Here is a 56,628-nt window from a genome sequence, read left to right as displayed (position 1 = left end):
TGAACATGCCCTTCAGGAAACTGCCGGTGATCCCCTCGTAATCCACCAGATGCTTGATCGCCTGGACAACGGCGGGGTTGGACAGAAGTTCATCCTTCTGGCTGAGCCCCATGTAAAGGATGCGTCCGCGCGGTTCATCCTGGATCTTGACGCCCTCGGTACTGGCCAGCGAGTCGACATCGGTGGGCGTCAGGTTTCGCGCGGCATCGATGTCGCCCTGTTCCAGCAGCAGGCGCTGTGCGCTGGATTCGGCCACGTTGCGCACGATGACGCGCTTCATTTCGGACGCGCCCTGATAATAATCCTTGTAGGCGGTCAGCTGCACGGCCTCGTTCGGTCGCCAGGCGGCCAGCTGGAACGCGCCGGAACCGGCCTCGTTCGTGTTCAGCCAGGTGTTGCCCAGATCTTCGCCCTGCACATTCGCCATCACGGTTTCCTTGTCCACCACGCTGGCGATCATCGCGGTCAGGCAGTTCAGGACGAAGGACGGCGCGTAGGGCTGATCAAGGTTCAGGGTCAGCGTATTTCCGTCGAAGGTGATCTTTTCCTCGACATTCTCGGGGCTGAACCCGAACTGGGTCAGGATAAAGGCAGGCGTCTTGTTCAGCTTGACGGCCCGCTGCAGCGACCAGGCCGCATCCTCGGCGCGCACCGGATTGCCGGAATGGAACGTCACGCCCTCGCGCATGGTGAAGGTGATCGACATGCCGTCTTCGGCCACTTCCCAGCTTTCGGCAAGCGCCGGCTTGAACCCGGCCTCCATGTCCAGCGGATCGAAATCGACCAGCCGGTCATAGGTGTTGCGATTGACGTCATTGCCCGAGAATTCGAAGGTCTGCGCCGGATCAAGACTGATGATGTCGCTGATGTCGGTGGCGACGACCAAGGTGTCGGTCGGGGTTTCCGCATAGGCAGCGGGAGCAATTGCCAATGCAGAGGCAAGAAGCAGCGCGCGCGGTGTCAGCAAATGTTTCATGATGTTGTTCCCTGTCATATTGGGTCCGGCCCCGTTCGGCGGGGCTTCATTTTGTGCAGGTTGGCGCATGGCCGCGCGGCTGGCAAGGGGCCTGACCGTGGGCAGCGCCTGGATCGGCGCCAATAAGACCTCAACCTTCCGCGAACCCCCATTCGCCGTCGCCCAGGGCGGGCGCGGCACGTTCGCTGCCGATCCGACTGCGCGACATGGCGATGGGGCTGCGAAGGCCCGTGATGCCTTCGGGCGCGATCTGCAGGCCCCGGGCGACAACCTGAGGGTCGGCCAGCGCCTCGGCCACGTCGTTGACCGGTCCGGCCGGCACGCCCCGGCCCTCGAACGCGGCGATCAGATCGGCGCGACTGCGCCTTCGGGTGGCCGCGGCAAGACGCTGCACCAGCCGGTCGCGATGCGCCACCCGCGCCGGATTCGTGGCGAAATCAGGATTTGTCGCCAGATCCGGCAGATCCAGTATGTCACACAGCGCAGCGAATTGACGGTCGTTTCCGCAGGCGATGATCAGATGCCCATCGGCGGCGGGAAAAAGCTGATAGGGCACGATATTGGGATGCGCGTTGCCCAGTCGATGCGGCACCGTACCACCAAGCAGGTAATTCGTGGCCTGGTTCGCCAGCACCGCCACACCGCAATCCAGCAGCGACAGATCCAGTCGCTGCCCCAGCCCCCCGCGCGCGCGTTCGGCCAACGCAGCCTGCACCGCGATCACGCCGTAAAGCCCGGTAAAGATGTCGATCCACGCGACGCCGACCTTTTGCGGCTCGGCGTCCGGTGCGCCGGTCAGATCCATGATCCCCGACATGCCCTGGATCAGAAAGTCGTAGCCCGGCTGGCTTGCGCGCGGCCCGTCCTGACCGAACCCGGTGATCGACGCATAGACAAGGCCCGGATTGCGGGCCGAAAGGGTTTTGTAGTCCAGCCCGAATTTGCGCAGCCCGCCCAGTTTGAAGTTTTCGATCACCACATCAGCGCTGTCGATCAGCCTTTTCAGGCGCTCCAGATCCTGCGGATCGCCGAAATCACAAATGACAGAGCTTTTGCCCCGGTTGGCGGCGTGAAAATAGGCCGCGACACGTTCGCTGGTGCCATCGGCGCGGGGACGGTCGATGAAGGGCGGGCCCCAGCGTCGTGTGTCATCGCCCTCGGGCGCCTCGACCTTTATGACCTCGGCGCCCAGATCGGCCAGGGTCTGGCCCAGCCACGGGCCCGCAAGGATGCGGGCCAGTTCGACGACTTTCAGCCCCTTAAGCGGCGCGTCAGCCAAACGCCTGCAACCCGGTCTGCGCACGGCCAAGGATCAGCGCGTGAACGTCATGCGTGCCCTCGTAGGTGTTCACCGTCTCAAGGTTCTGCGCATGGCGCATCACGTGATATTCGATCTGGATCCCGTTGCCGCCATGCATGTCGCGGGCCATACGCGCGATGTCCAACGCCTTGCCGCAGTTGTTGCGCTTGACGATCGAGATCATCTCGGGCGCGAACTTGCCTTCGTCGAACAGCCGGCCCACGCGCAGGCTGGCCTGCAGGCCAAGCGCGATTTCGGTCTGCATGTCGGCCAGCTTCTTCTGGTACAGTTGGGTGGCGGCCAGCGGCCTGTTGAACTGATGGCGGTCCAGACCATATTGGCGGGCGCGGAACCAGCAATCCTCGGCCGCGCCCATCACGCCCCAACTGATCCCGTAACGCGCACGGTTCAGACAGCCGAAGGGACCGCCCATCCCCTCGATATTGGGCAGCAGCGCATCTTCGCCCACTTCGACATCCTCCATGACGATCTCGCCGGTGATGGATGCGCGCAGGGACAGCTTGCCGCCGATCTTGGGGGCGGACAGGCCCTTCATCCCCTTTTCCAGGACAAAGCCGCGCACCTTGCCGCCATGCGCCTCGGATTTGGCCCAGACGACGAAGACATCGGCGATGGGGGCATTGCTGATCCACATCTTGGACCCGTTCAGGACATAGCCGCCCTCGGTCTTCCTGGCGCGGGTCTTCATGCCGCCGGGGTCGGTTCCGGCATCGGGTTCGGTCAGGCCGAAACAGCCAATGAATTCGCCCGAGGCCAGCTTGGGCAGAAACTTCTGCTTCTGTTCCTCGCTACCATAGGCCTCGATCGGGAACATCACCAGCGACGACTGGACCGAGGCCATGCTGCGATAGCCGCTGTCGATGCGTTCGATTTCCCGCGCGACAAGGCCATAAGACACATAGGACGCGCCTACGCCGCCATATTCCTCGGCCACGGTGACACCCAGCATTCCGGCGGCGCCCATTTCACGGAAAATCTCGGGGTCGGTATGTTCGTTCAGATAGGCGTCCTGCACGCGCGGGGCCAGGCTTTCGGCGGCAAAGGCGGCCGCACTGTCGCGGATCATGCGTTCTTCTTCGCCAAGCTGGTCCGACAGCAGAAACGGATCGTCCCAAGCAAAAGCTGCGCCCTTGTGCGATTTCGTGGACATCTGGATCCTCCTTGACGGGTCACGTCATTCTGGGGGCAACTTGTAACGCTTGGCAACCGGGGCGGAAAACGGATAATCCGCATCAGTTCATGTATGGGATGAATGATGCGTGCCAGACGGTTCCTGCCCAATCTCAGTCTTCTGCTGGCCTTCGATGCCGTAATGCGCACAGGTTCCGTGACGGCGGCAGCACATGATCTGTCGTTGACCCAAAGCACCGTCAGTCGCCTGATCCAGACGCTTGAGACGCAGCTGGGACAGCAACTGTTCTTGCGTCAGCGCAAACGTCTTGTTCCGACCGACGCGGCGCGACGATATTTCGGGCAGATTTCGTCCGCGCTGGACATCGTGCAGCGCGCCAGCATGTCGCTGATCGCCAATCCGGATGGCGGCACCCTGACGTTGGCGGTTCTGCCGACCTTCGGGACGCGCTGGCTGGCGCCCCGGCTACCCGATTTCCTGTCGGCCAATCCCGGTGTCTCGGTCAATCTTGCGACTCGCTTCGCGCGGTTCAATTTCGATGCCGAGCCGTTCGACGCGATGATCTGTTTCGGGCATGACGACTGGCCCGATGCACGCCACCTGAAGCTTTTCGACGAACGGATGACGGCATGCGCCGCGCCCGACTACCTGAAAACCCGACCCATCACCGGTCCCACCGATCTGCATGACAGGGTACTGTTGCAACTTGAGACGCGTCCCGGCGCATGGCCGGCATGGTTCGCCGGCCAGGGTGCCGCGGCCCCTGCCCGTCCCGACGGGATGTTGATGGACCAGTTCTCGATGATGATTCAGGCGGCGATCTCGGGCCTGGGGATCGCACTGCTGCCCGACTATCTTGCGCGGATCGAGATTGCCGAAAACAGGCTTCAACCGATCCTGCGACCCGCCGTGCCGGGACCAGGGGCGTATTGGCTGGTCTGGCCCAAGGCCAAGGACGATCTTGCCGCCCTGAAGGCATTTCGTGCGTGGCTGACCGCGACCTTGTCACAGGTCGAGCATGCTTCCTGAGACGCTCTGACCTCGGGCAGCGTCTTGACGCGCCGCCGACGCCGCGCAATCCAGAAACTGACGGAAGACCCTGTTGCCGAGGATTGCGATGGACCTGACCGACGACATGCAGATGGTGCCGGACCGCGACGTTGCCGAACTGACCGAATGGCGCAGGCAGCTGCATCGCCACCCTGAACTGTCGGGACAAGAGGTCGAAACCGCAGACCGCGTGATTGCGATGCTGTCGCCGACGCAGCCGAACGAAATCCTGACCGGATTGGGCGGGCACGGTGTCGCGGCGGTCTATGACAGCGCGAATGCGGGCACGACGCTGATGCTGCGCTGCGAACTGGACGCTCTGCCGATCCAGGAAATATCGTCGCGGCCCTATCGATCGACGGTGCCGGGCAAGGCACATCTGTGCGGCCATGACGGACATATGGCGATCCTGGCTGCGGTCGCGCGCTGGCTGGGGCGCAACCGACCCCGGCAGGGGCGTGTGATCCTGATGTTTCAGCCTGCCGAAGAAGACGGCTCGGGCGCGGCAAAGGTGATCGCCGATCCTCGCTTTGCGACGATAAGGCCGGATGTGGCGCTGGCGCTGCACAATTATCCGGGCCTTGCGCGCGGCACGGCCATGCTGGCGGAAGGACCGATGAACTGCGCCTCGCGCGGCATGAAGATCGTCCTGACCGGTCGGACGGCACACGCATCGCAACCCGAACACGGTATCTCGCCCGCGACTGCGCTGGCCGAACTGATCCCGCGCCTGACCGCGCTTGGCACCGGTGGGGACGTCTTTGACCCGGATTTCTCGTTGGTCACGATTACCCATGCGTCGATGGGCGAACAGGCATTCGGCATCGCGCCCGGCGAGGCGCAGATCTGGGCCACACTGCGGACCCGGCAGGACAGCGGCATGGAAAGGCTGGTCACCGAGGCAAGCCGGGCCGTTGCCGAAGCCGCGCGAGAAAGCACGCTGGAGTTCTCGATCAGCTGGCACGACGTGTTTCAGCATTGCGAGAACAACCCCGAGGCGACAAAGATTCTGCGCAACGCACTGATCGCCGGGGACATCGCGATTCGGGCCGACGGCCTTCCCATGCGCGCATCCGAGGATTTCGGCCGTTTTGGCGGCTGCGCGCGCGCGGCGATGTTCCTGCTTGGGGCGGGACAGGACGTCGCCAGCCTGCACAACCCGGACTACGATTTCCCCGACGCGCTGATCGCACCCGCCGCTCGTGTCTTCATCCGCTGCGTCGCGCAGGTGACGGGCTAGCCTGTCACCTGCGTTTGTTCGCATGCACGCATCACGGTTTCATGCGCCTGAACCATCAGACGGCCTCGACCACCAGTGCGCCCCGGTGACTGATCACCTTGCGGCTCAGATCATGGGCGCTGCGTATGGATGCCTCGATCCCGGCACCCTGCAATCGCGCGGCCAGGTAGCCCGCATTGAAGCTGTCACCCGCCGATGTCGTGTCCACGGGCACCGCGCGTTCCAGCCCGTCCACCACACCTGCGCCATCGGCACCGCCGAAATGGATCGCCGCGCCACCCGCCTTGACGATCACCTGGCGCGACCCGCAGGACAGATAGCGCGCGACCGTGGCCTGCGGATCGGCGTCGCCGAAATGATCGCGCTCATCGTCATGGCTGGGCAGGATAAGATCGGCCAGCGCGGCAGCGGTCTGGGTCTGGTCGCACATCGTGTGGGCGTCCGACCACAGGCGTGGACGCAAATTCGGGTCGAACACGATCTGCGTGCCCTGAGCGCGCGCCTGCCGCAGCGCTTCGAACAGCGCCGCGCGTCCACCGGGTGACAGGATCGCCACGGTAATTCCCGACAGATAGGCGATGCCGCAGCCCAGCAAAGCGTCGGCCAGCATCTGCGGATCGTCGGCAAGCCGACGCGCCGCCGAGTTGTCGCGCCAATAGCTGAAGCTGCGTTCGCCATCAGCCAGCGATATCGCATAGAGACCGATCTCGTGCCGGGGATCCTGTCCGACATGACGCGTCAGGATGCCTTCGGCGGCCAGAAAATCGAGCGCCTTGCGCGAGAATTCTCCGGTCCCGACGCGGGTGAAATAGCCGATCTGCCAATCTGCGGGCAGCAGGCGGCGCAGATACCAGGCGGTGTTCAGCGTGTCGCCGGCGATACCCAGTTGCCACAGCCCGGCTTGCGGGGATTGCGACAGCTCGACCATGCATTCACCGATCGAAAGGACGGATTTCTGCATCACGCGACCGCCTCCTTCTTCATGACCTCGCGCAGGCCGACACTGCGGATTTCGGTCAGCTTTCTGACGACAGCCTGCATGAAGTCGGTGCTGCCTGTCACGCCTGCCGGCACCAGGCCGGGCAATGCCAGGACCGATCCGGCAAGCGTCCCGGAATCGCCCCCTGCCTCGCGCGCCAGTTTCAGCAGTGCCGACCCACGCGGGTCGTTCGGACTCTCGTCCCGGTCGGCAAGCGCGGCCAGCCAAGCCAGCCAGGTTGCCACGGCGAACGCGAAGGGGCGCGTATCGCCGCCCGTCTTCAGGGCATCGGCGGTCGGCGCGAACCAGCGCTGCGGCAGCTTCTCGGTTCCGTCCATGGCGATCTGTCGCGTCTGATGGGCAATCGCAGGGTTGGCGAAGCGGTCCATCAGTGCCCGTGCATAGCTGTCAGGATCAAGCCCTGCGCCACTTGGCAATGTCGCACCGGCGGCCTGCATGTGCCGCAAGATCAGCGGCGCCAGCTGAGGATCGGCGACCGCGTCGCGGACATGCGGCAGGTCCAGCAGTTGCCCTGCATAGGCGATCAGCGAATGCGCGCCGTTCAGCATTCGCAGCTTCATCGCCTCGTGCGGGCGAACGTCGCGGACAAATTCGGCGCCGCCCGCCTCCCATGTCGGGCGGCCTTGGGGGAAATGATCCTCGATCACCCATTGGCTGAACGGTTCGGTCTCGACGGCAGCCAGATCGTCGCGCCCGGTCAGATCCCGCACATCCTGCAGCGTCTTGTCGGTCGTGGCGGGGGTGATGCGGTCCACCATCGTCGCCGGAAAGGCAACCTCGTCTTCGATCCAGCCCGCCAGTGCCTTGTCGGTGCGCCGCGCAAAGCCAAGAACGCCTGCCCGCAGCAGGGGACCGTTATCCGGCAGATTGTCGCAGGACAGGACCGTGAATGGGCTGATCCCGTTCGATCGGCGCATCGATAGCGCCGCCGTGATGATCCCCAGAACCCCCTGCGGCGCATCCGGCCGCTGCAGGTCGGCCGCCACGGCGGGGTGGTCGTCGTCGGCATCCATCGCGGCCCGGTCGATGCCATAGGCCTTTTCCGATACCGTCAGTGACAGGATGCGGATCGCCGGATCGCAGGCCGCGTGCAGGATCGCGGCAGGATCGCCGCCAAGCGCCGCGCTGTGCGCGCCGATGATGCGGGCGCGGTCCTGCCGGTCACGGATCAGCAGCGTGTAAAGCCCATCCTGTTCCGCCATGGCATGCGAGACATCGCGGCTGCGCAGATTTGCGCCCAGGATGCGCCAGTCTCCACCCGCCTCGGCCAGAGCATCATCGGTTGCCACCGCCTGATGCGCGCGATGAAAGGCGCCAAGCCCAAGATGCAGAATCCCGGTTCCGTGCGCGGCACGGTCATAGCGCGGGGTCAGAACGCCGGCAGGCAGGTCGTCAAGATCGGTCAGGCGCGTCGTCATGCGGCCCCCTTGTGGCTTAGCGCGGCCTCGATCCCGCGCAGTTCGGCAAGACCCTTCAGCCGGCCGATGGCAGGATAACCCGGCTGTCCGCCGCGGCCGATATCGTCAAGAATGTCCTGCCCATGGTCGGGGCGCATGGGGATCGACGCATCCGCGCGTCCGGCGCGGCGCCTGCGCGCCTCTTCTCGCAGCACGGACGCCACGAGCGCGACCATGTCGGTCTGTCCGCCCAGATGTTCGTCCTCGAAGAAGCTGCCGCGAATATCATCGCCGTCGCGCCGGACATTGCGCAGATGCAGGAAATGCACTCGGTCCCCCAGCCGGTCCATCATGCCCGGCAGGTCGTTGTCGGGACGCGCCCCCAGCGACCCCGAACACAGCGTAATGCCGTTGGCCGGCAGATCGACCGCCGCCATGCGTTCCGCATAGTCGGTCTCGGTCGACATGACGCGCGGCAGACCCAGAAGGCCGAAGGGCGGATCGTCGGGGTGACAGCACAGCCGCACGCCGATTTCCTGCGCGACCGGGACGACCAGTTCAAGAAAATCGTGGAAGTTCCTGCGCAGGACCGCATCCGTCACCGGCGCATAGCTGTTCAGCAGGTCGCGGACATCCTGAAGGCTGAATCGTTCGGCAGCGCCGGGCAGGCCGAAAACCACGTTCCCGGCAAGCTGTTCACGGCGAGGGTCATCCATTTCGGCGTAACGGCGTGCGGCCTCGTCGCGGATCTCGTCGGGAAAGTCCTCGGCCGCGCCGCTGCGCTGCAGGATGTGGATGTCAAACGCCGCGAAATCGATGAAGTCAAAGCGCATGCAGGTCGCCCCGGACGGGCGCTTCCACGCCAGATCGGTCCGCGTCCAGTCCAGAACGGGCATGAAATTGTAGCAGATCACGTCGATGCCGGATGCCTTGAGGTTGCGCATCGAGGTGATCCAGCTTTCCACATGGGTCCGCCATTCGCCGGTCTGGGTCTTGATCGCCTCGCTGACCGGCAGGCTTTCGACCACCTCCCACGCCAGCCCCGATGGCGTGCCGTCCTTCATCATTGCCAGCTCGTCCTGCCTGCGGGCAATCTGTTCCATGGTCCAGACAGCGCCGGTCGGCAACTGGTGCAGCGCCGTCACCACCCCCCGCACGCCGGCCTGGCGCATGTCATCGATGGAAACCCTGTCTTGCGGCCCGAACCAGCGCCAAGTGTGTCGCATCCGCCCCTCCTGTTATGCCGTGAAATCAAGTTGAACCTTGACCGCCTTGCTGCGGTCTCCGGCCATATCGAACGCGCGCACCGCATCTGTGGCCGGCAGCACCTGCGTCACCATCGGCGACAGGTCGATCCTGCCTTCGCCGATCATTTGCACCGCCTCACTGAATTCGGCGTCAAAGCGATGCGTGCCGACCAGGCGCAGTTCCTTGCCGACGATCAGGTTCAGGGGCAGTGGCATGGTGCCACCCACGCCGATCTGGACCACCGTGCCCTGCGGCCGGGTGACATCGATGGCCTGCGCGATCGCGTGCGGATTGGCGGAACATTCCAGCACCACATCGACACGCCCCTTTCCGGTCGCATAGTCGTTCAGCACATCGGGATCGGCGGCCACATTCACCACCCTGTCCGCGCCCATGCGACGCGCAATCGCCAGCGTGAAATCCTGCACATCCGTGACCACGATTTCGGCCGCGCCGCGCAGACGGGCCAAGGCCACGCAGATCGCGCCAATCGGGCCCGCGCCGGTGACCAGAACGCGCTGGCCTTCCAGAGGCGGGGCCATGTTCAGCGCGTGCAGGCAGACCGACAGCGGCTCGGCGCCCGCCGCGGCCTCGGCCGCCACGCCGTCCCGCAACGGAATGCATTGCCCCGCCGGGTGCGAGATATGGGTGCGGAAGAAGCCCTGCTCATGCGGCAACCGCATGGCAGACCCGTTGAACCGCATGTTCAGGCAGTGCCGGTCCTGGCCTGCGGCGCAGAACTCGCATTCGCCGCAGGGGCGCGACGGGCACAGCGCGACAAGCTGCCCTGTCCGCAGTCCCGATCCCGCAGGCGCGGCCTCGACGACCCCGGCGGCCTCGTGCCCCAGGATCATCGGTTCGCGAACGCGGACCGGCCCAAAGCCACCGTCGTGATAATAGTGCAGGTCAGATCCGCAGATCCCGCCCCGCAGGACGCGGATCAGGGCATCGCCCGGCGCGGGCTGTGGTTCGGGCTGATCCTCGATCCGAAGATCGTGGGCGGCATGCAGCCGGCAGGCGAAGTCAGTCATATCACTTATCCATCAGAGAAGGCAGGAACGTGCTGATCCACGGGATGTAGGAGACCAGCAGCAGCACGAAGATGTTGGTTGCAAGATAGGGCACCAGCGCACGGATCACCGGTGCCAGAGGGATCCGCGCGATGTTGGCGCAGACGAACATGCAGACACCGACCGGCGGCGTGGTCAGTCCGATCATCAGGTTCAGGACCGCGAAGACGGCAAAATGCAGCGGCTCGATCCCCACGCCCTCGGCCAGTGTCATCAGCGGCACGAACAGAATGATCAGCGCCGCGATCGTTTCCATGAACATGCCGACGATCAGCAGCACGATGTTGATCAGCAGGATCACCAGGAACTTGTTGTCGGTCACCGACAGCACGGCATCGGCAATCATCTGCGGGATTTGTTCACTGACCAGAATCCAGCCGAATACATTGGCCGTGCCGACCAGCGCAAGGATGCCGGCGGATGAAACCGCACTGTCGATCAGGATCGTCGGGACGCGCGCCAACGGCAATTCGCGATAGACAAAGGCGCCCACGATCACCGCATAGATCGAGGCGACTACCGCCGTTTCGGTCGGCGTGACATAGCCCGACAGCATTCCGCCCACGATCAACCCGGTCATCGCCAAGGCCCAGAACGCGCCAAGAAACGCCGCTCCCAGTTCGCCCCAGCCTTGCCAGGCCTGACGCGGAAAATCGCGCCTCACTGCGATGACATAGGTGGTGACCATCATCGCCAGTCCCAGCAGCAATCCCGGCAACGCGCCCGCAATGAACATCTTGCCGACCGAAATTCCCGCAAGCGACCCGACAATGATCATCGGCACGGAGGGTGGAATGATCGGTCCCACCGTGGACGACGCGGCGGTGACTGCGGCAGAAAAATCAGCAGGATAGCCGGCCTTCTTCATGCCCGGTATCATCATTCCGCCGATCGACGCCGCATCCGCGACCGCCGTCCCCGAGATGCCGCCGAACAGCATCGAGGACGCCACATTGGTCTGCGCCAGCCCGCCCCGGATCCAGCCGACCATCGCCTGCGCGAACCGGATGATGCGCCCGGTGATCCCGCCGCCGTTCATCAGGTTGCCGGCCAGGATGAAGCCGGGAATGCACAACAGCACGAAGCTGTCCATGCCGGCATACATCTTCTGCGGGATCACCACCAACGGCATCCCCTGCCACAGCAGATAGGCCATCGAGGACAGCCCCAGCGTCACCGCGACCGGCATGCCGATCACCAGCCCGAAAACGAAGGTCAGGCCAAGGATGGCAAGGCTCATTCGATCTCTCCCGTCAGGTTGTCGGGGCGGCCGTCAGCCGCACCCGTCAGCATCGCGATCAGCCGCAGTGCCGCCGCCAGCGCAAGCATCGTCAGCAGCAGAAGGATGCTGCCATGTGCATAATTCATGGGCAGACCCATCGCTGGCGACGTCTGCATCGCGCCGATCCGGGTAAAGCGCAGCGCAGGCTCGACCAGCGTCGCGGCGAAGACCAGCACCAGCAGCGCCGAAACCAGCCGGCTGATCCACGGCCCGCGACGCGGCAGGCTTTCGCTGACCAGGTCGACATTCACAAGATCGCCCGACAGCAGGGCCAGCCCGGTGCCGAACCCCGCAAGATACAGCAGTGCGAACCGGGTCAGTTCCTCGGTCCAGACAGGCGAGGTCGCAAAGCTGCGCCCCACCACCTGAACGGTGACGGCAAGGATCAGCACCATGAAGGACAGCCCGGTGCCAACCCGCAACAGCGCCCGCATTCCACGGATCAAAGCGGTCATGTCATCTCCTTCGCCGGATACCCTCTTGTCGGCGGCTGAACTGCGGTGGCCCGTCGGCCACCGCAGTTCAGATCATCCCTGAGACGCGAAAAGCTGTTCGACCACCGGCTTGATTTCAGGCGCGACGTTGGCCAGCACCGCATCCTTGGCCGATGCGGCGAAGGATGCCTTGTCGCTTTCCACGAAGGTCATGCCCTTGTCCTGCAGGACCTGGGTCAGCCGCTCTTCGTCGGCCAGGAACAGTTCGCGTTCATACCGCTGTGCGGTCGCAGCCGCCTGCATCACCGCATCCTGATCCGCCTCGGACAGACGGCCCCAGCTGAGTTCGGAAATGGTCAGGTAGATCCAGGACCGGACATGTTCGGTCTTGTTCACGAATTTCTGGACCTCGTTGAAATTCGCGGAATCGATCAGGGCCAGCGGATTTTCCTGTGCATCGATGGTGCCGTTCTGCAGCGAGGTAAAGACTTCGCTGAAGGCCATCGGTGTTGGTGCGGCACCCAAGGCTTCCCACGTCTTGACGAACAGCGGGACGTTCGGAACCCGCAGCTTCAGCCCGTTCAGATCGTCCGGCGTCATGATCTCGCGGTTCGAGGTCAGATTGCGCGGACCGCGCGCGAAATAGGCAAGCGGACGGATCTGCGCATTGGACATCACCTGAGCCTTGATCTGCTCGCCGATCTCGCCCGACGCGACCTGATCCATCTGTTCCAGCGTCAGATAGGCATAGGGCACGGCCAGCAGCGCCGCCATCGGCGCCCAGTTCTGCAGGCTTTCGCCGGTGATCGTCATGTCGGCGGTGCCAAGCTGCATGCCGTTGATCAGATCGATCTCTTTGCCCAGGGATTCGTTCGGAAAGACCTGCACCTCGACCCGACCTTCGGTCAGCTTAGCGACCTCTTCGCCGAACCTGATCGACGCCTTGTGCCAGCTGTTCTGCTCATTGGCGAGATGACCCAGTTTCAGCGTTACATCTGCGGCATGGGCCTTGATTGCCGGTGCGGCCAGCAGGCTGGCCCCGGCAAGCGCGGTGAAATGGCGACGGTTCAGTTTCATCATCATCCTCCTCCTGGTGATAGCGTCTATTTCGTGAAGAATTCCGGCTTGTTGCGCGCGATCTCGGGAAGATCGGTCAACAATTCGCGCAGGTGCAGTCGCATCGCCTGTTCCGCGCGATCTGCATGGCCCTCGCGCAGCGCTTCGACGATGGCGGTGTGCTGATCCAGCAGTTTCTGATGATCGAAGACCCGCGCGGTGATATAGCGCAGACGGTTCATCTGGGACTTCAGCCCCTCAAGCACGTCCCACACATCCGCGTGGCCTGCCGCCTTGGCAAGGCTGCGATGGAACTGATCGTCCAGCGCAATGAAATCCTCGACATGCTGGCGCGCGCTGGCCTCTCGCTGCGCTTCAAGCTGCTGATCAAGCTGCGCCAGAAGCGCGGGCGAGGTGGTGGCCGACACCATCCTGATCAGATCGCTTTCGACAGCTTCGCGGATCAATCGCGCCGACAGCACGGCGCCCACGGAAATCCGCCCGATAAAGGTGCCGCGCTGAGGTCGAACCTCGGCCAGTCCGGCCGCTGTCAGGCGGATGAAGGCCTCGCGCACGGGCTGGCGGCTGACGCCGACCTGACCGGCAATCTCGGTCTCGCTCAGCCGCGCACCCGGCGCCAGATCGCCGCGCAGGATGCGATCATGCAACCAGTCATAGACCTGTTGCGCAGTCGAACTGGACGGAACGATGAATGACGGCTGATCCACGGTATTCTCCCTTGCGCAGAAGCTACGCCATACTTCCATACAAGTAAAGCGGAGGGCAGCAGATGCGCATCGACTTCTGCAATGCCCCGCGCGCCCGCGTCACAAGCGCAAAGCCGCCGTGATCCTGCAACGCGAGGTCATCACCACCGCGAAACAACGGGCTATCTGCACGCGCACGGCATCGTGGACTAACGATCTGACCCGCGTTGCGATCGGGACATCAACCTGCGAGGAAAAGGTCGGCGCGATCAGGTTCGCGGCCACGTTCTGAAATTCTTGACGATATGCCAGAAGGCCGCACGCCCGCGTCTGGACGACGCGGGCGGCAGGTCCGGGTCAGTCGTTCAGGACGGCCATATTGTCCGGCTCCCAGCCGATCCAGACGGGGTCGCTACCCAACGACTGGCCGGTATCGGCGTCCACATAGGCCTTCAGCAGCGCGCCGTTCTCGCCGACAGCGATCTGCATGGCCATACGGCTGCCCAGGAAGGTTTTGGCCACCACGCGCCCTTGCACCGCATTCGCGGTCTGCGGACGCTCGGCGCTGAACCCCAGCTTTTCCAGCCTGACCGAAGCGGTGATCGGCTGGCCCTCGCCAGGCACACCTGCGGGCGCCTTGCCAAGCAGGGTCGCGCCTTCCCAGTCCATGACGATCTTGTCGCCCTCGCTGCCGCGCATCCGGCCAGACAGAAGATTGGTTTCGCCAATGAATTCGGCCACGAAACGGCTGGCAGGGCGAAAATACAGCTCTTCCGGGGTGCCGTCCTGCTCGACCTTGCCCTTGTTCATCACCACGATCCGGTCGGACATGGTCAACGCCTCTTCCTGGTCATGCGTCACGAAGAAGAACGTCTTGTGGGTGCGGCGCTGGATCGATTTCAGCTCTTGCTGAACCTGGCCGCGCAGCTTGGCGTCCAGCGCGCCCAAAGGTTCGTCCAGCAACAGCAGCGCCGGGTCAGGTGCCAGCGCGCGCGCCAGCGCCACACGCTGCCGCTGCCCACCCGAAAGCTGCGCCGGATAGCGCGTCGCATAGGATTCCAGTTCCAGGAAGGACATGATCTCTGCCGAGCGACGCTGGATCTCTGATTTCCGCATGCCCTTCAGTTCCAACCCGAAGGCGACATTCTGCGCGACGGTCATGTGCGGGAAAAGTGCATAGTCCTGAAACACCATGTTCACATGGCGCTTTTCGGGCGGTTGTTTGGTCACGTCCACGCCATCAAGGATCACCCGCCCGGTCGTCGGACGCTCGAACCCGCCCAGAATGCGCAGCGTGGTGGACTTGCCGCACCCCGAGGGGCCAAGGAAAGTGACGAACTCGCCCCGCGCGATGTCCAGCGTCAGATCGTTTAGCGCAACGGTTTCGCCGAAATGCTTGGACAGCCCCTCGATGCGGACAAGCGGTGTCGTCTGGTCGGTCATGGCTCAGTTTTCCTTGTTCATGCGGCGGGTGAAGCGCTCTGCCCAGATGCCGATGGCGGCGGTCAGGAACAGCGCGACGGTCGCGATGGCGTTGATCTCGGGGCTCATCCCGGAACGAAGCTTGGCAAAGATCAGCACCGGCAGCGTGGGTTCGTAGCCGCCCAGGAAGAAAGAGCGCACGAAATCGTCGAAAGACAGAAGCAGGCAGAAGATAGAGGCGCCAAGGATCGCGGGCACCAGATAGGGCAGCGTGACGCGGATGAAAGAGATCAGCGGGTCGGCGCCCAAGTCGCGCGCTGCCTCGATCTGACTTCTGGGCAGTGTCGACAGCCGCGCCATCACCACCAGCACCACGAAGGGAACATTATGCACCGCATGCGCCCAGACGATCGCGCCCATGCCGGGCTCGATTCCCAGCCAGCGGGCGTAGATGCGAAAGGCGATCGCCGAGATGATGCCCGGCACCAGCGCCGGCAGGACCGCCAAGCCGAACAGCAATGTGCGGCCCCAGAACTTGCGCCCTTCCAGAAGCACTGCGATCCACGCGCCGACGAAGATCGAAATCAGCGTCGACAGCACCGCGATGGCTACCGAATAGCCGAAGGTCGACAGCACTTCGGCATCGGCAAAGACACCGGTGTACCAGTCCAACGTCCAGGACTTGATTGGGAAACCGATGAAATTGCTGTCCTTGAAGCCCATCAGCACCATCAGGATCAGCGGCACGAAGACATAAAGGACGAAAGCCCAGTAGATGCAGGCAAGGAAGATCCGGTTGCCGCGGAAAACTTCGGGGCGGTCGTTCATTTCTTGTCTCCCTTGCGCAGCGCGTTCATCAGCTTCTGGAACGTCGCCGTGATTGCCAGCGCGGCCGCGAACATGATCGTGGCAAACGCCGCACCGGTGGGCCATTCATCGCCCGCCACATGGAAGAAGCCTGCGATGGTTTCGGCAAAGACCGTGGTGGACGGCCCGCCCAGAAGGACCGGCGTCGCGTAGAACCCTGTCGAGATCAGAAACACCAGCGTGCAGCCCGACGAAATCCCCTCGATGGTCAGCGGCAGCGACACGCGACGGAACCGGGTCCAGGCGCCCGCGCCCAGATCGGCGGCGGCCTCGTTCATGCTTTTGGGCAGCTTCTCCAGCGATGAATACAGCGGCAGCAGCATGTAAAGCGCGGTCAGGTACACGATGCCGACGCCCATCGAAAAGCTGGTATACATGAAGGGGATCGGCCGATCGATCAGACCCAGCGTCTTCAGCGCCAGGTTCACCGCCCCGGTATTGCCCAGCAAGATCATGATCGCGTAGGTGCGCACGATCTCGCCGACCCAGAACGGGATCAGCAGCAGCAGAAGCAGCAGCATCTGGTTCTTGCGGCTGACATGCCGCGCCAGAAAATACGCGACCGGATAGGTGATGATCAGCGTGCAGAAGGTGAACACACCGGCAAAGATCAGGGTGCGGAAGAACGGCATCCAGAAGATGCTGTCCCCAAAGAAGCGGCCATAGTTGTCCAGCGTGAAATGCTGCTCGACGCCGGGCGCGACCGGATAGGCATCCGTCAGCGACACCCGCAGCATCTGCAGCATCGGGCCAAGATGCTGGCTCAGTACCCAGAGGATGGGAAACACCGCAAGGATCAGGAACTGGCGCCGGGGTGAAGCCGTCGTCAGCCGCATCAACGCGTGATACGGTCCCCACGAGGCCAACCGGGCCCAGAATGTGCGTCCCGATTTGTCTTCTGTCATGGCTGGCCCGTCCTGCTGTGCGGATGCGTCATACGTCATACAGTCGTCTTTCAAGTATGCCTGGGCCCCTGCCCCGCGCGTGGCGGGACAGGAACATGCTGGGCTGGCAAGGGGATCAGGCGGCCTTGATCGCCTCGACGGCCGGATCGACGAGGCTGTATTTCAGCTCGTTCGCCTCGGCACGGAAGAACTGCATGTTGGCCAGCTGCTCGTCCGGGAAAGAGGTGGATTTCCGCTCCAGCTCGCTCAGATGCTGGGACACATCCTTGTAGGTCGAGATGAAGCCCGAAGCCTTCGTCATCGCCGCGCCGATTTCGGGCGAGGACAGCAGCGCGTCAAGGAAGAGATAGGCATTGTCGCCGTTCGGCGCATTGTTCGCGATGTTGAACGTGTAGACAAAACCGTAGGAACCTTCGCGCGGAATGCTCATCGCCAGCGGGAAGCCGTCATTGATCAGCGCCGCGGCAGGTCCGTTCCAGCTGTGGCCCAGCACGATGTCCTGGTTGACCATCATCTGCTGGAACTCGGCACCGCCGTCGTAATATTTGCGCACCAACGGCTTCTTCTCGATCAGGAAGGCCTTGGCTTCCTCGACGATCCGCGCGGCCTTGTCGGGGTCGTCGAGATACTCGACCATGTTGCCGTCATAGCCCATCTTCAGCATGATGATCGACATCATGTCCTGGATGATATAGGCGGTCTGGCCCTTGTATTGTTCGCTGAAGAGCGTGTCCCAGGTCTGGGCCTCCTCCTCGCTGACGATTTCGGTGTTGTAGGACAAAACCTCCATCCCGGACAGGATCGGCGCGCCCCATTTGTTGCCGTTGATCGTCGACCAGTCGCTTTCCGAGAAGGTCGGGTTGATCTTGTCCCAGTTCTTTAGGCGTCCGGTGTCCAGCGGCGCCAGCAGGTCGCTTTCGATGAATTGCAGGAATCGGTGCCCGGCAACGGTCATGATATCGACGGTCGGGTTCGGCTGTTCGGCCGCCAGCAGGTTGAACTGCTTTCCCTGGTCATCCACCAAGCGGATGTTGACCTTGATGCCGGTCTCGGCCTCGAACTGCTCGCGGAAGGCCGTGGGCACGAAATCATTGTAGGTCCAGATGTTCACCTCGCCCCCGGTCTGGGCAGAGGCACGGCGCAAATAGGCGGGCGATGCCAGCGCCGCGCCGGTCGCGACGGTCGTTCCCAGAAACCGGCGACGATTGAAGATCAGTTTCGACATGGCTTGTTCTCCTTGTTGGTCCCGTGGTGGTTATTCTTGATTCTAGTCCGACGCGCTTGATGCGCTGACAGGCTGGCGCAAAAGGCCCGTTCTGGCCGCCCCCTTCAAGTCTTCAAGGCTGAACCGATCCAGCTCCAGCGCCGCCAGGATCTGGTTCTCGGCCTCGAAATCCCGACCATACATGGCCGAAAAGATGCTAATACCCGCCTCGTGCAACGGCGCGGGATGGCCAGCCAGCCGACCCAGCGCGGCAGTCACGACCAGCCCGTAGGGCACGTCCTCGGTGACATAGCGGCTGTCGGCGGTATCGGGTCCGGTGCCTCCGTTGCCTTGGGCGTGCATCTGCTGGTTCATCTCAGAGATCGAGGCGACCGGAACGTGAAAGGACAGGTGGAAATGTTCGAAGATCGTCCTGACTTCCAGCCCCAGCGCCTGCGCGATCTGCAGCCGTTCGCGGTCCAGTTCCTCCAGAAGGCGTCCCACCTTCGGGGTGACGTTCTGACCCTGCGACCATGTTTCGCCGCGCTCCATCCGGGTGATGTTTCCCAGCGCGATGCCCATGTGGTTCTGGGGATTGAGGTTCGACAATGATATCGCCAGCAGCCCGTCACGCGGCTGGAACCGGTCGCCGAACAGTTCCCGACACAGCGCCAGCGCCTCGGCAGAGCGGTCTTCGGGCACGGTACAAAGATCGACGCGGCTGCGCACGGTGTTCACCTTGACCTCGGTGCCCGATTGCCGCCGCCCGGTGCAGATCGTCGTGCCCCATGCGGTGATCGGCGCGACGACGCCGCGTTCGGCCAGAAGCTGCATCAGGTACACCGCCCCCAACGAGGCATGGGATGACACGATCACATGGTGACGGTTCTCGATATGCGGCGCCAGGGCATCCAGCACGGTCTTGTGGCCATAGCCGGGCAAGGTGATGATCAGAACGTCATTCTCGCGCGCCAGCGTCGCCGCGTCGCTGGCGATGCGAGGGGAGAACGTCGTTTCCAAGGCACCCACCGCGCGCAGAGACGCGCCACCGCTCAGACCTGAGGTGCCATCACCCGAAGGCGACCACAGCATCGGGTCATGACCCGCCTTGTGCAGCACCGCCGCGGTTCCGAACGCAATCGAGCCCGCGCCCGCCAATCCTACCGTCTTTCCCACGTCGTCTCCCTGATTCGCCCTGTCACTGTTTCATCGTTCGTATGATATTATGACAGAAAAATTTCCGTTATAGTAGATTTTTATGCGGCGGTTTCCGGCAACCGCACCGGATCGCCCAGAACATGCATCAACCGGTTGGCCCAGCCAAACAGCGATGCCGACAGGATAAGGTCCAGAACTTCGGTCTCATCCAGACCCGCATCTTTCAGGGCAGCCATCTCTTCCGGCCCGGCCTGCGACGGCGTCCTGGACAACGCCACGGCAAAATCGAAGATCGCGCGATCACGCGGCCCCAAATCGGCATCGGCACCGTCCCGGAACAGCCTGTCGGTCACTTCCGTGGATTTTTCCAGCTGCGCATGCCGCGCAGCGTGCACCGCGGCGCAATAGATGCAGTGATTGACCATCGAGGCCGCAAGCGCACCCAGTTCACGCTCGGCCCGGCTCATCCCGCCCTTGTCATACATGATCGCGTTGAACAGAGGCGATCGGACCTTCAGGCTTTCAACGTCGTGCGCCAGCGTCAGGACATATTCCGACACCTTGGTGTTCGACGGCGTGACCTTCAGTGCGTCAAGCTGCTCGTCGCTGGCCTCCTTCAGGTCGACGGGCTTCACGCGCGGTTGCCAATGCGGCACGTTGCGGGTGAACTTCGTGATCACCTTGGTCATGCGAAGACCCCTTTCATCAGGCGCAGACCGGCAACCACCCGCAACTGGTAGGCAAGGAATGCGTTAAGTTCGCAGAGCCGCACGATATCCGCGTCCAAGATCCCTGCCGCCTGCAAACCCGCGATGTCAGTCGATGCGACGTTGCGCGTGTCGGCCGCGACCTTGTCCATGAAGGCCAGCACGGCTGCAAGCCCCTCGGCGGCCCCGTCCTGCGACGGTCCGGCCAGCGGCGCGAAACCACCCGCGCCGGCGGCATATCTCTCGGCCAGCGCGTGTTCGTCGTTCTGCACCGCGATCCGTGCCGCCAGCGCCGCGCGCAATTCGTGCGACCATGCCCCGCAATCTTTCGGCCGCAGGACAGCTTCTTCGGCAGCCTGGGTCATCTCGAAGATATTCGCGCGTCCCTCGACGGCTGCACCGGGCACGCCGGTCAGCCCCGCGCCCGTCAATGCGGTTGTTTCCATCGTCATCACGCCACTTCCCCCTTCTGTTCTGCACCGGACAGCTGGGACGGCACCCACTCGCTGCCGTCCAGCTCGGGCTTGTCATAGGCCATCATCGCCTGCCAATGCTGCTGAACGTCCTCGGCATACAGCTTTGCCGCCAGCGCGCGCGCCATCCAGCCTGCCCCCTCCGAGATCCCCGGGATGTCACCGCTGACTTTCCCAAGGCTGGCCGAAGCGCCATAGTTGAAGCAGTAAGCATTGGACAGCCAGGGCGCCTGCCCCGGCTCTTTCTCGCGGAATGTGAAATCGTCGTTCAGGTAGGGGAACCGGCCCAGATCTCGGGATTGTTCGTCTTTCGGCGGCGTATAGACGTCCTGCCAAAGCAGGATGTCGCCCGCCGCCTCGCCGAACTCGGTCCGCGACAGCGGGTCGATGGTAAACCCTGTCCCAAGGATCACGAAATCGGCCTCGTAGGACGTCCCGTCCGCGAAGCCCACGGTGACCGCGCCATTCCTCTCGACCGTCGTCTCGACCGCCTTGCCAAAGTGGAAATAGGCGTTTCGATGACGGCTGACCCTGTTGGTAGAACCGTGCGGCGGCGGCGTCTGGGTGGCAAAGGAATACTGCATGAAGCGCCAGCGCCATTCATCCGGCAGGCTGGCATAACCGGCAGTGAAGCCGAAGGAACCGATCCCCATCATCTTGTTGACGGTGGGCATTTCGTTGCGGCGGATCAGGTGGCGGACCTCGGCGGCACCATGCTCCAGCGCCTCGGCGGCATTGTCCACGGCCGAGGCCCCGACCCCCACCACCGCCACGCGCTTCCCCCTGAGCGTGGCGAAGTCGATATCATCCGCGCTGTGCGCCCAGTATTTCTGGTCAAGATCCCGCACGAAACCCGGGATGTTCGGCTGGCCGGTCCCATCGCGCCCGGTGGCGAAGACCAGCTTGCGGGTCAGGATCGACGCCTCTGGCCCGCCCGACAGATGCAGCCGCAGCAGATCGCCCTCGGGCCTGACCAGATCGACGGACACCCCGTTCTCGGTGGGTATCTCAAGGACCTTGCGGTACCATTTCAGGTACTGCATCCACATCGGACGCGGGATCTTGTCCAGTTGCCCCCATTTCTCGGTGCCGAACTGTGCGCGATACCATGCCTGAAAGCTTAGGGCGCCGTGGCCGTAGGCCGGGCCGGTCAGCTCTTTCGGAGAACGCAGAGTCTCCATCCGTGCATAGGTCAGCCAGGGACCTTCCAGCCCTTCGGGACTGCGATCCAGCACACGCATATTGTGGATGCCGCCGGTCTTCAGCGCCAGCCAGGCCACCATGCCGCACATGCCACCACCGATGATGACCACGTCGTGAACGCCTTCGCGGGCGGGCACCCAGTCCTTGCCCGGCCAGCAAAGGAATTTCAGATCCTCGCGCAGCCGCGCCTCCAGAACGGGCAGTCCCTGGCCGTCGATCGGAGAAGCGGTTTCCTGTATCATGTCGTCATTCCTGTAACTTTGGGGTGCGGTCACGGCACGCTCAGGCCGGCTTGCTGGCCGACCAGTCCGGGTGGAGGTCGTCGATGTAAAAGGCATGGGAATGCCGGTGGCGCGGCCCCTGCGCTGGGGTGTGACGCAGATGCGGATGATCGCGGGCCAGTTCCGGGTGATCATGTTCGCGGGTCAGCGGATCGGTCGCGGGCCAGATCCGCAGCGCCAGGGCCGCTACGCCGACGGTCATCCCCGACAGGATCAGCAACGCCGGCTCCAGACCGGCACGCGCCCCCAACTCTCCGGCCAGGGGATAGGCCAGAAGCCAGCCCGCATGCGACAGCGAGAACTGCGCCGCGAACACCGCCGGACGGTCCTTCGCCGTGGCAGATCGTGCGATCACCAACCCGCCCGGCGTCAGCACCAACGACGCGGCCAACCCGAAGCCAAGCCAAAGCGCCATGTATCCCGCATAGCCCAACGGCAGCACGATACCCAATCCCAGCACGGCGTGCAGCACGGCCCCCGACGCCATCACGCAGCGATCGCCCTGCGCCTCGACCAGACGCGGCACCAGCACCGCGCCAATCGCGGCGCCCAGGCCATAGAAAGCCATCAGGGTGGGAAAATGCGTTTCCGCATCGCCCAGACGCGCCCCTGCCAGCACCACCGAATTGACCAGCACCCACGCCATGCTGAGCGACAGCGCGAAATTGAGCAGGAAAAGCCCGCGCAGGCGCGGTGTGCGTCGATAAATCGACAGCCCACGAAACGCCCGTGACACGAATGATCCCTTGCGACCGTCGCTTCCCTCGGGCGGAAAGCGCGTGATAACAAGCGCGGCGATCGAACCTATGAAAGCCAGCGCGGCTACCCAGAACAGATACTTGCCTGCCACGACCTGCAGCACCATGGCGGCAAGCACTGGCGACAGTACCGATTCCAGCGTATATGCGATGCGCGACCAGACCAGCGCCCGGCTGTAAGCACGTTCATCGGGCAGCACATCGGGGATCACCGACTGGAAGATCGGCGTGAAACCCGACGACACGGCAAAGAAGACCAGCGCCAGCGCGGCGATCTGCCAGGTCTGAGTGGCAAACGCCATCGGCAGCAGCAGCAGCATCCGTGCAACGTCCAGCCCCACCATCACCCGCTTGCGACTGCGCCCGGCAAACAGCGCGGCGGCCAGCGGCGCGACGCCGACATACGCAACCATCTTCACCGCCAGAAGAAAGCCCAGGATCTGTCCGGCGGCCGCCGTTCCGCCGATCCGGTATGCCGCCAGCGACATCGCCACGGTCATCAGGCCGATCGCCAGCAGCGAAAAGACCTGCCCGGCAAACAGCGTGCGGAAGGCGGGATTGGCAAAAGGGCTGATCCGGGCGTCGGTCATGAAGCAAGCGTATCCTTGGAAAACCCTTCCGCGTTGAACCGGGCGGTACTGGTATCGACGCGATACTGAACTGCATAGTCTGGGGCGATCCGCGCCAGATTGTCCACCGCCCCGATGATCAAATCCGCCTTCTTGTCGCTCATCAGTGCGGAAAGATTCAACCGCACCCAGCCGGGTTTGGCGGTTTCCCTGCCCTGTTCCAGCGCGGCGATGGTCGCGTCGGATTCGGCGCGCCCCAACCCCAGCAACCGATGGCCGTATGGGCCTGCACAGGCACAGCCGCCGCGGGCCTGCACGCCGGTCAGATCGCTGAGAAGTCGGGTGAAGAACTGGTGATGCATCAACCCGCCCTGCCCATCCCGCACCCGAAACGAGAAGATCGGCAAAGCCTCGGCATCCGGCACGCCCAGCAACTCGATCCGGTCGTTCCGTTCCCAGACCTTCAGTGCCCGCGCCCGCAGTTCCGCCTGCCGGGCATCCAGCCAGTCCTGGCCCAAGGCTTCCTTGACCAGCATCGCCAGCGCGGCGCGGATATCGCCGGTCACGTTCGGGGTGCCGCCTTCTTCCCGCGCCGACAGGCTGCCGGAATACACATGCCCCCAGGGCGATACGAAACTGACCGTGCCGCCGCCGGGAAGGGTCGGGGTCGCGCGATGCGCGATATCGTCGCGGATCACGGCAACGCCACTGGAACCGGGGCCGCCGGGAAACTTGTGAACCGAAAACACGATGGCATCCTTCTGCTCATCGGTTCCGGCCCTCATGTCCATTTCGCAATAGGGGCCGGCACAGCCGTAGTCCCAGACCGCCAGCGCGCCATACGCGCGCAGAACGCGCGTCACCGCGTCGGCATCGGTCAGGATGCCGGTCACGTTCGATGCGGCCGAGAACGTGCCGACGATCCGCGCCGCACCCTGCGCCGCCTGCAAGCTGCGCTCTAGCGCGCCCATATCCACACCGCCGCCGGGCGCCTCGTCGATCTCGATCACCTCTGCACCGGTTTCTCGCCAGGGAAGGATGTTGGAATGGTGCTCGTAGGGGCCGGTCAGAACCACGACACGCTGCCCTTCCCGAACCAGCCGCGCCAAGTCCAGCAGCCCGACGATGCGGTTGATTCCGGCGGTAGAACCCGAGCCGGTGAACACCACGCTCATTCCCGCGCCCGCGCCGGTCAGGCGGGCGATTTCGGCGCGCGCGGCCTCGCGCAGCTTGGTCATGTACTCGCCGCAGAACGACGCCTGCGTATGCGTGTTGGCATAATAGGGCAGCACCCGTTCGCGGATGAAATCCTCTACCTGCGTCAGCGCGCGGCCCGAAGCGACGTAATCGGCATAGATCAACGGCTTAGACCCGAACGGCCCGTCGATCTGCACATCCTCGCCGATCAACCCTTCGCGGATCCGGTCGTGAACGTCAGCGCCTTTCAGCGCAGCCTTGAAATCGTCGAGCGCAGTCATGTCATCCCCTGGTACTGATGGTTCAAGTATGACGCAATATTCGGAAAAAACTTCACAGTTCATTGCTATTGATTTAGATTTTTTGGGTCATATGATCGACACATGGCACATAAACTGGATCATTTTGATTTTCGCATCCTCGAGGAACTTCAGCGTGACGCTGGCCTGCCCCAGCGCGCGCTTGCCGAGAAGGTAGGTTTGTCGCAGAACGCCTGCTGGCGCAGGCTGAAGACGTTGGAAGCCTCGGGCGCGATCCGCAACCGCACCGTGGTGATCGATCGAAACAGCCTGGGCGGCGGTTTTGTCGTATTCTCGCTGATCAAGACGCGACATCACTCGGCAGACTGGCTGAGAAAGTTCCGCGTCCATGTCTCGGCGATACCCGAGGTGATAGACTTTTTCCGCATCGGAGGCGAATACGATTATCTGCTGAAGATCGTCGTCAGGGACATGGCAGGCTATGACGACGTGTATAAACGGCTGATCGCGGATATAGAGCTGGAAACGGTGACCTCGTATTTCGCGATGGAGGCGATCGAGGAACAGCGCCCGATCCCGTTGCGATAAGGACGTGCCGCAACCGGCGGTAGCGCGGGACATTTAGCCCGCACCGCAACGCGTTCGGATAAGGCGGTCGTGCCGCCTAGCGCCAGTTCAGGACCACCTTGCCGGACTGGCCGGATTTCATCGCCGCAAAGCCGTCGCGGAAATCGTCCACCGACATGCGGTGCGTGATCACCCGGCTGACATCCAGCCCGTTCTGCAACATGGCGATCATCTTGTACCAGGTCTCGAACATCTCGCGCCCGTAGACGCCCTTGATGGTGATCGCCTTGAACACGATGCGCGACCAGTCCACCGGGGACTTTCCCGGCGGTATCCCCAGAAGCGCAATCTTGCCGCCCATGATCAGGCTTTCGACCATCTGGTCCAGCGCCTGCTGACTGCCGGACATTTCCAGCCCCACGTCGAAGCCCTGCTTCATGTCCAACTCGCGGATCACGTCGCGCAGATCCTCCTGCGACACGTCGACCGTGCGCACGTTCCTGCAGACATGCTCTGCCAGATTCAGCCGGTCGGCGTTGATGTCGGTGATCACCACATGCCGCGCACCGGCGTGGCGCGCCACCGCGGCCGCCATGATGCCGATCGGCCCCGCCCCGGTGATCAGCACATCCTCGCCCAGAAGGTCAAAGCTGAGCGCCGTGTGAACCGCGTTTCCCAAGGGGTCGAGGATCGCGCCGATCTCGTCGGGAATGTCGTCCGGCAGCGGCACCACGTTGAAGGCAGGCAGCTTCAGATATTCGGCAAAGGCCCCCTGCACGTTCACCCCGATGCCGCGCGTGCCGGGATCCAGATGGAACTTGCCCGATCGGCTCTGCCGGCTTTCGGTTCCGACCACATGCCCCTCGCCGGAGCAGCGCTGGCCGATCTGCAGACCGGTCACGTTGCGACCGATCTCGACGATCTCGCCGGCAAATTCATGACCCGTGATCATCGGCACCGGCACCGTGGCCGCGGCCCAGTCGTCCCAGTTCCAGATATGGATGTCCGTGCCGCAGATGCCGGTCGCGTTGATCCGGATCAGCACATCGTCCGGGCCCAGCTCGGGCACTGGCGCCTGCACCATCCACAGCCCCTCTTCGGGGCGGGATTTCTGCAGCGCCTTCATGGTGTTCGGCAAGCTCATCGGATCACCCCCAGATCTCGGCCCACTTCGGCGAAGGCGGCCAGGGCGCGATCAAGCTGCGCGCGGGTCAGGGCTGCGTTCATCTGGGTGCGAATGCGTGCCTGGCCATGCGGAACCACCGGATAGAAGAAGCCCGAGACATAGACGCCCTTGTCGAACAGGCCCGAGGCCATTTTTTGAGCCAAGGGCGCTTCGCCCAGCATCACCGGAATGATCGGATGATCGCCCTGCAGCAGGTCAAAGCCCAGATCGGCAAGCCCCTTGCGCCAATACGCGGCATTCTCGAACAGCTGTTGGCGCAATGCACCGCCCTGCTCTACCAGGCGCAGCGCCTCTAGTCCGGCGGCAACGATCGCGGGCGGTAGCGCATTGGAAAACAGATACGGTCGCGCGCGTTGGCGCAACAGGTCGATGACCGGCTGCGGTCCGGCGATATAGCCCCCCATCGCCCCACCAAGCGCCTTTCCCAGCGTTCCGCTGAGAATATCCACCTCTACCCCAAAATGGTCCGGCGTCCCCGCACCCCGCGGCCCCATGAAGCCGGTGGCATGGCAATCGTCCACCATCACGACCGCATCGTATGTCCGGGCCAGCCGCGTGATTTCAGGAAGGTTCGCCAGATAGCCATCCATCGAGAACACGCCGTCGGTCGCGATCATCACATGTCGCGCCCCGCCGTCACGCGCCTCTTTCAGCTTCGCCTCAAGATCGTTCATGTCGTTGTTGGCATAGCGATAGCGCCGTGCCTTGCAGAGCCTTATGCCATCGATGATCGAGGCATGGTTCAGACTGTCGGACACAATCGCATCCTCGGGTCCAAGAAGCGGTTCGAACAACCCGCCATTCGCATCGAAACAGGCCGCGAAGAGGATCGAGTCATCCTTTTGCAGGAATGCCGCCAGCTTTTGCTCAAGCGTGCGGTGCAAGTCCTGCGTGCCGCAGATGAAGCGGACCGAGGCCATGCCGAAACCCTTGTCGTCCATCACTTCGCGGGCGGCGCGGATCAGGTCCGGATGATCCGCCAGACCCAGATAATTATTGGCGCAAAGATTGATGACATCCCGCCCGCCCACAGCGATTTCCGCGCGTTGGGCCGACGTAATCATGCGCTCGCGCTTCATCAGGCCGTCGGCCTCGATCCCGGCAAGCGTGGTTTGCAGATCGGCGAAGAAGCGGGCGGACATGGACGACTCCTTTAGGTTGCGATGAAGCATCTATCACGGCGGAAATTATTCCGCAATGACGGATTATGCTTTAGCGCACATCCGTCCGCTAAACTGTCACTCCGCCCCTTGACGCGCCGCCATCACCCTCCCTTCACGACAAGGAACGCCCGCGCCTTTCCCTCGGCCTGCAGGCGATGCGGAACATCGGCGGCGTATCGCGCGGTTTCACCGGTATCGAGCCGGTCCACGGCCTCGCCGCTCGTCACGGTCAGCGCGCCTTCGATCACGGTCAGGTTTTCCTGAGTGCCACGGGCATGCGGTGCGGAATCCAGGACGCCGCCCTCGGCAAAGCGCAGTTCGTAAACCTCGTGATGGCCCGCGTCTTCGGGCGGCGACAGGATCCGTATCGTGCAGCCGGTGCCGCGATTCTCGATGGTCGGCACTTGCTGCGCCCGCAGCACCTCCAGCTGGCTGACATGCTGGTCTTCCAATAGCCCGGCGAAATCCACCTGCAGCGCGCGGGTCAGGTTCCACAGCGTCGAGACGGTGGGCGAGGACTCGCCACGCTCGATCTGACTGACCATGCTGCGCGACACCCCCGACAGCTTGGCAACGGCGTCCAGCGACAGACCTTGCGACTGCCGGGCCTGTTTCAAGCGCGCAGGAAGAAGCGAGAGGATAGCGTCGGGTTTGTCCATGAAAGCGGAAGCTAAGCGCGCAGGGCGCAGTTTTCCAGCAGAAAATCCGGGCCGCCGTCAGGCGCCGAACGCCGGGATCATCATTCGCGCTGTGCACCCCAGAGCATGGCCTTGGCGTAGTCCGAGCAACGCATTGCGTCACTGCGCATGGCACAGTCTCGGCAGATTGTTACAGGGCTGTCTGCGACCGGGATCTGCCGATCTTGCTTTCGCAGATTTTCCTGACGATTCCCGAAGACCTGGCTGGGGCGGTAGGATTCGAACCTACGGTACACGGTACCAAAAACCGCTGCCTTACCACTTGGCTACGCCCCAACGTGCGAGGCTGAATAGCCAAGACACCGGGGGGGTTCAAGTCGAAAAATCGCAAAACCTTGCCCTGCCGCCGATGCCCGGATATGCGCGCCGGATGGAGCACGCGGATCTACTTGTACTGGGCGCCGGGGCGGCGGGGCTGTTCTGCGCAGGATCGGCGATGGCGCACGGTCGGCGCGTGGTCGTGCTGGATCACGCATCAAAGCCCGCCGAAAAGATCCGCATCTCGGGCGGGGGGCGCTGCAATTTCACCAACCTTGCCACGACCAGGGAAAGGTTCCTGTCAGGCAATCCCAGATTCGCGGCCAGCGCCCTCTCAGGATACCGGCCCGAGGACTTCGTCGGGTTGGTCGATCAGGCCGGGATCGCCTGGCACGAAAAGACCCAAGGGCAGCTATTCTGCGATGGGCGGGCGACGCAGATCACCGACATGCTGATCCGCAGGATGCAGGGCGCCGAACTGCGTCTGGGCACGTCAGCGTCGGGTCTGCGTCATGCCGGAGATCGGTTTTCCATGCAGACCACCAACGGCGCAATGACGGCCGCGCGGGTGGTCATCGCAACCGGCGGAAAATCGATACCCAAGATGGGTGCGACGGGTCTGGCCTATGAAATAGCCCAGGATTTCGGTCTGCGCTGCGTCGAGACCCGGCCCGGTCTGGTTCCGATGACATTTGCGGAACAGGATCTTGCGCTGTGCCGGCCGCTGGCGGGGGTCTCGCTTGAGGCGCGGATACGGCACCGTGGCGGCGATTTCCGGGACGCTCTGCTGTTCACCCATCGCGGTCTCAGTGGCCCCGTCATCCTGCAGATCTCCAGCTTCTGGCAGCCCGGCGAAGTGCTGGAGATCGACTTGCTGCCCGGCATCGCGATTGGCAAGGAACTGAAAAGGCGGCGCGCGCAGGCGGGCCGGATCAGGATCGCGGCAGCTTTGGGCGAATGGCTTCCGCAGCGCCTGGCAGATGCGATCGCGACCGAAGCCGGTCTGGCGGAACGGCGGCTGGCCGACCAGCCCAATTCGATGCTCGAGGCGCTGGAAGACCGGATCAATCGCTGGCGGCTGCGCCCCGTGGGCACTGAAGGATACCGCACGGCCGAGGTCACTTTGGGCGGTGTGGACACCCGCGACCTTGACGCCCGAACACTTCAGGCGCGAAAGGTGCCGGGCCTGCACTTCATCGGCGAATGCGTTGACGTGACGGGTTGGCTTGGTGGCTATAATTTTCAATGGGCATGGGCCTCGGGTCACGCCGCGGGGATTGCCGCCCGCGACGGCTGAGGCATCAGCCGGGCCGACGCATGTCGCTGCGCAGCAGGTTGCGCCCGTCATCCACCCGGCCGCGATCGACCAACTGTTCGAAACCCGCATCCGGGCTGAGATCCAGCGGCGCCTCGGGCGCGTCAGCGGGGGCCTGCGCAGGGTCCGGCTTCTGAAGCTGGCTGGCCTCCTGCCCCTCAAGATGCAGCCGGTGAATCGGCTCGGGGATCGCATAGCCCGCGCCGTCCAACGCCTGCCGCAGCAGGCGGAACGCCTCGCCTCGGGCCAGGTCGAAATCAGTGCCGTCCTGTGACACCCAGGCGCCTGCCCGGATCACCACGAATTCATTTCCCGACGCCTCGATCCAGGCCACCGGCTCGGGTCGGGCCAGCACGAAATCCATCCCGGCCAGGGTCCGCAGCACCAGATCGCGGGCGCGGCCCAGATCGGCGAAGGGATCGACCGTCAGATCGACAAGAAAACGGCGCTCGGGATTGCGGGTATAGTTGGTCAGCACCGCCTTGTAGACGATCTGATTGGGAAAGCGGATATGGTTGCCGTCAAGCGTCAGCAGCGTCGTTCCGCGACTGGTCAGACGGATCACGCGACCGCGCTGACCGCCGATCTCGATCAGGTCGTTGGGTCGGAAGGGCTGGCGCAGGGACAGAAGGATCGTCGCGACGAAACCCTCGATGGTGTCACGCGCCGCAAAGCTGAGGGACAGGCCGAAAATCCCGGCGGCACCCAGCAGGGTTCCCAGCAGGGCCGTCGCCTCCATCAGCCCCAGCGCGACGACCAGCGCGACGATCCATGTGCTGAGGCGGATGGTCTGGGCCATGAAGTCGGCGATGAACGGGTTGGGCGCGATCCGTGCCAACGTCTTGTCGCGCCGCGACAACCAGCCACCAAGCAGTACGATAACCGCGCCGACCAGCAGGCCCAGCACGACGAACGGCAGCCCCGCCGCGACCTGGTTCAGCCGCTGCAGGAAACGACCGCGCACGGATTCAAGGCGCAGCCCGATATCGGTCGACAGCAGGACCTGATCCTCGATGGCGACAACGCCATCGACCCGCGCGATCAGCGCGTTCAGACGGTCGATCGTCGCCTGCTCGGTCGCTTCGCCGGTCAGGGTGACGATGCCCGCATCGACGCGCGCACGCACGGAATCGAAGGACGCCACCTGATCCAGAATGCTGTAGATCCGGTTGCGGATGGCCAGATCGGTGGCCGCATCGTTGCGGACCGATATGGTGCCGCTGGGTGACGCGACGCTGTCGCGACCGGCCTGCGCCGCTGCCGGGCCGGGAATCGCGGCCGGCAGCACCAGCAGCAGGATCAGCAGCAGCGCACGGATCATGCGTCCAGCGGTTCTGCCTTGGCCAATGCGTCGAACCGCATCAATGACGCGATCAGCGCCGGCATCCGCTGCAAATGGATCATGTTCGGGCCATCGGAGGGCGCGTTGTCGGGGTCTTCATGGGTTTCGATGAACACCCCGGCCACGCCAAGCGACACGGCGGCACGCGCCATCACCGGCGCGAACTCGCGCTGACCGCCCGACGATCCGCCCTGCCCGCCCGGCTGTTGCACCGAGTGGGTGGCGTCCATCACGACGGGATATCCGGTCCGCGCCATGATCGGCAGGGCGCGCATATCCGCGACCAGCGTGTTGTAGCCGAAGCTGACACCGCGTTCGGTCAGCAGGATATTGTCGTTCCCGGTCGAGGCGACCTTGTCGGCCACGTTCGGCATGTCCCAGGGTGCAAGAAACTGGCCCTTCTTCACATTGACGACCGCGCCGGTCTTGCCCGCCGCCAGCAGCAGATCGGTCTGCCGGCAAAGAAAGGCCGGAATCTGGATCACATCGACCGATTTCGCGGCCAGAACGGCCTGCTCGGCGTCGTGGACATCGGTCAGAACGGGACAGCCAAGCCGCTGCCGCACGGTCGCCAGAATCTCCAGCCCCTCTTCGATGCCCAGACCGCGCCGCCCCTTCAACGAGGTGCGGTTGGCCTTGTCGTAGCTGGCCTTGAAGACATAGCGCGCACCGGCCTTGTCGCAGGCCTCGGCCATCATCTCGGCGATCATCAGCGCGTGGTCCAGCGTCTCGAGCTGGCAGGGACCGGCGATAACGGTCAGCGGCAGGTCGTTGCCGCAGTCGAGATTGCCGATGCGGATATGGCGGTGTTTGGTCATGAAGATACCTGTTCGCGCAAGATGGAAGCGGTCAGGGATAACATGAGGTAAATCCCCGAAAAGATCAAAAGGGCGACCAGCGTGTTCTGGAACGCCTTGGGATAGGTGGCCTCGTCGGGCGCGACAGGTTTCACCGATAGCGACAGATAGCGAACCTGCTTGTTCGCCGTGATCCGCGCCGTCTCCATCTGCGCGGCGGCGTTCGCCATCAGTTCCTGCCGGGTTGCAAGATCGCTTTCGGCAATACGCAATTCACCCGAGATCGCGGCCAAAGAGGTACGCGTTTCGTTGCCATTGGTCAATTGTCCGCGGGTCTGCGCGATCATGTCCTGAAGCCGCGAGATATCGCCGCGCAGTGTGGCCACGCGGCTTTGTTGCGGACGCTGGTTGGCCAGCAACTGCCCCAGTTCCAGCTGTCTCTGGGCAAGCTGTCCCTCCAACTCGGCGATCTGGTTCATCACCACCGACCCTTCGGCCACGGGATCCAGCACACCCAGATTCTGCTGCAATTCCTGAACCCGCCGCTGTGCCTCGACCACCCGTTCTTCGGCGTCGCGATAATTCTGAACGGCGCCTTCCATCTGATCGGCCCGCATTCGTTCGGTCATCTGATCGACCTGATCTTCCGCATAGGCGATCAGCGCCAGCGAAAATTCCTGGCTCAGCGCGGGATCGGGCGCGATCACCTCCATGTCGATCATGCCTTCGGTGGGATCATATCCGATCCTCACCGAATCCTGATAGACCTTGTAGGCTGCCTCGTTGGTGGCGTCGGAGGCCAGACGTTTGACCGGGTCGATCGACGGATCCTGAAAGGCCCGCTTGAACCCCTTGTCGGCGTCAAGGCGCAGCATGGCATCGCGCGACGACAGATAGCTTTGAACACCGACCGCGTCGCTGTTCGCCTGCAGCCCGGCGATCGCGTTGCCCCCCTGACTAAGACCAGAGGTGTCCGCGAACTGGATCTGGAACTGCGAGAACGTCGCATAAAGCGGGGTCGCGACCCTGAAATAATACCATCCTGCCAGCGCCGTGGGCAGAACCACGAAAAACAGCAACCGCAACGCCAGCATCATCATCCGGCGACGACGGCGACGGGCGATATCGCGCTGGATGCGATAGATGTCGGCGGCGCGCTGATCTTCGGCCAGCGCCTCGCGCGACGGCAGCGGCGGGGCGGCGGGCCCGACCTCGGTGCCCTTGGCACGCGGCAGCACAGCCGGGGCGTTGCGGGCCGGGGCCGACTGCACGCGGTTGCCCTCGCTGGACAGGATCTGGCTCAGCGCGGCGCGGTGGGACGGGTCGATGCCGCGTTCGCGAAGCCGCAGCACCGCCTCTTCGTCGGACGCGACCTCGATCTGGTGCAGCGCGGCGATACGCCGCGCGATACGAAGCTGGCGGTCGGTCAGCTTCTCGGAACGGATCGCCCGCAGCCTGGCCTCCAGCCCCGCGCTGTCCGATTGCGCGGGCGCGGCGGCAGTGGCGGGCGCCTCTCCTACCTTGCGATCGGGGAAGCCGTCATCGGTGAGCTGGGTCAGCGTCAGCCGATCAAGTGCCGCGTCAGAGGTATCGGGCTTTCCGGCTTCGTCCGCCACAGGGCCCTTGCCGAAGCGCGGCGGAAGATCCGCTTTCTTTCGCACCTCGACGCGAACCGACGGGGCGGCCTTGCGCGTATCGGCAGCATGGGGCGCGGGCGCGCCCGGCCTAACGGATTCCGAGGCGGAGAGGTGAAAGCGGCGGGCCTTAGGCGGTGTAGTCATAATACTGCTTCGCCTCTTCAAGGGACTCGAACATGTACAACCTGCCGTCGCGCAGGATGGCGGCGTGCCGGCAGAACTTCTCGATCGTCTTGGGCTGGTGGGACACGATTACGACGGTCGAATTCCTCAGTCGTTCGAACAGCACCTCGCCCGCCTTCCGATTGAACTCGACATCCGTGGTCTGGGGCATCCCCTCGTCGATCAGGTAGATGTCGAATTCCAGCGCCAGCAACAAAGAAAAGGTGAACCGCTGCCGCATCCCGGCGGAATAGGTGCCAACGGGCATATCGAAATATTCTTTGATGTCCGTCAACCAGCGGGTGAAAGCGGAAACATAGTCCGGGTCCAGCCCGTAGATCCGGGCGATATATCGGGCGTTCTCGTTGGCGGATATCCTGCCGACCACACCGCCCATGAAACCCAACGGAAAAGAGATACGGCAACTGCGGCGGATCTTGCCCTCATCCGGCTTTTCCAGTCCGCACATCATGTTGACCAAAGTCGTCTTGCCGGTGCCATTCGGCGCAAGAATCCCAAGCGATTGGCCCAGTTCCACGCGGAACGAAGCCTGGTCCAGGATCACCTTTCGCTGCGTCCCGGTCCAGAAGGATTTCGAGACGTTATCGAATTCCAGCATGGCTGTTCGTTACCATTCAAAACACTCGGTCCGGCCTGCCATGCCGATGGTCCGGCAGAATTCGCCGGAACATAGGCCTGCGTCGGCTATCTGTCCAGTTGTCATCCCTGATGCCTGAAAATCCAGCGAAAGGCACCCTTCTTTCATTCCGCATTTTCACTAGATGAAAGGGATGTCCACGATCGCCGACCAGATTTCCGGCTGCAGCCTGTGCGCGGACCGCTTTGCCGCCACGGCCACCGCGCATCATCCGCGGCCGGTGGTGTGGTTCCGGCCCGGCGCGCGACTGCTGATCGTTGGCCAGGCGCCGGGCGCACGGGTCCACGAAAGCGGGCGTCCCTTCACGGATCGTTCGGGCGACAGGCTGCGCGATTGGATGGGCGTGGACGAGGCGACATTCTATGACCGCGACCGTGTTGCGATCGTTCCCATGGCCTTCTGCTTTCCGGGATATGACGGCAATGGTGCGGATCTGCCTCCTCCGGCGATCTGCGCGCGCACTTGGCGGACGCACGTCATGCGGCTGCTGCGGCCAAGACTGACATTGCTGGTCGGCGGCCATGCGATGCGTTGGCATCTGGGATCACGAAACGTCACGCGGACGGTGTCGGACTGGCGCGATCATGCGCCCGACATCTTTCCGCTGCCCCATCCGTCCTGGCGCAATACCGCATGGCTGCGGCGCAACCCGTGGTTTCAAGACGAGCTGCTGCCCGCCCTGCGCGATGCGGTGGCTGCCGAACTGGATCAGGGGGCGGGACGGGCCTGAAGCTCGGCGACGATGTCGGCGTCCACCGGCACGTCCAGACTGTTGGCGATGAAGCCCAGCACCGAATAGAAGCCCACCGTGGCCATCAGATCGAACATGCCGCCGGCACCGACCAGATCGATCACGCCGCGTCGCGCCGTCTCGGACAGGCGCGAATCCGCGATCAGTTCATCCACCGCGCCGGCAAGAACCTGGTCCTCGTCGGCCATCCCGTCCAGCGGGCCTGCCAGTGTGGCGATGCGCGCGTCGGTCATGCCGACAGCGCGCCCCCGGCTGACATGATGCGCCCACTCGTAATCGGATCGCAGCTGATGGCCGGTGCGCAGGATGACCACCTCGCTTTGCTGATCCGTCATCGCGCGGTCGCGCACGACATGCTGACGCAGGGGCGCCCAGGCGGCCAGCAACGCGGGATGATGCGCCATCGTCCGATAGACGTTCAGCCGACCCGCGAACCCATCGCGCAGCGCGGCAACGGATTCGGGCCACTCGCTGTCGTTCAGGGGTTTAAACTGTTCGGCCATCGGGACATCCTTTCTTGACCAGAGACTCAGGAATATCGCCATGTCGCATGTCTTTCCCCGCCATTGCCACGCCGAAATGCCCACTGCCGTGGGCGGAGAAGGTGTCTTTCTGATCGATTCCCAAGGCAACCGCTATCTGGACGGATCGGGCGGCGCGGCGGTCAGCTGCCTTGGTCACGGCGACCGCGAAGTGACCGACGCGATCAAGGCGCAGCTGGACCGACTGGCCTTTGCGCATACCGGCTTTCTGACCAGCGAACCGGCCGAGGCACTGGCAGATCTGCTGATCGAACACGCGCCGGGCGATCTGGACCGGGTCTATTTCGTCAGCGGCGGGTCCGAGGCGACCGAGGCCGCGATCAAGCTGGCACGGCAATACTGGGTCGAGAAAGGCCAGCCGCAGCGGTCGCGCCTGATCGCGCGGCGCCAAAGCTACCACGGAAACACCATCGGCGCGCTGTCGGCGGGCGGTAATGAATGGCGGCGCCAGCAATTCGGGCCGCTGCTTCTGGACGTCAGCCATATCGCGCCCTGCTACGAATACCGCGAGCGTGGCGATGGCGAAACGGCCGAGGAATACGGCGTCCGCGCGGCCGAAGCCCTGCGCGAAGAGATCCTGCGCCTGGGCCCGGACAGCGTGATGGCCTTCATGGCCGAACCGGTGGTCGGCGCGACGGCGGGGGCTGTGCCGCCCGCGCCGGGTTATTTCCGGCGCGTGCGCGAGATCTGCGACGAATACGGCATCCTTCTGATCCTTGACGAGGTGATGTGCGGCATGGGCAGGACCGGGTCTCTGTTCGCCTGTGAACAGGACGGGGTCGAACCCGATATTCTTTGTATCGCCAAGGGCTTGGGCGCAGGATATCAGCCGATCGGTGCGATGCTGTGCAGCAAGGCCATCTATGACACGATCGCCGCTGGCAGCGGCTTCTTCCAGCACGGACATACCTATATCGGCCATCCGGTCGCCACGGCCGCGGGGCTTGCGGTCGTCCGAGCGATTCTGGATCGGGACCTTCTGCCGCAGGTGCGCAAGAAAGGCGCGTCACTGCAACAGGCGCTTGAGGCACGCTTTGGCCAGCACCCTCATGTCGGCGACATCCGCGGCAGGGGGCTGTTTCGCGGGATAGAACTGGTCGAGGATCGGGCGACGAAGGCCCCGTTCGATCCGTCCCGGAAGGTCGCGGCCAGGCTGAAGAAGGCCGCCTTCACACGCGGATTGATCTGCTATCCGATGTCGGGCACCATCGATGGGAAACACGGCGACCATGTGCTTCTGGCGCCGCCGTTCATCATCTCGGACGCCGAGATCGGGATGCTGACGGATCGCCTTGCCGCTGCGCTGGAAGACGTTCTGGGCAGCGACGGCTGACGCCGTCCGCATCCTCTGGCAGCCGCATCGCCGCCGCCCTGAAATACGGCAGCCCGTCATAAGCATGCCGTAAATAACAGGACGAATAGGCAATTCTACCAAGCCCCGGCTTTAGGGATTGCCAAACCGGTTCACTGCGCTACCGTAGCCCTAACCTGCGCTTTTTGGCGCGGGAATCTATGCGAAAAACGCATGACAAGGGAGTTAGCTGCATGAGCAAGTTCAAACCGATCCTAATTGGCGCTGCCTTCGCCATGGGCGCGACCGGCGCCGCGGCGCAGGAAGAGCGTTTCATCACCATCGGCACGGGCGGCCAGACAGGCGTCTATTATGTGGTCGGCCAGTCGATCTGCCGGCTCGTCAACCGCGATACCGCAACGACCGGGATCAAGTGCACCGCACCGTCCACCGGCGGTTCGATTGCAAACATCAACGCGATTCAGGCCGGCGACATGACCATGGGCGTCGCCCAGTCCGACTGGCAGTATCACGCCTATATGGGTGACACCGAAGAATTCAGCGGCGACAAGAAGTTCGAAAAGGAACGGGCGATCTTCTCGGTCCATCCCGAACCCTTCACCGTGGTCGCCCGCGCCGATTCCGGCATCGAGACCTTCGAAGATCTCAAGGGCAAGCGCGTGAACGTGGGCAACCCCGGTTCCGGGCAGCGCGGCACGATGGAAGTGGTGCTGGACGCGCTTGGCTGGTCGATGTCCGATTTCTCGCTGGCCTCCGAACTGAAGCCGGCAGAACAGTCTGCCGCGCTGGGTGACAACAAGGTCGATGCGATCATCTACACCGTCGGCCACCCGAACGGTTCGATCCAGGAAGCGACCTCGACCGTGGACGCCAAGCTGATCCCGGTCACCGGCGAGGCGATCGACAAGCTGGTCTCGGACAACCCCTACTACGCCAAGGCGACGATCCCGGGCGGCATGTATGCCGGCAACGCCGACGACATCGAGACGTTCGGCGTCAAGGCGACCTTCGTGACCTCGGCCGACGTGCCCGACGACATGGTGTACGAGGTCGTCAAGGCGGTGTTCGACAATTTCGACCGCTTCAAGGGCCTTCACCCGGCCTTCGCCAACCTCGAGCCCGAGGCGATGGTGACCGAAGGAAACAGCGCACCGCTGCATCCGGGCGCCGAGAAGTACTACAAGGAACAGGGCTGGATCGAATAATCCGGTCGACTGACAAAGGGCGGCCCATCGCGGCCGCCCTTCGCGCGTAAAGATAACTAAAAAACTAGAACAATCCCATGAACAGGGGGAAACGCGATGAGCGATAATGACAAGCACAATCGCCAAGAGAACGATCAGTTCGAGGCGAGCGCCGTCGAAATGGAGGCATCGGGCCATGGCGGATTGTCACAATCCGAGCTTGATGCACTGGTCGCGTCTTCGGACACCGGCGCGCGGACGCCGCCCGGAGGTGTCGGCAAGCTTATCCTGATCACCGCGCTGTGCTGGTCGCTGTTCCAGCTTTGGATCGCATCGCCCATCCCCTTCATGGTCGGCTTCGGGGTGTTGAACGACACCGAAACACGGTCGATCCACCTCGCCTTCGCATTGTTCCTGGCCTACATGGCCTATCCCGCCGAACGAACCCCGTTCCAGATGGTGCTGGGCGTCGGCATTCCAGTCCTGATGACGATCCTGTTCATGGTCGGATCCAAGGCGGGCGTGCCGGTCTGGTGGGTGCCCGTGATCGGCGCCGCGGTGGTCGCGGCAATTCTTCTGGGCAGTCCCAAAAGCTGGGTTCCGCCCTGGGAATGGGCGCTGGCGGTCGTGGCCGCGCTTTCATCGCTTTACATCTACTTCTTCTATGACGCCATCGGCACACGGGTCGGCGCGCCGATCATGCAGGATTACGTCGTCGCCGTGATCGGCATCATGCTGCTGTTGGAGGCGACGCGCCGCAGCCTTGGCCCGGCGCTGATGATCGTGGCTTCGGTCTTTCTGATCTACACCTTCCTCGGCCCCTACATGCCGGGGATCATCGCCCACAAGGGCAACTCGCTGGCCGAAGTCGTGAACCACCAGTGGATCACCACGGAAGGCGTGTTCGGCATCGCGCTTGGCGTTTCGACCAGCTTCGTCTTCCTGTTCGTGCTGTTCGGCGCGCTGCTGGACAAGGCGGGGGCCGGCAACTACTTCATTCAGGTCGCCTTCTCGCTGATGGGTCACATGCGCGGCGGACCCGCGAAGGCCGCCGTGGTCAGTTCGGCCATGACCGGCCTGATCTCTGGGTCGTCCATCGCCAACGTCGTGACGACCGGCACCTTCACCATTCCACTGATGAAGAAGGTGGGTTTTTCGTCTGAAAAGGCCGGCGCGGTCGAGGTCGCATCATCGGTCAACGGTCAGATCATGCCGCCTGTGATGGGCGCAGCCGCGTTCCTGATGGTCGAATATGTCGGCATTCCCTATTTCGACGTGGTCAAGCACGCCTTCGTGCCTGCCACGATCAGCTATATCGCGCTGGTCTATATCGTCCATCTCGAGGCGATGAAGGCCGGCATGAAGGGCCTGCCCCGCGCCTACGAGCCCGGGCCGCTGATGCGCCGCCTGATCGGCTTCCTGTTCGGCATCGTCGCCATCGGCATCCTGGCGTTCTTGCTGAAATTCACGATGGGCTGGATCCGCCCGACCTTTGGCGCCAGCGCGATCTGGGTCGTGTTCGCCCTGCTGACCGCAGCCTATGTCGGCCTGCTCTACGTCGCGTCGCGGGAAGAGCCGCTGGAACTGGACGACCCGAATGAACCGGTCACGCAGTTGCCGATGCCCGGACCGACGGTCCGCTCGGGCCTGCATTTCCTGCTGCCGATCGTCGTGCTGGTCTGGGCGCTGATGGTTGATCGCCTGTCGCCGGGTCTGTCGGCCTTCTGGGCCACGGCCTTCATGATCTTCATCCTGCTGACGCAGCGTCCGCTGATGGTGATGATGCGCGGCATGGACCGGACCGGCAACGCAACCACCGCATCAGCCTTCCGTTCGGGCATCAATGATCTGGCGGACGGCCTGATCTCGGGTGCGCGCAACATGATCGGCATCGGCATCGCCACCGCCACCGCAGGCATCATCGTCGGTGCCGTCAGCCAGACGGGCGTCGGTTCGGCCCTTGCAGATGTGGTCGAGGTGCTGTCGGGCGGCAACCTGCTGGCCATCCTGTTCCTGACCGCGATCCTGTCGCTGATCCTGGGCATGGGACTGCCAACCACGGCGAACTATATCGTCGTCTCGGCCCTGCTGGCCCCGGTGATCGTCACTCTGGGTCAGCAGAACGGGCTGATCGTGCCGCTGATCGCCGTGCATCTGTTCGTGTTCTATTTCGGGATCATGGCCGATGTGACACCACCTGTGGGACTTGCCAGCTTCGCGGCCGCAGCCGTGTCGGGCGGTGATCCGATCCGGACGGGCGTCGTTGCGTTCTTCTACAGCCTGCGCACAGCGGCCCTGCCCTTCCTGTTCATCTTCAACACGGATCTTTTGCTGATCAACGTGGACTGGATACACGGCATCTTCGTCTTCGTCACGGCGACGATCGCCATGCTGTTGTTCGCCGCCGCGACGCAGGGATGGTTCATCACCCGCAACAAGATCTGGGAATCCGCCTTGCTGCTGCTGATCGCCTTCGCGATCTTCCGCCCCGGCTTCTTCATGGATTATATCTATCCGCCTTATGACGACCTGCCGCCGACGCAGTTCGAACAGGCATTAGCGGACTCTGCCCCGGGCGATCCCTTGCGCCTGCGCGTCGCAGGGTTGAACGATGTCGGAGAACCGATCGAGTTCACGTCGCTGCTGGAGGTGCCCGAGGGTGCCGACGGGGCGGAGCGGTTGACTGCGCTGGGGATCGAGACGATCCAGAACGGCGACGAGGTGATGATCGACAACGTCGCCTTCGACAGCCCCGCGCAGGCAGCGGGCCTTGACTGGGATCAGCGGATTCTTCTGGTCCGTGCCCCGGCCGCGGCACCGTCGAAATACTGGATCTACATCCCGACTGCGCTGATCCTTGCGCTTGTCATCTGGTTGCAGCGGCGCCGCGCCGGTCCCGGCGAGGGACAGCTGCGCCGCAAAGAGGAAGGGCTGAGCCATGCATGAGAATGTCCTGCTTCCCATCGACCTGCAGCACGAGGCAAGCTGGTCCAAGGCCCTGCCCCAGGCCCGGCGCCTGGCGGGCGACAGCGGCACGGTTCACCTGCTGGGGATCGTGCCCGATATCGGCAGCTCCATGGTCGCCACATTCCTGCCCAAAGGGTTCGAGGTGAAGGCCCTTGAGGAAATGAAGGCGGCGCTGGACAACTTTGCCGACGCCGAGTTTCCGCCGGGCAGCAAGGTGGCGGTCCATGTCGGCCACGGCCATGTATCGGAAACGATCCTGAAGGTCGCGGCCGACGTGAAAGCCGACATGATCGTCATGGCCAGCCACAGGCCCGACGAACTGCGCAGCATCCTGATCAGCAGCCACGCAAACTCGGTCGTCCGGCATTCGCCGGTGACGGTAATGATAGTGCGTTAGTCTGGCCTTCTGCGAACGATACTTGCGCAAGCAGCCTGCCGCAGCAATGATCCCGGCATGATGACAGATATCCAGATCGCCCGGCAGGCGTCCAAGCTGCCGATCGCCGAGATCGCCGAACGGCTGGGGCTTACCCCAGCCGACATCCTGCCCTATGGGCATGACAAGGCGAAGATCACCCATGCGGCCATCGCCTCACTGAACGGCCGCCCCTCAGGCCGGCTGGTGCTGGTCACGGCCATCAACCCGACGCCCGCAGGCGAGGGCAAGACCACGACGACCGTCGGACTTGGGGACGCGCTGAACCGGATCGGCAAGCGCACGACAATCTGCATCCGCGAGGCCAGCCTTGGGCCCAATTTCGGCATGAAGGGCGGCGCGGCGGGCGGAGGCCGGGCACAGATCGTTCCGATGGAAGACATGAACCTGCATTTCACGGGGGATTTTCACGCCATCACCTCGGCCCACAACCTGCTGGCCGCGATGATCGACAACCATGTCTATTGGGGGAACGACCTGAACATCGACACCCGCCGGATCACATGGCGGCGGGTGATGGACATGAACGACCGCGCCCTGCGGGACGGTGTCGTGGGTCTGGGCGGGCCCGCGAACGGCTTTCCCCGCCAATCCGGGTTCGACATCACCGTCGCCTCGGAAGTCATGGCGATCCTGTGTCTCGCCAGTGATCTTGCCGATCTGCAGGAACGGCTGGGACGCATCGTGATCGGAGAAACCTTCGACCGCCGCCCCGTGACGGCGCACGATCTTGGCGCGGACGGCGCGATGACGGTCCTGCTGAAGGACGCGATGCAGCCCAATCTGGTCCAGACCCTGGAAAACAACCCGGCCCTGGTGCATGGTGGACCCTTTGCGAATATCGCACATGGCTGCAACAGCGTGATCGCCACGCGCGCCGCACTTGCCATGTCGGATTACGTCGTGACCGAAGCGGGGTTCGGCGCCGATCTGGGGGCAGAGAAGTTCCTGGACATCAAATGCCGACTGGCCGGGCTTGCGCCGTCTGCCGTGGTGCTGGTCGCAACGATCCGGGCACTGAAGATGAATGGCGGCGTGTCCAAAAGCGATCTTGGGAAAGAGGATGCGGCGGCTGTCGTCCGTGGCTGCGCCAATCTGGGCCGCCATATCGAGAACCTGCACGGCTTCGGCCTGCCTGTCGTCGTCGCCCTGAACCATTTCGCGGGCGATACCGACGCGGAGACCGATGCCTTGCGCAGCTTCTGCACCGACCACGGGGTTGAAGCCGTCATTGCCCGCCACTGGGCCGAAGGCGGTGCCGGGGCCGAGGATCTGGCGCATGCTGTGACCAGGCTGGCCGAAAGCGGAAAGGCCGATTTTCACACCCTCTATCCCGATGCGATGCCGCTGTGGCAAAAGATCGAGACCATCTGCACCCGCATCTACCGCGCCGGGCATGCCGAACCGGCCGCAGGTGTCCGCCAGCAACTTGAGGCGTGGGAAATGGCCGGATATGGGGACATGCCGGTCTGCATCGCCAAGACGCAATATTCGTTCAGCACCGATCCTTCGCTGCGTGGCGCGCCGGAAGGGCACGTCATTCCGGTCCGAGAGGTGCGCCTGAACGCCGGTGCGGGCTTCGTGGTCGCAATCTGCGGCGAGATCATGACCATGCCCGGCCTGCCCCGTCACCCGGCAGCGGAAACGATCATGCTGGACCGCGACGGGCAGGTGGAAGGCCTGTTCTGAAGGCTGGGCCTCAGGCGGCAGCCGCCAGTCGTTGGGCCGGCTCGAACAATTGAGCGATCATGCATGCCCGGCGCAGATAAGTCGAAGCCTGCTGCAAGTTCACCGAGTCGGGGCGTTCAGCGATCCGCAAGATCTGCAGGCCATGCGCCCGGATCACCCCGCGCAGCGCGGCGTCGGGCGTGGCCGGCGGAAATATCAACGCATCACGGCAGCAACGGTCGAAGACGCCACCCTGCACGGCCAGATCATCGACGTTCCATCGCGACCATATCCGACCAGGATCGTCCCGGCGCATCATGACCGCGGCACCGTTCAGCCATCGCAGTTCCGGGTCGTCGCGCCACGCGGTCGGAAAATCCTGTTCCAGATCCAGCGTCTGACGGGCATGACGCGCGGCATGCGCATCACAGAAGACGGACCCCGCAAGCCTTGTCAGCCCGGCTTGTCCGGGTCGATAGCCTGTCAGACCACATCGATTGAACCAGTTCTCACCCGTCGCGCGCGTCAGCGCAGCGGCAAGGTCCAGCATCTCGGCCGGTCTCTGTCGCCGCACCCATTCGTCAACGCGTGGTGCGATCGCGGCTGCAAGACGGTCGCGAGACCGGGTCAGCGGGCGCAGTATCGGATCATTCCTGCGGGAACGTCGCCACCCGCCATAGGCGCACAGATGCAACGTGATCAGAACGATCATCGTCGCCTCAAGACCGGTCCGCAGATCCTGATCCGCGGTTGAAAAACCCACCTTTTCGGGGAACGAACCGTCCGGACGCTGGCTTGAGATGATCTCGGACAGATCCTCGGCCATGTCATGATCGGGGTCCAGCAACCTCAGGCAGACCAGCGACTGGGCCAAGGCCACAACGCGCCCCTTCCGCCGTGCCCATTCCGCAAAGCGCCGCGCCTTTTCATGGGCGTGCCCAAAGCTGCGCGCATCCGCAAAGGGCGGACGCGCCGCGCCAAAGCGATAGACCTGCATCAGCAGCCGCGCAAACCGCGAGATCCGCGCGTCGCAGATCACCTCTTGGGGGATCTGCGCGCAGATCGCGGCTTCGGCCTCGGCCATCAGTTCGGGCATGGGTTCAACCGCCAGCGCCAGCCGGTCGGCAAGGTCGGTCTCGGGATCATCCACCACCGCAAGCCGCGCCATCTGCCAGGCCGGATCATCGCCCGAAACCAGTTCGCCTGCCGCGATCAGTTCGCGCAGTGTGGCAGTCATCTTGCCGGTCAGCCCCCTTTCGGATGCTTCGCGCACCATGACCGGACACAGCCGCCGGGCCGCGATGTCTTCCAGCGGGGACATGTGCCCGCGCAGCCCTGAAAGAACGGGTGCAAGCCGCGCCAATTGCGCCACCTGTGCGGCCGCCGGATGATTCGGCGACAGCGGATCGGGAAGGTCCATGACGCGCTGCCGTGTCCAATCCAGACCACGCGCGGCAAGCATGCGCATCAATTGCTGATAGGTTGCATCAAGTGGCATACAAACCCGTTTGTTCATGGCCTGATCACCGCACAAGTTTCAAAATCGGTGGCGGCACGATCAGTCGCAGCGAATATCGACGACAAGTTTCGGATCAACGCAGGGAAAACTCAACGGCGATATGCCGATAACTATATTCCATTTTTATGAGTGTGCAATTCAATTAATATGGATTTTCATTTAGTGCAATTTAATTCGCCAGATTCTGCCATCGTCTTTCACCACGCTCGCTGCGCGACGCCAATTGCGTCCGGCGCGCCGGCGCGATAGATGCGCGGGCATGAGCAACCGCCCCGACCTTCCGCCCGAAATCGCCCGCCGCCGGACCTTTGCGATCATCTCGCATCCCGATGCCGGAAAGACCACGCTGACCGAGAAATTCCTGCTGTACGGCGGCGCGATCCAGATGGCGGGACAGGTTCGTGCCAAGGGCGAGGCGCGCCGAACCCGTTCGGACTTCATGAAGATGGAACAGGATCGCGGGATCTCGGTCTCGGCCTCGGCGATGTCGTTCGATTTCGACGGGCATCGATTCAATCTGGTCGACACACCCGGTCACAGTGACTTTTCTGAAGATACTTATCGGACCCTGACCGCCGTGGATGCGGCGATCATGGTGATCGACGGTGCAAAAGGCGTGGAAAGTCAGACCAGGAAACTTTTCGAAGTCTGCCGGCTGCGCGATTTGCCGATCCTGACATTCTGTAACAAGATGGACAGGGAAAGTCGGGACACATTTGAAATTATTGACGAGATTCAGGAAAATCTTGCAATCGACGTCGCCCCGGCAAGCTGGCCGATCGGCATGGGTCGCGATTTCCTTGGCTGCTATGACATGCTGAACGACCGGCTGGAACTGATGGACCGGGCCGACCGCAACCGTGTCGCCGAATCGATCCGGATTTCCGGGCTGGACGATCCCAAGCTGGCCGAGCATGTGCCGCAGCACCAGTTGACGCAGCTGCGCGAAGAGATCGAGATGGCGCGTGAATTGCTGCCCGCGTTCGATCACCAGTCATTCCTGGAAGGCCACCTGACACCGATCTGGTTCGGCAGCGCCATCAACAGTTTCGGCGTGCGCGAGTTGATGAGCGGGATCCGTGAATTCGGCCCCCAGCCACAGCCGCAAAATGCATCCGGCCGCGAGATTGCCCCCGAGGAAAAGGCCGTGACCGGCTTTGTCTTCAAGGTGCAGGCGAACATGGACCCCAAGCATCGCGACCGGGTGGCCTTCGTGCGCCTTGCCTCGGGCCATTTCGAACGCGGCATGAAACTGACCCATGTGCGTTCGAAGAAACCCATGGCGGTGTCCAATCCGGTGCTGTTTCTGGCCGCCGACCGCGAGCTTGCCGAAGAAGCCTGGGCAGGCGACATCATCGGCATTCCCAATCACGGACAGCTGCGGATCGGTGACGCGCTGACCGAGGGAGAGGCGCTGCGCTTTACCGGCATCCCGTCTTTCGCGCCCGAACTGCTGCAATCGGTGCGCGCCACGGACCCGATGAAGGCCAAGCATCTGGAAAAGGCGCTGATGCAGTTCGCCGAGGAAGGCGCGGCCAAGGTGTTCAAGCCGATGATCGGTTCCGGCTTCATCGTGGGCGTCGTCGGCGCCCTGCAATTCGAGGTGCTGGCCAGCCGGATCGAACTGGAATACGGCATTCCCGTCCGCTTCGAGGCATCGCAGTTCACCAGCGCGCGTTGGGTCACCGGACCCACGGACAAGGTCGAGGCCTTCGCCAATGCCAACAAGCAGCACATGGCCCAGGATCATGACGGGGATCTGGTTTTTCTGACCCGGCTGCAATGGGATATCGACCGGGTCGGACGCGATCACCCGGATCTGACGTTGTCGGCCACGAAGGAAATGATGGTCTGAGGGTTCCGGCCTAGAGTTCCTGCATTTCCACCCGCCAGCCACCCGATGCATTGACCTGCAAGCGATAGCGTCCGGGCCGGTCGATCACGAACTCGCCGTCGCCGGCACCGGCCTGATGCAGGTTCTGCACAACGGCGCCGTCGCGATCCAGCAGATAGGCGACGAAGATCGCATCGTCGCTGGAAAACACCAGCCTGGCACGCGTCCGCACTCGAAAGAACGGGGTCTGTCCGCTGCCAGCGCCGGAAAATCGGAACTCCGGCTCTGCATCTGGCGCCGGCAGCGCGTCGAAACAGGCCAGCCGCGTGCCCTCATCCTCGACGCCCCGGCAGTTCTGGAAGGCCTTGGCGAACGGCGCGGCGCTGGCGGGGCTTGCCAAGGCCGCCAGAAGCGCACTGCCCGCGATCACCAGTCGAACGGGCATCCGGTGCAGTTTTCCATATGCACGCCTTCCCAGATCGCAAAGCGGATATTGTTCGATTCCAGATGCGCCTCGGCCAGGTCGGCATTGTAGAACTTGGCTTCGGACAGGTTCGCGGCGACGATGGTCGCCCCGACGAAGCGGGCTTTCGGGGCCCAGGACGCCTCCATCGAAACGGCGGTCATGTTCGCGCCGCTGAAATCGGCGCCGGCAAGGCGGGTATAGTCCAGATCGGCGCCAGTCAGGTCCGCGCCTGGCGCCTTCATGCCCTGAAGCTGCGATTTCTCGAGATTGGCGCCGCGCAGATCCGCGCCGGACAGGTCGATCCCCTTCATCGAGCCATGTGAAAGGTCGGCCCGTGTCAACCTGGCCCCGCGAAGATCCGCACCGCCAAGATCCAGCCCGGACAGGTTCGCGTTGCGCAGATCGGCGCCGGGGCAGACCGCGCCCGGTTTAAGTTCGCAACCGTCGATCACCAGCGGTCCTTCGGGCTTGTCCATCGTATCGACGATGATCGGAAAGCCGTGATCCTCGACCATGATCCCGGCCTGTTGGGCGTTCGCGGGCACCGCACCGATCAGCGCGGTCAAAGACAACAGGAATCGCAACATGTTAGCCGTCCTTTCGGCAGGGAAGAAGGGATCGGCGGACGGCATTCGCCCGCCGATCCGCAGTGTCAGTTGGCCGAGGCCAGCAATTCGTCGGGGATCTCGAAGACCCAGAACGATCCGCCCTGGCTGACCTGGGTGGTCAGTTGCGCCATGTCGCCGCCCCACAGCGGCACCGCGCCACCATAGCCCGAGGCGATGCCAAGATACTGCTTGCCGTCCATCTCCCATGTGATGGGCACCGAAACGACGCCCGAGCCCGTCTGGAACTTCCACAGCTCTGCGCCGTCCTGGGCGTTGAACGCCTTGACATAGCCGTCCGAGGTGCCTGTGAAGACAAGATTTCCTGCAGTGGCCAGCGTGCCGGCCCAAAGCGGGAATTCTTCCTTGTGTTCCCAGACCTTCTCGCCGGTGGCCGGATCGAAGGCGCGCAACGCACCGATATGATCGTCAAACAGCCGCCTGATGCGGAAACCCTGACCCAGATAGGCGGCACCCGCCTGATAGGTCACGTTCTCGGTCCAGTAATCCTCGGTCCAGTCGTTCGAGGGGATGTAGAACAGCCCCGTATCGCGCGAATATGCCATCGGGTTCCAGTTCTTGCCGCCAAGGAATGGCGGCGTGACCTGAATCGTGGCGCCTTTGGATTCGCCTTCCGCCGGCAGGGGCGGACGCTGACCTTTAACCTCGATCGGGCGGCCGGTTTGCAGATCGATCCCTTCTGCCCAGGTGATGTCCTCGACAAAGGGGAACGCGTTCAGCAGCGCGGTCGGCTTGTTGATTTCCGTGCCGCGTTCGCTGAGCGCGTCGATGTCGGTGACATAGAAGAACCCGTTCCGGTCGGCATGCCCCCCCGCGCGATGGGTATTGCCGTCCTTGTCGGTATAGTCGAACAGGATGATCTCGTTGTTGCCGGAGAAGTCCCAGGCGTCATTCGGCGTGTGCTGGTAAAAGCCCACCACCTCGCCGTCGGTCGGGTTCACATAAGCCTGGCCCGAGGTGTAAAGGCTGTCGTAATCCCAATAATTCTCGCCCTGCGATCGTTCCCATGTATTCCAGGGCGCAGGGTTGCCGGTGCCGACGACGATGGTGTTGGTCTCGGGATCGAAGCTGGCCGATTGCCAGGGCGCGCCGCCGCCGTGATGCCACGCCTCGACCTTGCTGCCATCCTCGTTCACAGGCCAGCTTGGGGCCGAGGCATCGCCCGTCGTGGTGCTTTCCTGGCCATCCAGGTTGCCCTTGTGACCTTCGACAAAGGGCCGCATCCAGATTTCTTCGCCGGTCTCGACATCGCGGGCATACAGCTTGCCGACCACGCCGAATTCATCGCCCGAACTGCCGTGGATCAGCATCACCCGGTCGGTTTCCTTGTCCTTCACGATGGTCGGCGCGCCGGTCATGGTATAGCCGACCTTGTGATCGGCGAACTTCTCGCGCCAGACAACCTTGCCGGTCTTCCTGTCCAGCGCATAGATGCTGGCATCCAGCGCGCCGAAGAAGATCTTGTCGCCATAGATCGCGGCGCCCCTGTTGACCACGTCACAGCAGGGCCGGATATCATCGGGCAGGCGCGCCTCGAACTTCCACAGCCTTTCGCCGGTCTTGGCGTCCAGCGCCCAGACCCGGCTGTAGGATCCTGTGATATAGATCACGCCGTCATGCACGATGGCCTGTGTTTCCTGACCGCGCTGCTTTTCGTCGCCAAAGGAAAATGCCCATGCCGGCCGCAGGTGGCCGACGGTTTCGGCGTTGATCTGGGTCAGCGTCGAATAGCGTTGGGCGTTGTTGCCCATGCCATACATCAGCACGTCCCCGGTAGTTTCGTGGTCGTTCAGGATATCCTCCCACGTGACGTCCTTGGCAAATGCGCCACCCAGTCCTCCCGCCACCAGCAGCGCCAGCGCGCTGACGGTCGGGATCGTGATCGGCTTGCGAGCCATTCTCTCCTCCTCTGTCGCAATGAACCGGCGGCTTGCCGGGTTGTCGGTCGTCGTCAGACGCTGCCTCCGATCAATGGCAGTGCCTGGTCTTCAAAGTCGCGCCATCGCTGGATGACGGCGCGACGATATTCCTCGGGATTGGCGCCTAGCCCGGCGAAATCGGGCATCGGACCGGCGGCCAGCGCCTCGGACGGGGCAAGGCCCAGATCGGCGGCGCGCGCCATGCGGTCGTGGAACCCGTCCAGATAGGCGCGGGTCTGCACGAACGCCCGGCTGTCGCGGGCAAAGGGACCATGGCCCGGCACGATGCCCGACGCGGGCAGCCCGGCCAGCAGGTCCAGCGACGCCCGCCACCTGTCCGCATCGGCATCAGGAAAGCTGGGCGCACGATCCAGAAACAGCAGATCGCCCGCGATCAACGTCCCCGTCGCGCGGTCCATCAGCGTCAGATCGGCCTGACTGTGCCCCGACAGCGCAAGCAGCCGAAGATCACGTCCGCCCGCGCCGAAACCGTCATCGGCGGGCAACGGCTTACCCGGCAGCGGCGCGGTGCCCGACATCCAGCCACCCAGGATGCGATACAGTCCGTCGCTCAGCGCCTGTGCGTTCCCGGCCTGCAGCCGGGCGGTCATGGGCAGGACATGAATGGGACGGTCGGCAAATGCCTGATTGCCGAACCAGTGATCCGGGTGGTGGTGGGTATTGAACGATGCCGCGACGCCGCCCAGCTTCTGATCGGCAAACCGCCGCAGTGCCGCACCGTGCCGCGCTGTGCCCCCGGTATCGATCACGATGGCCCCCGCCTGCGTGGCCAACATCACGATATTGCAGATCGCACCGCCATTCCGGGGACCAAAGCTGTCGCGCGACCCTTCGATCAGCCAGACGCCGTCCGCGACCTGCTGCGGGCTTAGCCGGTATTCAGGCGCAGCCGGACGCGCTGGAAGCGGCAGCATCAGCGCCGCAGTTCCGCCGATCAGCGCCTGTCGCCGCGAGATCATGCCGTCACCTCGCCCGCGAAACGGTACCCGTTGGTGTCCCGCGCCTCGATCCGGACCGGACCCGCCGCCAGATCCGGCGGCAACGCGAAGGTAAGCGCGGGATTTTCCTCGATCGGCTCGTGCAGATCGACGCTTGCAATCAGGTCGCCCTGCCCGTCCAGCAGCCGCAGCCGGGTCAGGTGATGCGCGGGGATTCCATCGGCCAGTCCGGTGTCCATCGGGTGCCGGATGCTGACGCGCAGCCGTCCGGTCGCGGTCCACAGCCTGCCCCGCATCTGACCGAATCCGTCCTGCCAGTCCGGGCGCGCATGGGCCGCCGCTGGCGCGGTGCAGCCCCCGCCCATCGCATCGACAAAGGCTCCGCCCATGCGCGCCGGCACGCCATCGGCCAGCGCGGTGGCCCGGATCGGGCCGGCGATCTCGTACTTGACGCCGAAGCCCAGCACCGGCTGCGCCCGTCCGGGATGAAAGACCAACGCCAGCGGCAGTGGGCTGTAGTCGATGGTGACGACGATGCGCTGCACCCGGCCCTGAACAGCCGTTGCATCCACGATCACCGGAACATGGGCCGTATCCTCGGCCGCGCGCGGGGCCAGAACCCGCATGCCGCCATCTGCCTGCCACCCGGCCGGATCGCCCAGATACTCGGCCCGGTGCAGATCCCACATGCCGCTGTCGAAGGGGTCTTCCCCTTTGCCCGCAATCGGCGTGGCACCACCGCCATAGGCGGCCAGCCCGGCAGACCCGTTATCCAGCATATGGCACAGGAACAAGGTCACCGCCGCCCCCGATCAGTCCGCCGCCGCCTGCAGCGTCTCAAGCGCGGCGGACACATGCGGCGGCTGGGTGGACAGCAGATGTGCCGCCTCGTCGAACGGGGTGATCGCACGCGGCGCGCCGGACAGCGCCTCGAACCCCTGCCCGGCGCTGGCGATTTCATCGGCCAGTGCAATCGCGGCCGGCTGGTCGTCCTGGACCGCGGCCAGCTTGTCGCGCATCTCGGCCAGCGTGGCGGCGCTTTCGGCGATTTCCTGATCGTCGGGGCGGGTTTCGACATAGGTGCGGATCGCCCAGATCGCCTCCTGGTTCAGGATCCCTTCGAAGGGCGGCATCTTGACCGCACCGTTCTGTTCATACCCGTGCAGGATCCGGTCCAGATACCACTCGTCGCCGTAATCCGACGCTTCGAGATAGCGCAGGTCGGGGGCCAGCCCGCCCGAGATCGCCTCGAGTCCATGGCAGCGGGCGCAATTGCTGTTATATCCCTTGGCGCCGACCTCGACCGCCTTGAACAGGACTTCGGAATCGGCTTCGCGCCATGGATTTTCGGCCGCCATCTCTTCGGGCAGGTCGGGCAGCCCCGCCGTATCGACGGATTGCGGAACCGTATCGCCGTGCCCCAGCGCGGCGGCAGTCCCCAGCAGGATGAAAAGCCCTGTCCAAGCGATCGTCTTGCGCAGCATCTGAAACTCCTTCCCCATTGCCTGACCCATAGACTGAGGCCAGCAGCGCCAGCCTCACAACGGTCCATTGGTCGAAGCGCGGAACGGGGAATCTGGCCAAAGGTCGAATAGGAATGGGCCCCGGTTGCTGTCACGCTGGCGTGATGGGAATCGCACGCTTTGCAACCGCATCACTGATCTTCCTGCTGTACGCCGCCGGCGTGTCACGGGCGGACCCGTTGTTCGATCCCGCGACCGGCCTGCGCATGTCCGCCTATCGTGCCCCGGTCCCACCCACGGTGCCGGGCGGTCAGGTCGTGACCGATCCGGTCAGGGTCGCGCGACTTGCTGACAGCGGTGCGCTGCTGATCGACGTGATGGGTGCGGCGGGCTATCGCATCCGCGAGGACGGGACGTGGATCACCGCCGAGCACCACCAGACCCTGCCCGGTGCGATCTGGCTGCCCGAAATAGGTCGCGGCAGGCAGGAACCTGACATCGCCGCCTATATGCATCAGGCACTGCATGTGTGCACCGACGGGCGCAAGGATCGGCCCATCGTGATCTTCTGCCTCAGCGATTGCTGGATGAGCTGGAATGCTGTCCAGCATGTCGCGGCGGCGGGATATTCCCGTGTCTTCTGGTTCCCGGGCGGCACGGACATTTGGCAGCTGATGGACATGCCGACCCGGACGGCGGTTCCTTTGCCCTTCGGCGCACGGCACTGCGCAACCCGAAACTGACCGGCGGCAGCTGCGCACATTCGCCGAATGCGGCTTGCGCGACGACCCGCCAGCCCCCATCTTCGGTCTCATGAGCCTGCGTCTTGTCGCCCTTTCCGGTCTGTTCCTTGCTGCGCTTCCCGTGATGGCCCAGCAGGACTATGACTATTCCCCGCCGCCCGCGGACCAGGCGCCGCAGGCCGAAGACGATGGCCTTGGCCTGATCGAGCGCGGCATGGGCATGATCCTGCAAAACCTGATGGACGACGTCGGCCCCGACCTGAACAATCTGGGTGACAGCATGTCGGGTGCGCTGTCGCGCATGGCACCCGTGCTTAAGGATCTGTCGGTTCTGGTAGACGACCTGGGCAACTATCAGACGCCCGAGCGCCTTGAGAACGGTGACATCGTCATCCGGCGCAAGGCCGATGCACCGCCGCCCCCGCCCATCGGCGACAGCCTGAAAGAGTTCGGGACACCCGACGATCAGGACACGACGCCCGTGGTCCCGCGCGACCCCTACGCACCGGAAATCGAGCTTTGATCGCCGCCGCCGGTGGCGGTGATCGGCAGGTTTGCATCCGCGATCAGGCGTCTGTGCCGGCGGCCCTCGATGACGGCCTGCTCGAACCGCTCGATGCCCTTCGCCTCCAGCGCCGGGATCAGCCGCAAGAATGCCTCGGCCGTGGCGACCGTATCGCCCATCGCGGTGTGGCGATCCTCGGGCGGAATGGCGATGCCGAGCCGCTGAGTCAGCGCATCCAGCGTGTGCGGCACCGACCCGCCCCAGACCACCGCCGACAGTAGAACCGTGTCCAGGACCCGGTTATCGAAATGCGCGCCAGTTTCGGCGGCGGCTGCGCGCAACAGGCCCATGTCGAACGGGGCGTTGTGAGCGATCAGGACCGCATCCTCGGCAAAATGGTGAAACGCCGTCAGCGCCGCAGTCATGTCGGGGGCGTCCGCCACCATCTGATCGGTGATGCGATGGATTGCGGTTGCGCCCGGCGGGATCGGCCTGCCGGGATTGACCAGCGTCTCAAAACGTTCGCCGGTCAGCCGACCCCGGGCGATCCGCACCCCGGCGATCTGCACGATCCGGTCGGTGGTCGCCAGTCCGGTGGTTTCGGTGTCGAAGACCACGCATGTCAGGTCGGCCAGCCGCGATGACGCCGCCCCACGGCTGGACAGCGCAAAGTCATAGGTCAGCCCCGCCCCGCCGGCCTGTCCAGGGGCCAGCCGCAGCGGCAGGACCAGCCGCGCGGTGCCATCGGCGGCTTCGGGCCAGATGCCGGTGCCATGCGCCGCAAGGATCTGATTTCCGGTCAGGTCCGGCTGACCGGTATCCGGCGTGGCATGCAGCCAGCCTTCCAGCCTGTCCATCGGCACGCTCGATCCTTGCCATTCAAGCAGAAGATGCACCTCGCCGGGGTCTCCACGTCCGATCCGCAGGCGCGGCGCGACGGCATCAGCGCGCAGCCTTTCGTCCAGCGTCCGCAGCAGCGCGTTCATCGGACCGGCCTCGGCCAGCACCGACAGGCGCGGCACTGCCTCGGCAGGATCAAGACCGGTGGCAAGTTCGGCCAGCAAGGCGCGGCCGGTGGGCGCATCGGCGGACATGATCTCGGACATGCGTCGCGTGGCTTGCGCCAGCCCCTGCCCCTCGTCACGGATCGCCTGTGCCAGTGCGGGCGGGATCGGACCGTCCAGCGCATCCAGCATCGGCACCAGCGTCGCGGCGTGACGGCGCAGGGCCTCCATCGCGTCGCGCGGTGCGGGACGGTTGGGCGCGCGGTCCCGCAGGATCAGCAGCGTGCCGTTGTCGATCCGCCGCATCCGCCCCGACAGCCGCGCGCCTTCGGCCGTCAGGCACACCAGATCGGTGGCCTCTGCCCCCGCCGCCAGCCGGGCTGCCGCAGCCTCCAGCGCCCCGGGCACGATATGGCGGTCCAGCGCCCGGTCCAGCGCCAGACCGGGAAGCAGCCGGGCCGCCGAGGCGTTGTAGAACACCACCCTGCCCTGTGCATCGGTCATCACCGCACCGGCACCAAAATCGGCTAGGATCGATTCCAGAGTCACCTTTTCACGGCCAAGTTCGGCGGCATGTTCCTGCACCGCCTCGGCCAGCGCCTCGGCCGAGCGCGCCCGCGCCTCGGCCGCATCGCGCGCGGCGGGGCCAAGATCGGCCAGATAGCGGGCCTCGTCCGGGTCCGGAACCTGCCCGGTCCGCAAACCACCGGCCAGAACCTCGATCGGACGCGCCACGTTTCGATCGAACAGGAACCAGACGCCGGTGATCAGGGCCAGAACGCCGAAACCCGCGATCAGCCCTGCCTGCAGGATAGGATCCAGCGCGATATCCGCGCCGACGCCCGCCGTCATCAGACGGCGTGCCTGGACCCACAGGCCAAGGATCACAGCCGCCAGCACGGCGCACGCCAGCCCCGCGAAGATCAGCAGCACCCGCAACCGCAAGGACAGCCGGGTCAGCATCACGCGTCCAGCAGCCGGGCCATCTCGGCACGCAGTTCGTTCAGTTCGAAAGGTTTGGCGATAAAGCCGTCCGCCCCCAGCGCCAGCCCCTTGCGGCGTTCGACGACCGAACCGCGTGCGGTCATCATCAGCACCCGCACGTCCTTCAGGGCCGGATCGGCCCGGACGTCCTGCACGATCTGATAGCCCGAGACATCGGGCAGCATCACATCCAGCAACACCAGATCGGGATGCGTGTCGCGGATCCGCGCGACCGCCCCCTTGCCGGTCGCCATCCTGGCGTGCCGGTGGCCGTCGCGCGTCAGCAGGAAATCCAGCGCGACGGCAATGTTGTCCTCATCCTCGATCACCAATATCTCGGCCATCGTTCCCCTCCCCCTCGCAGACCGCGGCATAGGCCGGATCGTCCGGCTGTACCGGGGTCCATTCGCCCCGCGCGGGCCTGATGCGCCCCTGTGTGCAGTCGAATTGCTGCGGCACCACCAGCGTCTGGCCACGCCGTTCGACCAGCATGATCTGGGCCTGCCTGATGCCATTCGGCTCGTCGCGGATGCTGGCCGGATCCAGCGCGGCAAATCGCACCGCGACCGGGGCGAAATAGGTCCATGGCGCCCAGGGCTGACTGTCGCGACCAACAAGCAGCATCTGCGAATCCTGCGGCAGCCGGTCCTTGGCCCTCCCGAACCACGCATAGTCGTTCCAGACGGAATAGCCGATCATCGCCAGACCGATGCCCGCCGGCAGCAGCCAGCGCGGCAAGTTCAGCCCGGCCTTGCGCAAGGCATGCATGCCCGCGAACAGCACCGCCGCCATGCCGATCCCGACGGCAATCACGCCCAGCAATTCGACGCCAACACCCGTCATCCCAGCATTCCCTTTCCATGCCCCACCGCCGACTGCATCCCGCGCACCACCACGAAGGCATCACGCAGATGGCTGCGCTCGAAATCCGGCAGATCCGAGGGCGACAGGTAGTTGTCGGGCCTGCGACCCGCCTTGACTAGATGCGCCTGACTGTCCAGCCGCATGGTCTGGATCAGGTCATAGGCGGCAATCAGATCGCGCGC

At 64.0% G+C, this 56,628-nt stretch carries 54 protein-coding genes and 1 tRNA gene (2 of these 55 running past the window's edge); 14 read left to right on the top strand and 41 right to left on the bottom strand.

What is annotated here, in order from left to right; translation table 11 throughout:
* The 3 genes from J7359_RS08510 to J7359_RS08500 form a co-directional block, all read right to left on the bottom strand.
* A protein-coding gene (locus tag J7359_RS08510) for an ABC transporter substrate-binding protein (RefSeq protein WP_209056210.1) crosses the window boundary here: on the bottom strand, positions 1-976 show its 5' portion. The gene continues 623 nt to the left of window position 1, outside the view; the window shows 976 of its 1,599 coding nt (coding positions 1-976); the start codon lies at positions 974-976; its stop codon lies off the left edge, out of view.
* Positions 977-1,106: 130 nt separating this feature from the next.
* The gene (locus J7359_RS08505; RefSeq protein ID WP_209056209.1) at positions 1,107-2,255 is read right to left on the bottom strand and encodes a CaiB/BaiF CoA-transferase family protein; all 1,149 of its coding nucleotides are present in this window, start codon (positions 2,253-2,255) and stop codon (positions 1,107-1,109) included.
* On the bottom strand, positions 2,248-3,447 hold the full coding sequence (locus J7359_RS08500) for an acyl-CoA dehydrogenase (protein ID WP_209056208.1): 1,200 nt from the start codon (positions 3,445-3,447) through the stop codon (positions 2,248-2,250). The genes J7359_RS08505 and J7359_RS08500 overlap by 8 nt, the downstream gene beginning before the upstream one ends.
* A gap of 105 nt (positions 3,448-3,552) precedes the next feature.
* On the opposite strand from J7359_RS08500, the gene J7359_RS08495 reads away from it, so the two are divergent.
* Both J7359_RS08495 and J7359_RS08490 read left to right on the top strand, forming a co-directional pair.
* The gene (locus tag J7359_RS08495) at positions 3,553-4,458 is read left to right on the top strand and encodes a LysR family transcriptional regulator (RefSeq protein ID WP_209056207.1); all 906 of its coding nucleotides are present in this window, start codon (positions 3,553-3,555) and stop codon (positions 4,456-4,458) included.
* 88 nt (positions 4,459-4,546) lie between these two features.
* Positions 4,547-5,719: an amidohydrolase gene (locus tag J7359_RS08490; RefSeq protein ID WP_247740270.1), complete on the top strand. Its 1,173-nt coding sequence runs from the start codon at positions 4,547-4,549 to the stop codon at positions 5,717-5,719.
* A gap of 55 nt (positions 5,720-5,774) precedes the next feature.
* Here the strand turns inward: J7359_RS08490 and J7359_RS08485 are convergent, their stop codons facing one another.
* From J7359_RS08485 to J7359_RS08450, 8 genes are all read right to left on the bottom strand, one after another.
* Complete coding sequence (locus tag J7359_RS08485) at positions 5,775-6,680, bottom strand: sugar kinase (protein WP_209056206.1); 906 nt, start codon at positions 6,678-6,680, stop codon at positions 5,775-5,777.
* Positions 6,680-8,137 (bottom strand): mannitol dehydrogenase family protein, encoded by a 1,458-nt coding sequence (locus J7359_RS08480; protein ID WP_209056205.1) that lies wholly within the window; start codon positions 8,135-8,137, stop codon positions 6,680-6,682. Before J7359_RS08480 ends, J7359_RS08485 begins: the two co-directional genes overlap by 1 nt.
* Positions 8,134-9,342, bottom strand: a complete 1,209-nt coding sequence (gene uxuA / locus J7359_RS08475) for a mannonate dehydratase (RefSeq protein ID WP_209056204.1) — start codon at positions 9,340-9,342, stop codon at positions 8,134-8,136. The genes J7359_RS08480 and uxuA overlap by 4 nt, the downstream gene beginning before the upstream one ends.
* A gap of 12 nt (positions 9,343-9,354) precedes the next feature.
* Positions 9,355-10,395 carry an L-idonate 5-dehydrogenase gene (locus tag J7359_RS08470; protein WP_209056203.1) on the bottom strand — a complete coding sequence of 347 codons (1,041 nt, stop codon included), beginning with the start codon at positions 10,393-10,395 and terminating at the stop codon, positions 9,355-9,357.
* Position 10,396: 1 nt separating this feature from the next.
* Complete coding sequence (locus J7359_RS08465; protein WP_209056202.1) at positions 10,397-11,674, bottom strand: TRAP transporter large permease; 1,278 nt, start codon at positions 11,672-11,674, stop codon at positions 10,397-10,399.
* On the bottom strand, positions 11,671-12,171 hold the full coding sequence (locus J7359_RS08460) for a TRAP transporter small permease subunit (protein WP_209056201.1): 501 nt from the start codon (positions 12,169-12,171) through the stop codon (positions 11,671-11,673). Before J7359_RS08460 ends, J7359_RS08465 begins: the two co-directional genes overlap by 4 nt.
* Positions 12,172-12,243: 72 nt before the next feature.
* Positions 12,244-13,230 (bottom strand): TRAP transporter substrate-binding protein, encoded by a 987-nt coding sequence (locus J7359_RS08455; RefSeq protein WP_209056200.1) that lies wholly within the window; start codon positions 13,228-13,230, stop codon positions 12,244-12,246.
* Between the two features lie 23 nt (positions 13,231-13,253).
* On the bottom strand, positions 13,254-13,934 hold the full coding sequence (locus tag J7359_RS08450) for a GntR family transcriptional regulator (protein WP_348524351.1): 681 nt from the start codon (positions 13,932-13,934) through the stop codon (positions 13,254-13,256).
* A 118-nt stretch (positions 13,935-14,052) separates the two neighbouring features.
* Here J7359_RS08450 and J7359_RS08445 point away from each other — a divergent pair, with 118 nt between their 5' ends.
* Positions 14,053-14,205, top strand: a complete 153-nt coding sequence (locus J7359_RS08445) for a hypothetical protein (RefSeq protein WP_209056198.1) — start codon at positions 14,053-14,055, stop codon at positions 14,203-14,205.
* Positions 14,206-14,270: 65 nt separating this feature from the next.
* Here J7359_RS08445 and J7359_RS08440 read toward each other — a convergent pair whose 3' ends face one another.
* The 10 genes from J7359_RS08440 to J7359_RS08395 form a co-directional block, all read right to left on the bottom strand.
* Positions 14,271-15,356: an ABC transporter ATP-binding protein gene (locus J7359_RS08440; RefSeq protein WP_209056197.1), complete on the bottom strand. Its 1,086-nt coding sequence runs from the start codon at positions 15,354-15,356 to the stop codon at positions 14,271-14,273.
* 3 nt (positions 15,357-15,359) lie between these two features.
* The gene (locus J7359_RS08435) at positions 15,360-16,163 is read right to left on the bottom strand and encodes an ABC transporter permease (protein ID WP_209056196.1); all 804 of its coding nucleotides are present in this window, start codon (positions 16,161-16,163) and stop codon (positions 15,360-15,362) included.
* Positions 16,160-17,146 carry an ABC transporter permease gene (locus J7359_RS08430; protein WP_209056195.1) on the bottom strand — a complete coding sequence of 329 codons (987 nt, stop codon included), beginning with the start codon at positions 17,144-17,146 and terminating at the stop codon, positions 16,160-16,162. Before J7359_RS08430 ends, J7359_RS08435 begins: the two co-directional genes overlap by 4 nt.
* 76 nt (positions 17,147-17,222) lie before the next feature.
* On the bottom strand, positions 17,223-18,332 hold the full coding sequence (locus J7359_RS08425; protein WP_209056194.1) for an extracellular solute-binding protein: 1,110 nt from the start codon (positions 18,330-18,332) through the stop codon (positions 17,223-17,225).
* A gap of 42 nt (positions 18,333-18,374) precedes the next feature.
* Positions 18,375-19,487, bottom strand: coding sequence for an NAD/NADP octopine/nopaline dehydrogenase family protein (locus tag J7359_RS08420; protein ID WP_209056193.1), 1,113 nt, complete (start codon positions 19,485-19,487; stop codon positions 18,375-18,377).
* Positions 19,488-19,567: 80 nt separating this feature from the next.
* Entirely contained in the window at positions 19,568-20,158 is a 591-nt protein-coding gene (locus J7359_RS08415) for a peroxidase-related enzyme (protein WP_209056192.1), read from the bottom strand.
* On the bottom strand, positions 20,155-20,628 hold the full coding sequence (locus tag J7359_RS08410) for a hypothetical protein (RefSeq protein ID WP_247740268.1): 474 nt from the start codon (positions 20,626-20,628) through the stop codon (positions 20,155-20,157). Before J7359_RS08410 ends, J7359_RS08415 begins: the two co-directional genes overlap by 4 nt.
* Positions 20,628-22,094 carry an NAD(P)/FAD-dependent oxidoreductase gene (locus J7359_RS08405; protein ID WP_209056190.1) on the bottom strand — a complete coding sequence of 489 codons (1,467 nt, stop codon included), beginning with the start codon at positions 22,092-22,094 and terminating at the stop codon, positions 20,628-20,630. The genes J7359_RS08410 and J7359_RS08405 overlap by 1 nt, the downstream gene beginning before the upstream one ends.
* Before the next feature lie 40 nt (positions 22,095-22,134).
* Positions 22,135-23,481 (bottom strand): MFS transporter, encoded by a 1,347-nt coding sequence (locus J7359_RS08400; protein WP_209056189.1) that lies wholly within the window; start codon positions 23,479-23,481, stop codon positions 22,135-22,137.
* Entirely contained in the window at positions 23,478-24,938 is a 1,461-nt protein-coding gene (locus tag J7359_RS08395) for an aminotransferase class V-fold PLP-dependent enzyme (RefSeq protein WP_209056188.1), read from the bottom strand. The genes J7359_RS08400 and J7359_RS08395 overlap by 4 nt, the downstream gene beginning before the upstream one ends.
* A 102-nt stretch (positions 24,939-25,040) precedes the next feature.
* Between J7359_RS08395 and J7359_RS08390 the strand changes: the two genes are divergently transcribed.
* Positions 25,041-25,505 carry an Lrp/AsnC family transcriptional regulator gene (locus J7359_RS08390; RefSeq protein WP_209056187.1) on the top strand — a complete coding sequence of 155 codons (465 nt, stop codon included), beginning with the start codon at positions 25,041-25,043 and terminating at the stop codon, positions 25,503-25,505.
* Between the two features lie 76 nt (positions 25,506-25,581).
* Here the strand turns inward: J7359_RS08390 and tdh are convergent, their stop codons facing one another.
* The 4 genes from tdh to J7359_RS08370 form a co-directional block, all read right to left on the bottom strand.
* Entirely contained in the window at positions 25,582-26,610 is a 1,029-nt protein-coding gene (tdh, locus tag J7359_RS08385; protein WP_209056267.1) for an L-threonine 3-dehydrogenase, read from the bottom strand.
* A 14-nt stretch (positions 26,611-26,624) separates the two neighbouring features.
* Complete coding sequence (locus J7359_RS08380) at positions 26,625-27,812, bottom strand: glycine C-acetyltransferase (protein ID WP_209056186.1); 1,188 nt, start codon at positions 27,810-27,812, stop codon at positions 26,625-26,627.
* Between the two features lie 122 nt (positions 27,813-27,934).
* Positions 27,935-28,492: a helix-turn-helix domain-containing protein gene (locus J7359_RS08375; protein WP_209056185.1), complete on the bottom strand. Its 558-nt coding sequence runs from the start codon at positions 28,490-28,492 to the stop codon at positions 27,935-27,937.
* Between the two features lie 240 nt (positions 28,493-28,732).
* Positions 28,733-28,807: transfer RNA gene (locus tag J7359_RS08370), tRNA-Gln, on the bottom strand.
* Positions 28,808-28,901: 94 nt separating this feature from the next.
* Between J7359_RS08370 and J7359_RS08365 the strand changes: the two genes are divergently transcribed.
* Positions 28,902-30,086 (top strand): NAD(P)/FAD-dependent oxidoreductase, encoded by a 1,185-nt coding sequence (locus tag J7359_RS08365; protein ID WP_209056184.1) that lies wholly within the window; start codon positions 28,902-28,904, stop codon positions 30,084-30,086.
* A 4-nt stretch (positions 30,087-30,090) separates the two neighbouring features.
* Here the strand turns inward: J7359_RS08365 and J7359_RS08360 are convergent, their stop codons facing one another.
* Genes J7359_RS08360 through J7359_RS08345 form a run of 4 tightly spaced genes read right to left on the bottom strand, consistent with a single transcriptional unit; the run spans position 30,091 to position 34,661 of the window.
* Positions 30,091-31,425: a mechanosensitive ion channel family protein gene (locus J7359_RS08360; RefSeq protein WP_209056183.1), complete on the bottom strand. Its 1,335-nt coding sequence runs from the start codon at positions 31,423-31,425 to the stop codon at positions 30,091-30,093.
* Complete coding sequence (gene kdsA / locus J7359_RS08355; protein WP_209056182.1) at positions 31,422-32,264, bottom strand: 3-deoxy-8-phosphooctulonate synthase; 843 nt, start codon at positions 32,262-32,264, stop codon at positions 31,422-31,424. Before kdsA ends, J7359_RS08360 begins: the two co-directional genes overlap by 4 nt.
* Complete coding sequence (locus J7359_RS08350) at positions 32,261-34,024, bottom strand: capsule biosynthesis protein (protein ID WP_209056181.1); 1,764 nt, start codon at positions 34,022-34,024, stop codon at positions 32,261-32,263. Before J7359_RS08350 ends, kdsA begins: the two co-directional genes overlap by 4 nt.
* Positions 34,008-34,661 (bottom strand): ATP-binding cassette domain-containing protein, encoded by a 654-nt coding sequence (locus J7359_RS08345; RefSeq protein WP_209056180.1) that lies wholly within the window; start codon positions 34,659-34,661, stop codon positions 34,008-34,010. Before J7359_RS08345 ends, J7359_RS08350 begins: the two co-directional genes overlap by 17 nt.
* A gap of 172 nt (positions 34,662-34,833) precedes the next feature.
* Between J7359_RS08345 and J7359_RS08340 the strand changes: the two genes are divergently transcribed.
* On the top strand, positions 34,834-35,430 hold the full coding sequence (locus tag J7359_RS08340; RefSeq protein ID WP_209056179.1) for a uracil-DNA glycosylase family protein: 597 nt from the start codon (positions 34,834-34,836) through the stop codon (positions 35,428-35,430).
* Here the strand turns inward: J7359_RS08340 and J7359_RS08335 are convergent.
* A complete protein-coding gene (locus tag J7359_RS08335; protein WP_209056178.1) occupies positions 35,409-35,954 on the bottom strand; it encodes a carboxymuconolactone decarboxylase family protein in 546 nt (181 codons plus the stop codon). The genes J7359_RS08340 and J7359_RS08335 overlap by 22 nt on opposite strands.
* A gap of 40 nt (positions 35,955-35,994) precedes the next feature.
* On the opposite strand from J7359_RS08335, the gene J7359_RS08330 reads away from it, so the two are divergent.
* The 5 genes from J7359_RS08330 (at position 35,995) to J7359_RS08310 (ending at position 43,581) form a co-directional block, all read left to right on the top strand.
* On the top strand, positions 35,995-37,326 hold the full coding sequence (locus tag J7359_RS08330; RefSeq protein WP_209056177.1) for an aspartate aminotransferase family protein: 1,332 nt from the start codon (positions 35,995-35,997) through the stop codon (positions 37,324-37,326).
* 212 nt (positions 37,327-37,538) lie between these two features.
* Positions 37,539-38,510, top strand: a complete 972-nt coding sequence (locus tag J7359_RS08325) for a TAXI family TRAP transporter solute-binding subunit (protein ID WP_209056176.1) — start codon at positions 37,539-37,541, stop codon at positions 38,508-38,510.
* 96 nt (positions 38,511-38,606) lie between these two features.
* Positions 38,607-41,435: a TRAP transporter permease gene (locus J7359_RS08320; protein ID WP_209056175.1), complete on the top strand. Its 2,829-nt coding sequence runs from the start codon at positions 38,607-38,609 to the stop codon at positions 41,433-41,435.
* Positions 41,428-41,853 (top strand): universal stress protein, encoded by a 426-nt coding sequence (locus tag J7359_RS08315; RefSeq protein ID WP_209056174.1) that lies wholly within the window; start codon positions 41,428-41,430, stop codon positions 41,851-41,853. Before J7359_RS08320 ends, J7359_RS08315 begins: the two co-directional genes overlap by 8 nt.
* A gap of 57 nt (positions 41,854-41,910) precedes the next feature.
* Positions 41,911-43,581, top strand: a complete 1,671-nt coding sequence (locus J7359_RS08310) for a formate--tetrahydrofolate ligase (protein WP_209056173.1) — start codon at positions 41,911-41,913, stop codon at positions 43,579-43,581.
* A 10-nt stretch (positions 43,582-43,591) separates the two neighbouring features.
* Here the strand turns inward: J7359_RS08310 and J7359_RS08305 are convergent, their stop codons facing one another.
* Complete coding sequence (locus tag J7359_RS08305; protein WP_209056172.1) at positions 43,592-45,028, bottom strand: hypothetical protein; 1,437 nt, start codon at positions 45,026-45,028, stop codon at positions 43,592-43,594.
* A 310-nt stretch (positions 45,029-45,338) separates the two neighbouring features.
* Between J7359_RS08305 and J7359_RS08300 the strand changes: the two genes are divergently transcribed.
* Entirely contained in the window at positions 45,339-46,934 is a 1,596-nt protein-coding gene (locus tag J7359_RS08300) for a peptide chain release factor 3 (RefSeq protein ID WP_209056171.1), read from the top strand.
* A gap of 10 nt (positions 46,935-46,944) precedes the next feature.
* On the opposite strand, the gene J7359_RS08295 is transcribed toward J7359_RS08300, so the two are convergent.
* The 6 genes from J7359_RS08295 to pedF form a co-directional block, all read right to left on the bottom strand.
* Positions 46,945-47,358: a hypothetical protein gene (locus tag J7359_RS08295; protein WP_209056170.1), complete on the bottom strand. Its 414-nt coding sequence runs from the start codon at positions 47,356-47,358 to the stop codon at positions 46,945-46,947.
* Positions 47,340-47,966, bottom strand: a complete 627-nt coding sequence (locus J7359_RS08290) for a pentapeptide repeat-containing protein (RefSeq protein WP_209056169.1) — start codon at positions 47,964-47,966, stop codon at positions 47,340-47,342. The genes J7359_RS08295 and J7359_RS08290 overlap by 19 nt, the downstream gene beginning before the upstream one ends.
* Positions 47,967-48,031: 65 nt before the next feature.
* Positions 48,032-49,903, bottom strand: a complete 1,872-nt coding sequence (locus J7359_RS08285) for a PQQ-dependent methanol/ethanol family dehydrogenase (protein ID WP_209056168.1) — start codon at positions 49,901-49,903, stop codon at positions 48,032-48,034.
* Between the two features lie 53 nt (positions 49,904-49,956).
* Positions 49,957-50,904, bottom strand: coding sequence for a quinoprotein relay system zinc metallohydrolase 1 (locus J7359_RS08280; protein WP_209056167.1), 948 nt, complete (start codon positions 50,902-50,904; stop codon positions 49,957-49,959).
* Positions 50,901-51,683: a quinoprotein dehydrogenase-associated SoxYZ-like carrier gene (locus J7359_RS08275; RefSeq protein ID WP_348524349.1), complete on the bottom strand. Its 783-nt coding sequence runs from the start codon at positions 51,681-51,683 to the stop codon at positions 50,901-50,903. Before J7359_RS08275 ends, J7359_RS08280 begins: the two co-directional genes overlap by 4 nt.
* Before the next feature lie 12 nt (positions 51,684-51,695).
* Entirely contained in the window at positions 51,696-52,367 is a 672-nt protein-coding gene (gene pedF / locus J7359_RS08270; RefSeq protein ID WP_209056166.1) for a cytochrome c-550 PedF, read from the bottom strand.
* Positions 52,368-52,510: 143 nt separating this feature from the next.
* On the opposite strand from pedF, the gene J7359_RS08265 reads away from it, so the two are divergent.
* On the top strand, positions 52,511-53,089 hold the full coding sequence (locus J7359_RS08265) for a rhodanese-like domain-containing protein (RefSeq protein ID WP_209056165.1): 579 nt from the start codon (positions 52,511-52,513) through the stop codon (positions 53,087-53,089).
* Between the two features lie 70 nt (positions 53,090-53,159).
* Positions 53,160-53,612, top strand: a complete 453-nt coding sequence (locus J7359_RS08260) for a hypothetical protein (RefSeq protein ID WP_209056164.1) — start codon at positions 53,160-53,162, stop codon at positions 53,610-53,612.
* Here the strand turns inward: J7359_RS08260 and J7359_RS08255 are convergent.
* The 4 genes in view from J7359_RS08255 to J7359_RS08240 are tightly spaced (each overlapping or abutting the next) and all read right to left on the bottom strand, a layout consistent with a single transcriptional unit that may run on beyond the window.
* On the bottom strand, positions 53,588-55,561 hold the full coding sequence (locus J7359_RS08255) for a 3'-5' exonuclease (RefSeq protein WP_209056163.1): 1,974 nt from the start codon (positions 55,559-55,561) through the stop codon (positions 53,588-53,590). The two genes, J7359_RS08260 and J7359_RS08255, sit on opposite strands and share 25 nt — an antisense overlap.
* Positions 55,561-55,926 (bottom strand): response regulator, encoded by a 366-nt coding sequence (locus tag J7359_RS08250; RefSeq protein WP_209056162.1) that lies wholly within the window; start codon positions 55,924-55,926, stop codon positions 55,561-55,563. Before J7359_RS08250 ends, J7359_RS08255 begins: the two co-directional genes overlap by 1 nt.
* Entirely contained in the window at positions 55,898-56,425 is a 528-nt protein-coding gene (locus J7359_RS08245; RefSeq protein WP_209056161.1) for a hypothetical protein, read from the bottom strand. The genes J7359_RS08250 and J7359_RS08245 overlap by 29 nt, the downstream gene beginning before the upstream one ends.
* Positions 56,422-56,628, bottom strand: the end of a protein-coding gene (locus J7359_RS08240; protein WP_209056160.1) for a DUF294 nucleotidyltransferase-like domain-containing protein. Its footprint extends 1,602 nt past the window's final position; only the last 207 of its 1,809 coding nucleotides appear in the window; its start codon lies beyond the right edge, outside the window; its stop codon occupies positions 56,422-56,424. The genes J7359_RS08245 and J7359_RS08240 overlap by 4 nt, the downstream gene beginning before the upstream one ends.

Origin of the sequence: Paracoccus sp. R12_2 (assembly GCF_017744015.1) — a bacterium.
Classification (GTDB): Bacteria; Pseudomonadota; Alphaproteobacteria; order Rhodobacterales; family Rhodobacteraceae; genus Paracoccus.
Note: the sequence above shows the minus strand (reverse complement) of the source record. Positions and strands in the feature narration are given on the sequence as shown.

Bases quoted from the DNA above. Each gene is read 5' to 3' on its own strand.
- J7359_RS08395 (WP_209056188.1), bottom strand. From the start codon at position 24,938: ATGACTGCGCTCGACGATTTCAAGGCTGCGCTGAAAGGCGCTGACGTT.
- J7359_RS08265 (WP_209056165.1), top strand. From the start codon at position 52,511: ATGGGAATCGCACGCTTTGCAACCGCATCACTGATCTTCCTGCTGTAC.
- J7359_RS08360 (WP_209056183.1), bottom strand. From the start codon at position 31,425: ATGATCCGTGCGCTGCTGCTGATCCTGCTGCTGGTGCTGCCGGCCGCG.
- J7359_RS08280 (WP_209056167.1), bottom strand. From the start codon at position 50,904: ATGATCTCGCGGCGACAGGCGCTGATCGGCGGAACTGCGGCGCTGATG.
- J7359_RS08415 (WP_209056192.1), bottom strand. From the start codon at position 20,158: ATGACCAAGGTGATCACGAAGTTCACCCGCAACGTGCCGCATTGGCAA.
- J7359_RS08330 (WP_209056177.1), top strand. From the start codon at position 35,995: ATGTCGCATGTCTTTCCCCGCCATTGCCACGCCGAAATGCCCACTGCC.
- J7359_RS08410 (WP_247740268.1), bottom strand. From the start codon at position 20,628: ATGACGATGGAAACAACCGCATTGACGGGCGCGGGGCTGACCGGCGTG.
- J7359_RS08455 (WP_209056200.1), bottom strand. From the start codon at position 13,230: ATGATGAAACTGAACCGTCGCCATTTCACCGCGCTTGCCGGGGCCAGC.
- J7359_RS08260 (WP_209056164.1), top strand. From the start codon at position 53,160: ATGAGCCTGCGTCTTGTCGCCCTTTCCGGTCTGTTCCTTGCTGCGCTT.
- J7359_RS08460 (WP_209056201.1), bottom strand. From the start codon at position 12,171: ATGACCGCTTTGATCCGTGGAATGCGGGCGCTGTTGCGGGTTGGCACC.
- J7359_RS08255 (WP_209056163.1), bottom strand. From the start codon at position 55,561: ATGCTGACCCGGCTGTCCTTGCGGTTGCGGGTGCTGCTGATCTTCGCG.
- J7359_RS08495 (WP_209056207.1), top strand. From the start codon at position 3,553: ATGCGTGCCAGACGGTTCCTGCCCAATCTCAGTCTTCTGCTGGCCTTC.
- J7359_RS08295 (WP_209056170.1), bottom strand. From the start codon at position 47,358: ATGCCCGTTCGACTGGTGATCGCGGGCAGTGCGCTTCTGGCGGCCTTG.
- J7359_RS08315 (WP_209056174.1), top strand. From the start codon at position 41,428: ATGCATGAGAATGTCCTGCTTCCCATCGACCTGCAGCACGAGGCAAGC.
- J7359_RS08250 (WP_209056162.1), bottom strand. From the start codon at position 55,926: ATGGCCGAGATATTGGTGATCGAGGATGAGGACAACATTGCCGTCGCG.
- J7359_RS08245 (WP_209056161.1), bottom strand. From the start codon at position 56,425: ATGACGGGTGTTGGCGTCGAATTGCTGGGCGTGATTGCCGTCGGGATC.
- J7359_RS08485 (WP_209056206.1), bottom strand. From the start codon at position 6,680: ATGCAGAAATCCGTCCTTTCGATCGGTGAATGCATGGTCGAGCTGTCG.
- J7359_RS08390 (WP_209056187.1), top strand. From the start codon at position 25,041: ATGGCACATAAACTGGATCATTTTGATTTTCGCATCCTCGAGGAACTT.
- J7359_RS08365 (WP_209056184.1), top strand. From the start codon at position 28,902: ATGGAGCACGCGGATCTACTTGTACTGGGCGCCGGGGCGGCGGGGCTG.
- J7359_RS08290 (WP_209056169.1), bottom strand. From the start codon at position 47,966: ATGTTGCGATTCCTGTTGTCTTTGACCGCGCTGATCGGTGCGGTGCCC.
- J7359_RS08380 (WP_209056186.1), bottom strand. From the start codon at position 27,812: ATGTCCGCCCGCTTCTTCGCCGATCTGCAAACCACGCTTGCCGGGATC.
- J7359_RS08300 (WP_209056171.1), top strand. From the start codon at position 45,339: ATGAGCAACCGCCCCGACCTTCCGCCCGAAATCGCCCGCCGCCGGACC.
- J7359_RS08480 (WP_209056205.1), bottom strand. From the start codon at position 8,137: ATGACGACGCGCCTGACCGATCTTGACGACCTGCCTGCCGGCGTTCTG.
- J7359_RS08435 (WP_209056196.1), bottom strand. From the start codon at position 16,163: ATGAACGACCGCCCCGAAGTTTTCCGCGGCAACCGGATCTTCCTTGCC.
- J7359_RS08285 (WP_209056168.1), bottom strand. From the start codon at position 49,903: ATGGCTCGCAAGCCGATCACGATCCCGACCGTCAGCGCGCTGGCGCTG.
- J7359_RS08375 (WP_209056185.1), bottom strand. From the start codon at position 28,492: ATGGACAAACCCGACGCTATCCTCTCGCTTCTTCCTGCGCGCTTGAAA.
- J7359_RS08305 (WP_209056172.1), bottom strand. From the start codon at position 45,028: ATGCGCATGCTTGCCGCGCGTGGTCTGGATTGGACACGGCAGCGCGTC.
- J7359_RS08335 (WP_209056178.1), bottom strand. From the start codon at position 35,954: ATGGCCGAACAGTTTAAACCCCTGAACGACAGCGAGTGGCCCGAATCC.
- J7359_RS08440 (WP_209056197.1), bottom strand. From the start codon at position 15,356: ATGACCGACCAGACGACACCGCTTGTCCGCATCGAGGGGCTGTCCAAG.
- J7359_RS08320 (WP_209056175.1), top strand. From the start codon at position 38,607: ATGAGCGATAATGACAAGCACAATCGCCAAGAGAACGATCAGTTCGAG.
- J7359_RS08430 (WP_209056195.1), bottom strand. From the start codon at position 17,146: ATGACGTATGACGCATCCGCACAGCAGGACGGGCCAGCCATGACAGAA.
- J7359_RS08470 (WP_209056203.1), bottom strand. From the start codon at position 10,395: ATGACTGACTTCGCCTGCCGGCTGCATGCCGCCCACGATCTTCGGATC.
- J7359_RS08345 (WP_209056180.1), bottom strand. From the start codon at position 34,661: ATGCTGGAATTCGATAACGTCTCGAAATCCTTCTGGACCGGGACGCAG.
- J7359_RS08350 (WP_209056181.1), bottom strand. From the start codon at position 34,024: ATGACTACACCGCCTAAGGCCCGCCGCTTTCACCTCTCCGCCTCGGAA.
- J7359_RS08325 (WP_209056176.1), top strand. From the start codon at position 37,539: ATGAGCAAGTTCAAACCGATCCTAATTGGCGCTGCCTTCGCCATGGGC.
- J7359_RS08465 (WP_209056202.1), bottom strand. From the start codon at position 11,674: ATGAGCCTTGCCATCCTTGGCCTGACCTTCGTTTTCGGGCTGGTGATC.
- J7359_RS08490 (WP_247740270.1), top strand. From the start codon at position 4,547: ATGGACCTGACCGACGACATGCAGATGGTGCCGGACCGCGACGTTGCC.
- kdsA (WP_209056182.1), bottom strand. From the start codon at position 32,264: ATGACCAAACACCGCCATATCCGCATCGGCAATCTCGACTGCGGCAAC.
- uxuA (WP_209056204.1), bottom strand. From the start codon at position 9,342: ATGCGACACACTTGGCGCTGGTTCGGGCCGCAAGACAGGGTTTCCATC.
- tdh (WP_209056267.1), bottom strand. From the start codon at position 26,610: ATGAAGGCGCTGCAGAAATCCCGCCCCGAAGAGGGGCTGTGGATGGTG.
- J7359_RS08400 (WP_209056189.1), bottom strand. From the start codon at position 23,481: ATGACCGACGCCCGGATCAGCCCTTTTGCCAATCCCGCCTTCCGCACG.
- J7359_RS08310 (WP_209056173.1), top strand. From the start codon at position 41,911: ATGATGACAGATATCCAGATCGCCCGGCAGGCGTCCAAGCTGCCGATC.
- J7359_RS08425 (WP_209056194.1), bottom strand. From the start codon at position 18,332: ATGTCGAAACTGATCTTCAATCGTCGCCGGTTTCTGGGAACGACCGTC.
- J7359_RS08500 (WP_209056208.1), bottom strand. From the start codon at position 3,447: ATGTCCACGAAATCGCACAAGGGCGCAGCTTTTGCTTGGGACGATCCG.
- J7359_RS08340 (WP_209056179.1), top strand. From the start codon at position 34,834: ATGTCCACGATCGCCGACCAGATTTCCGGCTGCAGCCTGTGCGCGGAC.
- pedF (WP_209056166.1), bottom strand. From the start codon at position 52,367: ATGCTGCGCAAGACGATCGCTTGGACAGGGCTTTTCATCCTGCTGGGG.
- J7359_RS08405 (WP_209056190.1), bottom strand. From the start codon at position 22,094: ATGATACAGGAAACCGCTTCTCCGATCGACGGCCAGGGACTGCCCGTT.